The sequence below is a fragment of the Frankia alni ACN14a genome, assembly GCF_000058485.1.
In the GTDB taxonomy this organism is placed as follows: domain Bacteria; phylum Actinomycetota; class Actinomycetes; order Frankiales; family Frankiaceae; genus Frankia; species Frankia alni.
Genome location: NC_008278.1, coordinates 4,474,096 through 4,531,766 on the forward strand (window position 1 = coordinate 4,474,096; position 57,671 = coordinate 4,531,766).

Consider the following 57,671-nt stretch of genomic DNA (forward strand, 5'->3'; position numbering starts at 1 on the left):
CGAGGCGTTCGTGGGCGGCGACCGCCCGGGCGGCCAGCGGCTCGGCCTGCTCCGGGTGGCCCTGTTCGGTGAGGTAGGCGGCGGCGTGCTCGGCGAGCCAGGCGGTGTGGGGTGTGTCGGCGGTGGAGTCGGTGGCCTCGACGGTGCCGAGGACGTGCGGGAGGAGTTCGCGCCAGGCCGGCCAGGCCTGCGGGTTGGCGATGACATCCTCGGGCAGGGTCGCGTGCAGCGCCCGGCCGAGCGTGGCGGCGAGCCGGTCGGCGTGCTCGGCGCTCGTGTCGGCGCGAACGGCCGCGCGGACCAGGGGATGCACGGCCAACGCGAAGCCGTCCCGATGGGCGAGACCGGACCGTTCCAGGGTCGCCACGGTGTCGGCCAGCTCCAGCGGGTCGCCCGCGACCGCGCGCAGCGCCCCGCCGTCGATCGCCTCCGGGTCGGCCGCGAGCAGCCGCAGCGGCAGCGGCGCGGAGCCGTCGCCGTGCGCCGCGAGACGCAGCAGCTCACCGGCGGCCGGCGCGTCCGCTTCCAGGCGGCGCAACGGCTCCGCCCACAGCGTCGCCGCGGTGACCCCGGGCCGGCCGGGCACCTCGCCCTGCCCGAGCACGACCGCCGGCCGCTCGATCAACGCCGCCAGGTACGTCTCCGCCGGCGCCCGGGCCTCGCGGATGCGATGCGCCGCCTGATCGAGAGCAAGGGGATGATCACCGAGCCGGTCCGCGATCCGTCCGGCGACGGTCCGCTCGACCGCCGGGAGCCGGTCGGTGAGCAGGGCCACCGACTCCGCCCGTTCCATCGGCCCGAGTGGGACGACCACCCCGGCGTCATCCCAGCCGTCAATGCGCGACGTCACCAGGATCCGACCCGCCCCGCTCGACGCCCGCAGCCAGCCGGGCAGCTCGCCGGGGCCGGCCGCGTCGTCGAGGACGAGCAGCCAGCGGCCGTCCGCGGCATCGAGCCGGGCCAGGACCGCCGCCGGTTCCGCCTGCGCCGGCAGGCCGAGGGCGGGGGCGAGCGCCCGCACCCGTTCACCGACCAGCTCCGGGCGCCCCGCCGGCACCCACCACACCGCGTCGAACCCCCTCCGCTGCTGGTGGACGTACTCGACGGCCAGACGCGTCTTGCCGATCCCCGCCAGTCCCGTCACGGCGACCAGCCCGCCGTCACGCGCCATCGCCTCGTCGAGGCGGCCCAGCGCCGGCGCCCGACCGACGAAGCGCGCCGCCACCCGCGGCACGTTCCACACCGCCGGCAACTCCCCGGGAAACACCACCCCGCCAGAGGCGCCCTGGCGGTCCGGGAGCCTCCGACCGTCCCCCGCCTCACCGAGAGTCGCCCCACCGCGCGCCGTCTCGCCCCACCCCACCGCGCCCCGCCCCGCCTCGCCGGGCGGTGCCTCACCGCGCGTCGCCGCGAGCAGCATGGTCTGCGCGGCGAGCGGGCTGCGGCCGATCAGGTCGATCGGGACGAGCTGGCCGAGCAGGCCGGGAATCGGCCGGTCCGTCACCCGCGCGACCAGCAGTCGGCGCTCGCCGCCCATGATCCGCGGGGACCAGGCCGCGCCCCACTCCGCCGGCGCCGTCGGCGAGTCCAGGTAGCCGTCCGAGACCACCGCGATGGTGTGGCTTGCCCGCCGCGTCACCCCGTCCAGCCAGGAAACCCGATGGGTGCCGGGCACCGCATCCCAGGCGCCGAGCTGGACGCGATGCCCGGCGTCCTCCAGCGTCGCCGCGATCCACTCAGCCCAGCCGAGCCCGTCCGCGGCGCAGGACACGAAGACATCGAGAGCGCGACCATCGCCCCCGCCCGTCACCCGAACAGGATGACACAGTCACCCAAACCACTCGATCCCGACGTGACGTCCGATCGGCGGGGTCGCCACCGGAGGACGTGCTGTCGCGGGACCGCACCTCAGCGGGGGTCCCCGAACCCGCCCCGCTGATCGGCAGCTGTCAGGAGTGGCGGTAGGGGAGAAACGTGCCGCTCATCGCGATGTTCACCCGGTCGCCGGCCGTGTCGGGCTCCGACCGAGCGCAGGTGCTGGACGGTGTAGCTGTTGCGACCGCGGTTGCGCAACTCGCCGCCAGGTCGAGCATGTCCGCCAGGGCGATCTCCGCGCCCGCGTCTGCGAGCGAGCCGGCGATCAGAACCGTCTTCGCGACTCGGACATGACGATTTTCCCTCGAGCAGTCCGGCGGAAGACGACGCAGGCCCTCCTCGCGATGGACGCCCGAACTGTCGGAGGCCGCGTCTACCCTGGTCCCCATGGTCGACGCGGTCACGCGGGCGGAGGTCCTGGCCTTCCGGGCGCGCGCCCAGCAGCTCGACAGCGCGTCCACCGCGCTGGCCGACGCGGCCGTCCTGGACTTCGGCGTCCAGGACACCGGTCCCGACGGCGGCCGGTGGGCACTGGCGGTGCGCGGGGTCGACGTTCCGGCCGAGGGCGGCGACGAGCTCGCGACGGTCTGGACGCTGCGCGGGGCACCGCACCTTTACCGCCGAGGCGATCTGCCCGCCGTCGCCGCGGCCGTCGAGCCCTTCTCCGAGGTCGACGCCGCACGACGCATCTTCGATGCGGCCAAGCCGCTGCGAGCCGCCGGCATCAGCCCGCTGACCGCGCTGGACGTCGTCGCCGCGGCGATGCGCGAGCTGGTCACCGGCCCGATGGGCAAAGGCGAGGTGTCGGGCCGGCTGGCGGAGGTGATGGACGAGCCGTACCTGCGGGCCTGCCGGTCCTGTCAGGCCACTCACCTCTACGAGCAGCCGTTCCGGCTGGCCGCGCTGCGCGCCGGCCTGGAGCTGGCGGCCGGCACCTCTCCCCCGGTCCTGCAGCCCCTTCCCGGGTTCACCCGCGCCGCCTCGGTGCCCGAGCGGTTCGACGTCGTCCGCGCCTGCCTACGGCTGCTCGGCCCGGCGACCCCGAAGCAGGTGGCGGAGCTCCTCGACTCCCCGGTGAAGGAGGTGAAGGCCCGCTGGCCGGCGGACGCCGTCGAGGTGGCCGTCGGCGGTGAGTCCCGGTGGGTGCTGGCCGCCGACGAAAAGCGGCTGGCCGCGGGACCGGTGCGCACCGTCCGCCTGCTGGGGCCGTTCGACCTGTTCCTGCAGGCCCGGGACAGGTCGCTGCTGGTCGGCGATCAGGCACGGGCGAAGGCCCTGTGGCCGGTGCTGGGCCGCCCCGGCGCCGTGCTCGTGGACGGCGAGATCGCCGGCCTGTGGCGCCCCCGCGCGTCGGGCGCGAAGCTGCGGCTGCTGGTGACCCCGTGGCGGCCGGTCCCACCGGCCCTACGCGCGTCGATCACCGACCAGGCCGAGCGGCTCGCCGCATTCCGCCAGGCCCGGCTCGTCAGCGTCGACTTCGACGACTGACTCCGGACGACTGACTCCGGACGACTGACACCGGCAGCTGGGCCCGGCGGCTGGGCCCGGCGGCTGGCACTGACGGGCGACACCTGAACCGCCCCGGGTTCGTGGGAAGCCGGGGCGGTTCGGTGGCGTGCGGGTGCGGGTGCGGGTGCGTGGTTCCTATTCCTTGCGCCGTGGGAGCTGGGTGTGCGCGCCGCCGAGCTCCGGTGTCGCGTGGTAGTCGACGAGGCCGACGACCTCCGGGTAGTGCAGGTCGAACGCGGGCCGCTCGGAGCGGATCCGCGGCAACGTCTTGAAGTTGTGCCGCGGCGGCGGGCAGGACGTCGCCCACTCCAATGAGTTTCCGTAGCCCCACGGGTCGTCCACCGTGACGATCGGACCCTTCCGGTAGGACGACCAGAGGTTGTACAGGAACGGCAGGGTGGACAGCGCCAGCACGAAGCTGCCGGCGGTGGCGATGGTGTTCAGGGTGGTGAAGCCGTCGGCCGGGCTGTAGTCGGCGTACCGGCGCGGCATGCCCCGGACGCCGAGCCAGTGATCGACCAGGAAGGTCGTGTGGAAGCCGACGAGCATCGTCCAGAAGTGAATCTTCGCGAGCCGCTCGTTCATCATCCGACCGGTGACCTTCGGGAACCAGAAGTACACCCCGCCGAAACCGGCGAACAGCAGGCCGGCGACGACGTAGTGGAAGTGGCCGACGACGAAGTAGCTGTCCGAGACGTGGAAGTCGATCGGCGGGCTGGCCAGCAGAACACCGGTCAGACCGCCGAACAGGAACGTCACCAGGAAGCCGACGGCGAACAGCATCGGCGCCTCGAAGGTGATCTGCCCGCGCCACATCGTGCCGATCCAGTTGAAGAACTTGACCCCGGTCGGCACCGCGATGAGGAACGTGAGGAAGGCGAAGAACGGCAGCAGCGCCGCGCCGGTGACGTACATGTGGTGCGCCCACACGGCGATCGCCAGCGCCCCGATGCCGATGGTCGCGTAGACCAGCCCCTTGTAGCCGAACAGCGGCTTGCGGGAGAACACCGGGAGAATCTCGGTGATCATCCCGAAGAAGGGCAGCGCGATGATGTAGACCTCGGGATGGCCGAAGAACCAGAACAGGTGCTGCCAGAGGATGGCACCACCGTTGCTGGCGTCGAAGATGTGCGTACCGAACCGGCGGTCGGCCTCCAGGGCGAGCAGCGCGGCCGCGAGCACCGGGAAGGCGATCAGCACCAGGATCGACGTCACCAGCAGGTTCCAGCAGAAGATCGGCAGCCGGAACATCGTCATGCCGGGCGCCCGCAGGCACAGGATCGTCGTGATGAAGTTGACGGCGCCCAGGATGGTGCCCAGACCGGAGACCGTCAGGCCCACCACCCACAGGTCGCTGCCGACACCCGGCGAGTAGGCGGTGTTCGACAGCGGCGCATAGGCGAACCAGCCGAAGGAGGCGGCACCGTTCGGCGTGAGAAAGCCCGCGGTGACCGTCAGGCTGCCGAAGAACCAGAACCAGAACGACAACGCGTTCAGCCGTGGGAACGCCACGTCCGGCGAGCCGATCTGTAGCGGGACCAGGTAGTTCGCGAACGCAAAAGCGATCGGCGTCGCGAACATCAGCAGCATCAGCGTGCCGTGCATCGTGAACAGCTGGTTGTACTGCTCGTTCGAGATGTACTGCAGGCCCGGCCGGGTGAGCTCGGCCCGCATGAACATCGCCAGAACTCCGGCGAACGCGAAGAACAGCAGCGAGACGATGAAGTACATCAGGGCGATGTCCTTGTGGGACGTCGTCCGCACGTACTGCAACAGGTTCCTCACGACCCTGGGCGGGGCCTCGTCCACCGGCGGGTCCGAATGCCCGGCCGGCGTATCGTGCACGAGTGTCACATTCCACTCCCGATCGTGTTGCCGCTGCCGGCGGTGGCGCGCGCGGTCCCGGCGACGGGTGTCACGACCGCCGCCGGGCAGCCCACAATGAATGTGTCGTCACCGTCGGCGGGAACGGGCCCGACGGATAGACGGCCCCGGGCCGCGCGGCTCGGCGCACCGGCTGAAAACCTGCCGGCGCTGGTCACGTTATCCACGCACCGGTTGCCCCGACCCTGCCTGACGACCCACAATCGGGGGAACTCCGGCACCCGGGCCAGGCGCACAACGTCCTATTGCCGGCCGGTCCGCCCGTGACCGGCCCGACCGCCGCCGGTGTTTCGGCTCGGCTCACGGCCCGCCACCAGCATGTTCCATGACGCGGAACGAGCAACGCGGGTCGTCACCCCGCCCGGGACGACGTCCGCGGACGATCAGATCAGCCGTGACGGCCGGCCGGCGGGCCGAACCTCCGAACTTCCGGTTCTCCACCCGAACGGGCGGCCCGCCCGACCGGCTGCGCGAGGCCGCGACGACGATCGCGCGCCTCGCGCGCCTCACGCGCCGCTATTTCGCCGGACCGGCGGTCTGCGGGGCCCGCCGTCGTTTCCTGCCCTTCTTCGGGTCCAGGCGACGCAGCAGTAGGTAGGTGATGCCGATGTAGACCGCGGCGGCACCGCTTCCCGCACCGATGTCGATCACGTACTGCCGGCGGGAGTGTTCGAACAGCCTGTCCGGCTCCGGGGCGCGCGGGTTGACCGGCACGGTCTGCCCGTCCGCGCCGGCCTGCTGTCCGCGACGTCACCTTCACCGAGGACCTCAGCCAAGCCAGGACCGGCAACGGCCCCCGCGTACTGGCCAGCCTGCGCAACATCGCCATCACCGCGCTGCGTCTCACCGGCGTCGGGCGGGTTGACGAGGGCCCGCAGGCGGCTGGGACCGGAGCCGATGGCCGCACTGTTCTCCCGGGCCGCACTCAGAACAGCGCCCAGATGGGTCGCGAGTTGGGCCTTCCCGGACGGAACCGGGGGTACGGATCGGTGTCGGCGGTCTCGTGATAGCGTTCGTCTCCGATCGGACACGTTGCATATTCGCGCTGTCCACTGCTTGCCTCAGGTTGATACCTGACGGGATTTCGCGGGCCTGCCCGACACCTGACGTGCTCATGAAAATGGGGAACTGGGCATGGCGAGTCGACGTTGGACGAGCGCTGATCTGGCGGGTGAGGGAAGCCGGATCCTCGTGGTTGGCGCCGCGAGTCACCGGCCGGGCTCGCTGCTGCCCGATCTGCCGCCAGTGTCGACCACCATCGGCGATCTCGTGACAACCCTGGTGACCGACTGCGGAGTTCCGCCCACATCGATCACGACCATCCTCGATCCGGCGTGGCCTCATGACGTGGGTTCGGCACTCACCATCGCCGCGCGGGAAGCGACTGACGTCCTGGTCGTCTGGTACGTCGGACACGGTCTCGTCGATGCCCGGGGCGAGCTGTACCTGGCGACGCATGCGACCATCGACCTCAACAACGACGACCTACCGCCCGAGTACCAGGCATTGCCGTACCGCATTGTTCAGGATGCACTCTCCCGGTCTTCGGCGAGGGCTGTCGTGGTCATCCTGGATTGCTGCTTCTCCGCCCGAGCCACACCGGCGCAGGTCACCGGTGCGGACGACGTCTACGGTTTCGCTGGGGCACAGGCTGGGTTTCTGCTGACGGCGGCGGCCCGGAACTCACGAGCGCTCGCCCCAGCCGGCGAGCGGCGGACCGCGTTCACCGGCTCGCTGATCGACTTCATGCAATCCGGTGAGCCCGGTGGACCTCCGTGGATCACGTTGGAACGGGCCTTCCGGCATCTCGCCAGGACGCTACCCGCGGCCGGCCACCCACGGCCGCATCGGCACAGCGCGGATCTCGGCGGTGACCTCGTCCTCGGCCCGAACCACGCCTATCGGCCTCCCCCGTACGACGAGGAGCAGCCGTCCCGCGAGCAGCCCGCGGACCCGCAGGGCACCCCCCATGACGAGGAGATCTGCCCATACCCAGGCTTGGAGCCGTTCGACACTGCCTCGGCGAGATACTTCTTCGGCCGCGACGATCTGGTCGCCGACGTCCTTCGCCGGATTGGCGAACGGCTGACCGAACCAAAACCATTGATCGTCATCGGCCCGTCGGGGGCCGGGAAGTCTTCGCTGCTGCGTGCCGGTGTCGTGCCCGCGCTGCGTGCCGGTGTTCCCGCCCTCGCCGGATCATCGGGTTGGCCACAGCTCACCATCCGGCTCCGGGTCGACCCTCTGGACGCGCTGGCCGAGCCCCTCGCCGAGGTGCTGGGCGCTGACGCGGCCGAGCTGCGCGCGCGGCTCGCCGCAGACCCCGCGACAGCCCGCGAGCTGGCCCGCGCGACGCTGGGCAGGCGCGCCTCGGCGGACGGCGGCAAGGAGCCGCACTCGACGGCGGACCCCTCATACCCGCACGCGCCGTCGGATTCTCTGAACCCGTCGGACCGGCCTGACGTCGGTCACCGGGATCCCCGGCTCCTGCTGATCGTCGACCAGTTTGACGAGCTGTTCGACGAGTCGATTCATGAGGCGGACCGCACGGCGTTCGTGCGCGCGCTGATCGCCGTCGCGACGCCAGGTGAAGCAGCTCACGCGCCAGCCGGCAGGGAGGCGGTGGCCGCGGGGCGACCGGCCCCCGCCGTCGTCCTGATCGGGGTCCGGGCGGACTTCTATGGCCGCTGCGCCGAGTTCCCCGAACTGCGGGACGCCCTGGAGGACGGGCTCGTCGTCGTCGGGCCGATGAGCCAGGACCAGGTCCGCCACGCTATCGAGGGGCCGGCCCGCGAGGTCGGCCTCGGGTTGCAGGCGGGGCTCGTCGAACTGCTGCTGCGCGACATCGGCATGCATGCCCGCAGCACCAAACACGACCCGGGGGCGCTCCCGCCGCTCGCGCACGCGCTTCGCGCCACCTGGCAGAACAGGTCCGGCGACCTCCTGACCGTGCGGGGCTACCAGGCCACCGGCGGTATTGACGGCGCCATCGCGGCCACCGCCGACCGCGTGTACCAGGCGTTGCGCGAAGCCGACCGCGTGGTCGCCCGCGGCCTGATGCTCGGGATGGTCCGGGTCACCGCCGGGGGCTCGGACGACATCCGTCGCAGTCGGGACCGGGCGGACCTGCTGTCCGAACATGCCGACCCCGACCGGGCCGGAGTGATCCTCGCCGCCTTCGCCGAGCCCAGCGCGCGGCTGGTCACCGTCGATCGGGACACCGTCGAAATCGCGCATGAGGCACTCATCCGTTCCTGGCCGACGCTGCGGAGCTGGATCGACGAGGACCGGGCGGGAACGCTGGTCGAACTGCGCCTCACCGAGGACGCCCACTCCTGGGAGATGGACGGCCGCGACCCCGCCGCGTTGTACCGCGGCAACCGGCTCGCTCTCGCCGTCGAGCGGTTCTCCCCCGCTGGCAGCGCCTCACGCGAACGCCATCGGCCGACCGGGAGAGCAGTTTCAGCGGACGACACCGCGGCCGGTAGACGGACTCTAGGCGCGATCGCCAGCGACTTTCTCGCCGCGAGCGAGAATGCCGAGCGCCGCCGGACGCTCGTGCGTCGCGGCGTCTTCACCGGACTGGCAGTCCTGCTCGTCCTGTCGCTGCTCGCGTCCGGCCTCGCGCTGGCGCAGTGGCGCAGTGCCCTGCACCAACGCCGGGTCGCGACGGCCCGCGGCCTGACCGCGCAGGCCGACACCCTGCGTAGCAGCGACCTGCGAACGTCGCTGCGGCTCGGCGCGGCGGCGATGGCCCTCGACCCCACCGACGCGACCCGGGCCAGCCTGCTCACGACGCTCGCCCAGCCGTACAGGACTGGCGCCACCAGCAAGCACCCGAAGATGGTCACCGCGCTGGCGGTCACCTCCAACGGCCGGCTCATGGCGAGCGCCTCCTGGGACCAGGGCGCCCACGGCACCGCCGGGCTGGTCTACCTGTGGGACGTCAGCGACCCCGCCCGTCCGGTACTCAGGGCGACCATGCGTGAGCACCAGGGTTTGCTCTCGGCGCTCACGTTCACGCCGGACGGCATCTACCTGATCGGCGCCGGACGCGACGACGGCCGCACCGTCGTGTGGGACGTCGCCAACTCCCGCCGGCCCACGGTGACAGCGGCGATCACTGTGGACAGCCACGTCAACGACATCGCGCTGGCCGCCGACGGGCACACCCTCGCACTCGCCGCCGACGATGGCAGAGCCAGTGTTTGGGACTTCACGGATCGCGCCCATCCGCACCTACGCGCCGTAACGCCGCCTCTCCCGGAGGAGGTCCGCGCAGTGGCCTTCCTCGACGACGGAGATCTCCTTGCTACCGGCTCACGCGAGGCCGGCATTGCAGTGTGGTCTCTTTTCGGCACGAAGCCGCGCCTACTGACCCGGACCAGCGATCCAGCCTCAGGATCCGTAGCCCAGATCGCGATCTCACCAGATCGGCGCACACTCGCCACCGCATCAGAGGATCGGACCGCTGCCACGTCCTCGGTACTGTTCAACATCTCGCCTGGAGGCGATCTTCGCAAACTCGGCACCGTGGCCAGTAACGCGGCGATCGCCGCCGTCGCGTTCACGCCGGACAGCCGCACGCTGGTGACGACATCACCATCGGATCAACGCATCACGACGTGGGACATCACCGATCGCGGCCGGCCGGTCCGCGGCCCCGAACTCAGCGGCCACACCGGCGAGATCGGGGAACTGGCCTTCAGCGCTGACGGGCGGATGCTCGCGAGCGGCGGGGATGACGGCTCGGTGCTGCTCTGGAGTGTCGACCGGGCGCGTCCGACACCACTGGTTGATCTGGTCGGCGGCGGTGGCGCGCCCGCACTCGGGGGGGAGGACCCGATCGCAGCGATCGCGGACGGCCCCACTGCCACCCTGTGGGACCTCGTCGACCCGCGGCGTCCGTCTCGCCGCGGCACCGTCGCCGATCCGGCCGACAACATCGCCGCAATGGCGATCAGTCAAAGCGGCCGACTCCTGGTCACGTCGAGCATCGGAAGAGCGAGCGGGCTCGTGCTGCTCTGGGACATCACCAACCCGGCGCGACCAGTCCGACGGGCCACGCTGACGGGACTAGATCACATCGAATCGGTGTCCATCGCACCGAGCGGGAACGTGATGATGCTCGGCGCAGCGGGGGCCAACGCCACGGAACTGTGGGAGGTCACCGATCCCGCACGGCCCAGGCGGCTGTCTCGGCTACCAGGCGTCAGCCAGAAGGGCGGCGGCGGGCTGGCCCTCTCACCGGACGGTCGGACCCTCGCGGCTCCGAAGGACGACGGGATCGCGCTCTGGGACATCGGGGATCCGCGCCGGCCGGTGTTGCGCTCGATCGCTGGCGGATACACCGAATGGGTCACGGCGCTGGCGTTCTCGCCGGACGGACACAGTCTCGTCAGCGGAGACAGTGGGGGCGTCGCGATCATCTGGGAGGTCGCCGATCCGGCGCATCCGGTTCGCCGGGCGACGCTGGCTGTGAATCAGAGCGGACTCACATCGGTCGCATTCATGCCCGATTCGAAGACCCTCGTTACGTCGGGCTACGATGGAGATACCGTACTCTGGGATGTCTCCGACCTCTCCGATCCGGCCCGACGCAGCACGCTGGTCACCGGCAACAGCGCCTGGACCACCAGTCTGATCGCGGCCAACGGTCGGTTTGTCCTCACCACGGGCGTGGGGCGTCCCGCCCGTTTGTGGGATCTGACGACCTATACGGAGTCCCATCGAGATCCGGTCCGACTGGCGTGCGTTGCCGCGGGCGGCGGCCCCGACCGGCAGGAATGGGCTCGCTACGCGCCGGGAATGCCCTACCAGCGCATCTGCCCGAAGTAGCGCTGTCAACTCCGCGGCGCGCGGGCGAACGCCGGATTACCCGGGTACTCGCTCTTCGCCGTGTCGAGCAGGCGACGCGCGCCGCCCGGGGCCCGGCCGTGAGCGAGTTCGACGGCGACGGCGGCCCAGAAACCCTCCGCGTGGGGGGCGGCGTCGAAGGTCGGGAAACGCTCCGGCGCAAGTCCCGCGTGGCGCAGCAGCCGCACCGCCGCCATCGGGGTGCTGAACAGTTCCGCGAGCAGGCGCACCTGCTCCGGGGTGAGCACGTCTGCAGCCGCGCCGTCCTGCACCGTGGCTGACGTCGGACGAACCGGCTCAGCGGCGAGCTGCGCCTGCGCGAACCGAGCAAGGTCCTCGAAATGCTGGCGTACCGCGGGGTCCGTCATCCCGATGGTGTCGGTCGACAGCTCGAAGCTGTGGTCCGAGGTACGCACGGTCATTCGCACGGATCCGGTCCCGTCCGGGCCCCGCCGCTGCGCGGCGAGCCACTCGGTCAGTGCTTCCTCCAGGGCTCGCACTGAGCGGCCGGCGGAGGAACGCAGCGTGACGACGACCGCGTCGAGCTTCGGCCCCATCTCCCCGGCGGCCGGCGGCGACTCACGGAGACGGACGAGACCTCGCAGGTCCGGTTCCCGGCCCAGCCAGTTCCACAGGCTGCGCATTGCGTCCTCATGGAACGCACCGGCCATTACCAGCTCGATGTCCACCTCGCCACCCTACGGATGGCCCAGGTGGATCGCTTCGAGCTCGGCTACTGGATGGCCGGTCACTGGGTGGCCGGTCACTGGGTGGCCGGTCACTGGGTGGCCGGCTTTCGTCTCCTGCTCCGCTTCGGGTCCAGGCGGCGCAGCAGCAGGTAGGTGATGGCGATGTAGACCGCGGCGGCGGCGAACCCGGCGCCAAGGTCGGTCAGATACTGCTTTTTTGTGTGACTGAACAGCCTGTCCGGCTCCGGCGCGCGCGGGTTGACCGGCACGGTCTGCCCGGCGACGGGCACACCGTTGACGGTCTTCGGCCGCTGGACGCCGGCCCGGGTGATCGTGTTGAAGTCCGCGTCCGCGGCCATCGCGGCGAAGCCCCACCGGGCCGGCGAGACCACGGCGACCTGCTCCAGGCCCGCCTTCCCCCCGATCGGCACGATGCCGGCGGAGAACACCAGCTGCACCATCGTGACGATGACCAGCAGCGGCATCGTCTTGTCGGCGTTGTCCACCAACGCCGAGATCATCAGCCCGATCATGCCGGAGGCGAAACCCACCACGAACACCGCGAGCATGCATTCCAGCAGCGTGTTACCGAACACCAGGTGGCCCGGGGGTTGCCGGCCGACGAGGCCGATGAGCGTGAACGGGATCACCTGCAGGACGGTGATGATGAACAACACTCCGACCTTCGAGCCGACATAGGCCCCTCTCGACAGGCCGATCGCACGTTCTCGCTGATAGATCGCCCGTTCCTTGACGATCTCGCGCACCGAGTTCGACATTCCCATGAAGCAGGCACACAGCACCATGATCAGGAAGATGGTGGGCCCGTCCGAGTTCGGCGTGAACCTGTCGTGGGTGTCGGCGAAATTCCCGTTGATCGCCCGCGGGATCAGGCCCAACACGAACGGGAACGCGACCGCGAGGCGCAGGTATCCCTTGTCGGACGCGATGACCGCCAACGTCCGTCTGCTCAGCGTGACGAGCTGCGAGAGCACCGACTGCTGCCGAATGCTCGGCAGCTCCTCCGGCGCGGGCCGGGCCGAGGGGGCGGTCACCGACGCCGGCACGTAATGCCGGGACTGGCGGAAACGCGCCGCCGACTCGGCCCCCGGGGTCTCCTGCAGGCGCAGGAAGACCCACGGGTAGCCCTGCTCGCCGAAGAACGGCAGTGCGTCGCGTGGCGGACCGAAGTAGGCGACGTAGCCGCCCGGCGCGAGCACCAGGACGTAGTCGCACAGGTCGAGCTGCGCCACCGAGTGCGTGACGACGATGACCGTGCGGCCGTCGTCGGCGAGCGTGCGCAGCGACTGCATGACCTGCAGGTCCATGCCCGGGTCGAGGCCCGAGGTCGGCTCGTCCAGGTACAGCAGCGTGGGCCGGGTGAGCAGTTCCAGCGCCACGGAGACCCGCTTGCGCTGGCCGCCGGACAGCTTGGCGACGACGGTGTCCGCGTGCGGGGTGAGGTTCAGCTCGGCGAGGACCTCGTCGATCCGCCTGGCGCGCTCCGACTCCGTCACGTCCGGGGGGAACCGCAGCGTGGCGCCGAACTCCAGCGCCTTACGCACGGTCAGCGAGGCGTGCAGGATGTCGTCCTGCGGCACGTAGCCGATCCGGCGGCGAAGTTCGTCGTACTCGGTGTAGAGGTCCCGCCCGGCGTACCGGACGGCGCCGGAGTCCGCCGGCCGGAAGCCGGTCAGCGCGTTGAGCAGCGTCGATTTTCCGGCGCCCGACGGGCCGACGACGCCGAGCAGCGCGCGGCCGGGCAGTCGGAAGGTCATGTCGTGCATGAGCTGCTTCTCGCCGGCCCACACGTTGAGGTGCTCGGCCTCGAAGCTGACGTCGCCGGAGTCGAGGTACTCGACGAGCAGGTTGCCCTCGAGCTGGAAGACGTGATGGCCGATGGCGATGATGTCGCCCTGTTCGACCTGTGCGCGCTGGATGCGCCGGCCGTCGTGGAACGTGCCGTTGGCGGAGTCCAGGTCGACGAGCTCGACGCTCGGACCCTGGACGGTCAGCGAGGCGTGGTGGCGGGAGGCAAGCAGGTCGGAGATGACGATGTCGTTGTCGCGAGCGCGACCGATCGTCATCGTCCCCGGGCGCAGCGGGTAGGTGGTGCCACGCTCGTGCTCACGGTCCAGGCGGGCGTGGCCGCCACGCTCGGCCTGGCCACCGTCACCCTGCCCGCCGTCACCCTGGCCGCCGTCGGCCTGGCCGCGCTCGGCCTGGTCGTGGGCGGCGCCGGCGGGGACGGCGCCGGCAGAGGACGCACCGACGGGGGTGGCACCAGCGGAGGAGGCGCCGCCGGGAACGGCCCTGGCGGAGGAGGCCCCGACGGGGGTGGCACCGGCGGAGGAGGCGCCGATGGGGGTGGCATCGGCGGAGGAGGCGCCGGCGGGGGTGGCACCGGCGGGGGTGGCACCGGCGGGGGTGGCACCGGCGGGGGTGGCGCGGCGGCCGGCGTCGAGGTCTTCGCGCCGCGGCGGGCGGGTGGCCTGGTTCGCCGTGCGCGGCGGGAGGTATCCGGTCTGGTGGGGCAGCATGGTCTGCATGTCCGCGCCCCCGCCGGGGAGCTCGTCGGGGGCGGACCGCGGCGAGGGGGGCTCGGTGCGGATGACGACCTCGGGGCCTGTCGACGTGCCGAGCCGGAACCGGGCCTCGCCGCGACTCACCACCGGGCTCGCCCCGACCGGGCCCACCTCGACCGCCTGCGGCTCGACCGCGTGCAGGCCGGCCGCGTGCAGCTCGACCGTGTGCAGCATCCGGCTGCCGTCGACCCAGGTGCCGTTGGAGCTGACGTCCCGCACGGCCCAGCCGCGGTCCGTCTCCTCGATCATCAGGTGCTGCCGGGAGACCCGGCCGTCCGCGATCACATGGTCCGCGTTGCGCGCTCGGCCGATGATGAACCGCGGTCGCCCCGCGGGCACGATCACCTCGCCGGCCTCGCTCGTCACCGTCAGAACTGCCGTGGACACGGGTCTCCCCCTTCAGGACGAAACACCGGGCGGTCAGCCCCGCCGAGTTCCACGAATCCTTTCGGTCCCGCGGTCGTCGAACAAGCCCCGTGTGGGGCCCACGCAGGAAAACACCCACCCTGTCGGCCCGCGACGGGCCCGCCCGCACCAGTCCCGCGGGACCGGTGCACGACCGCTCAGCCCGCGAGCGACGCCGACCACGCGGTCCGCCGAGCGGCCCGCCGGGCGTCGCGGGGCAGCAGCGTCCAGGCGGCGAGCAGGCCGGCCGCGACCACGGCGACCGTGACCCAGAAGCCGGCGGCCATGCGTGCGCCGTGTCCTGCACGACGTGTCCGGGTGCGGAGTGCGGCTCTGCCGGGCGAGGATCACCGATCCGATCACAGCCACCCCGAGCGTGCCACCCAGTTGCCGAACCGTCACGTCTGGACGAGGCCGGATGCCTGCGGACGGTCGTCGGCGCTGACGCGACTCGGCGCGTCGGTGGTGAGCGGTGAGAGGACCAGGCCGAGCCCGAGGCCCGTCAGCGCCATGCCGGGGATCTTCGAGGGGTAGGCGATGGCGGGTAGTGCCAACGTCCACAGGGCCGCGCCGACGGCGGCGAGCTGGGCAAGGACCGTCAGCGCACCGGTGGGAGTGGCGGAAGCGGCGGAAGCGGCGGAAGCGGCGGAAGCGGCGGGTCCGATAGAATCGGGGTGCGACGTGCGCGGATAACTGACGTGCGCAGATGACAGACATTCGCGGATAACAGCGGCGGGGCGTGCGGACCGCCGGCGGAATTCTCGGGATTTCGCTCGACCCTAGGATAGTGGCCCCTGATGGGATGTGTCCTCACTGTCAACGTCGCCGTGGTCCGGACCGACGCGTGGACCGGGAGGCAGGGGCGCAGCGGGATCGACAAGCGTCCCGTCGAGGGGCCGGTGCACGTCGGCCGGGTCGGCCTGCGCGGAGACACCATCTGCGACCTGACGTTTCACGGCGGTGTCGACCGGGCCGTGTACGTGTTCGCGCACGAGGACTTCTCCTGGTGGTCGAGTCTCCTCGACCGCGATATTCCTCCCGGTGGCTTCGGTGAGAACCTGACCTCGGTGGGAATGGACGTCACCGGCGCGCGGATCGGCGAGATCTGGGCCGTCGGGTCCGCCGTGGTCCAGGTGACCGCGCCGCGCACCCCGTGCCGCGTCTTCGCCGGGTTCTGGGATGTCCCCGATCTCGTTGCGCGCTTTTCGCGGCGCGGTACGCCCGGCGCATACCTGCGGGTGCTGACCGTAGGCGAGGTCGCCGCCGGGGACCCGGTCACCGTCCTGCACCGTCCCGATCACGGGATCACCGTCGGGCAGGTCTTCCGGGCGGTCATGACCGACCCCGACGAGCTGCCCGCGCTCGGCGGCATCACGGACCTGCTCCCGGAGGACATCCGCCACCGGGTCCAGCGCCGGCTGGCCCGATCCGCCGCCAGCACCGGCGGGTAGCCGCGCCGGCGGGTAGCCGCGCCGGTCGCGCGAGGCCGGGAGCGCGGGCGGCATCGCCCGACCGGCGCGCGCTCAGAACTTCAGGTACATGTCGTCCGGGATGATCGGCTGGTGGTAGGTGCACGATCCGGACAGCACGGTGGATCCGTGCAGCCGGGACCTGGGAATGAGAATCTTGTCGCCGTCACGCAACGCGATCTTGTGGGTGACGTTGTTCCAGAAGTGCATGTCGCCTGACTCGATCATGACCAGTCGGTGCTCGTCGTGGACGTGCGTCGTCGACGTCTCGTCGCACGACTCGACGAACGTGTCCAGGTCGACCTCGATCCCCTCGGTCGTGAGGTAGGCGTCGATGGCCCGCGCCTTCGCCTTGTACTCCTCGATCGAGTCCGCCCAGGCGATCTGCGCGGCGAGGTCGCGGTCCCACCGGCGGGCGAGTTCGGCGGCGTCGACGAAGCCGGCGTGGAAGGCGGCCAGGGCCGCGTCGCCCGACAGCGCGACCAGCGGGGTGAGCAGCCGGCCGACCAGGTCGTCCAGGGCGTCCGGGGTCACCGCCGGCGGTCGCGTGGTGAACAGGGCCGGCCGCTCGCCGAGGCCGTCCTCGACCGCGTCCGCCCAGGCGGTGGCGACGACCGCGTCGTCGATGCGCTGGTGCACGAACGCGCCGAGCAGTTCGGCGTGCCGGTGCGGCGCGCGGGACAGCAGGTGCAGATGGTTGCCGCGGGCCAGCGAGGTGTTCAGGTGGAGCTGCCAGTACGCCCCGACCGTCGGGGTGAGCCCGGCCGCGGCGAGCAGGGCCGTCCACGCCGACGAGTCCGCCACCCAGCGCCGGTAGTCGTCGAGCAGCAGTTCCCGGGCGGCCGCGTGGGCGGGCCCGTACTCGCCGAGCGACGCGCGGGCGGTCGCCGTGCGTGCCGCGGGCAGGAACGCCGAGAGCTGCAGCAGCGCGAACGTCGTCGCCTCGCGGCGCTCACGGGTGCCGCGCAGCACCGCGAACGCCTCTCCCGGACGGTCCCGGCGTTCCTCCCAGTAGCCGCGCAGCTCGCCCAGCACCCCGTCGACCGACGGGCCGGCCGGGCCGGCCGGGCGGGACGGGCGCTGGGACGCCAGGAACGAGAACAGGTGGCGTTCGAGGACCGGCTGGGCGAGCGCGCCGCGCAGCCGGTTGCCCGCGCCGTAGAAGTCCGCGCCGTCGCGATCGGCCGCCGCATTGCGGTTCGGCGGCAGGTACAGCAGGTCCGCGTCGTAGATGTTGCGCAGCATCCGGTGCCCGAGCAGGCCCGAGAGCTTCAGCGTGTCGTCCGGTCGCAGCGCGGTGCCGTAGTCCAGCCAGGCCAGGTCGGCGGGCCGGACCGGGCGGCGGTACGGGTCGTCCTCGGTCGTCAGCTCCTCCCATGCGGCCGGGCGGAAGGCGGGGTTCGAGGCGAACGAGCGCACCAGCGCGTGCGCGCCCGGGCCGTCCTGGGCGGCCTCGACCCGGCGGGCCAGCTCGTCGAACCCGGCCGGCTCGACGGGTTCCAACGGGCCGGTCTGCTCGGCCGGCGCCGTGATCCGCTCGGCCGGCGCCGGCGCCGTGATCTGGTCGGCCGGCGCCGGCGCCGTGAACTGGTCGGAAAGCATGGAGTTCCCTCCCGTACGGGGTTGGTCGTGGGCGGCGGGTGGGCCGGCTGCGGCGAGCGCGCGCCGGTCGATCTTGCCGGCCGCGGTCAGCGGCAGCTCGGCGACGTCGACGAAGGTGTCCGGGACCATGTGCGCAGGCAGCTGGCCGGCCAGCACGGCGCGCAGGTTCGCCGGCCCGCCCGCCCCCGCGCGCACGCAGTACGCCCGCAGCTCGTCGTCGACCGACTCGCCGTCGCCCGCACTGCCGTCGCCCGCACTGCCATCGCCCGCACTGCCATCGCCCGCCGCGCCGTTGCCCGCCGCGCGGGGGACGACGACGACGGCGGCGTGGCGGATGCCGGGCTGACCGCACAGCACGTTCTCGATCTCCTCCAGCTCCACCCGGAAGCCGCGGATCTTCACCTGGTTGTCGGCCCGGCCGAGGAACTCGATCTCCCCGTCGGCGCGGAAGCGGCCCAGGTCCCCGGTGGCGTACATCCGGCTGCCGGGAACCGGGCTGAACGGGTCGGGCACGAACTGGTCCGCGGTGCGACGCGGATCGTTGAGGTAGCCCCGGGCCAGCGGCAACCCGCTGATGAACAGCTCGCCGGTGGCGCCGAGGGGCACTGGGTTGTAGTCGGCGTCCAGGACCCGGATCTGGGTGTTCGGGTTCGGCCGGCCGATCGACACGCGGGCGGTGGCCTGGTCCGGGTCGAACACCCGGCAGGAGACGCCGATCGTCGCCTCGGCCGGGCCGTAGCCGTGGTAGAGCCGGGCCCGCCACCGCTGCCGAAATCGCCGGTAGGCCTCGTCGCGCAGAACCTCGCCGCCGCACCAGACGTGCCGCAGCGACCGTCCCGCCTCCTCGGCGTCCGGACGTTCGAGCATCGCGCCGAGCATGGCCGGCCCGACATAGCAGAACGTCACCGCCTGCGCGTGCACGATCGCGAGCAACGCGCCCGGCTCCGTCTCGGCTCCGGGCGGCGCGATCACGATGCGCGCCCCGGCGACCAGCGGCAGGAAGATCTCGTTGATCGAGATGTCGATGCTCAGCGGCGCCTTGTGTAGGACCGTGTCGTCGCCGGTGAGGCCCAGCAGGTCGACCTGCCAGCGCAGCCGGTTGCAGATCGCCTGATGACGGATCATCACGCCCTTGGGCGTCCCGGTCGATCCGGAGGTGTAGATGACGTAGGCGAGGTTCTCCAGATCCACAGCGGAGTAGGGGCCCCCAGCCGAGTAGGGGCCCCCAGCCGAGTGCGGGTCCGCGCCGGAGCTCGGGTCCACGGCCGGTACCGCCCGGGCGGACGTGCCGGCGGTGGCGAGCCGGCCGGCGGGGTCCAGCCGCAGCAGCGGCACGAAGCCGGCGCCGGCCGACAGCTGCGGCGGGGCGCCGGCCGTCCCGGCCACCACCGCCGAGATCCGGGCCTCGTCGGCCACCGCGCTGATGCGCCGGGCCGGCCAGGAGGCGTCCAACGGGACGAACGCGCCGCCGGCACGCAGCACGCCGAGCAGGGCCACCACCTGAGCGGCCGAACGTGGCAGGCACACGCCGACGGTCACCTCCGGGCCGACGCCGACTGCGCGCAACGACGCGGCGAGGGCCTCGGCCCGTCGTTCGAGGTCGGCGTAGGTGAGGGTGACGGCTCCGTCCGCCTCCCGGTCGACCAGGTCGACGATGGCGGTTGCGTCCGGTGTCCGGCGGGTCGCCTCGGCCACCAGGGCGGTGAGCGAGCGCCCGACAAGCGGGTCCACCCGCCCGGTGGAGAAGTCCTCCGCGTCCGCTTCCCGCCGGCCGAGGTCGATGCCGCCCTGGGCGGCGTCGCCGGGGGAACCCGGCGTGGGGCTGGAAGGCCGGCTCGTGACCATGGTTCTCCCCGCCGATCAGACGGAACTCGTGGCGACCGGCCCGCGGCCCGCCGCCGGATCCGGGCCGCCGACCACGCCGTACCGGCCGAAGCGCACCCGCGGCGCACCGCCGGACGAGCCGGCGCCGCCGGACGAGCCGGCGCCGGCGTGTCCCGACATCCGCCGGCGCAGGCTGCGTGGCCGCATGTCGGCCCAGGTCAGCTCGATGTTGTCCAGGCAGTGCTGCCGGCTGCCCGTGACGGAGGTGTCGAACCAGCCGAGCGCGTTGGGTCGCCCGTGCGGCCACACCGAGTACTGCTGCTCCTGGTTGACGACCACCTTGAACGGACCCGTCGCGCCCGGCTCGGTCGGCGCCGGCCGCGCCGACTCGGCCACCGATTCCCCGGCCACCGATTCCCCGGCCACAGATGCCCCGGCCACAGATGCCCCGGCCATCGCCCGGGGCGTTTCGACGGTCGCCTTCCCGGCGGCGGTGTCGGCCGACCGGCGGCCGGCTCCGGCGTGGAACGGGCAGCTGTCGGCGACCGAGGCGTCGTCGCGCAGGTAGTACTGCTTCCATTCCCGGTTGGCCGGGTCGCCGTAGGAGCCGAGCAGCGGCGTCGAATCCACCTCGTCCGTCCGGGCGAGGCGTTCGCGAATGACTTTCCGTGCGGCCGCGCCCCGCGGGCTGGTCGGTTCCAGCCCGGTGAAGACCCAGCGCGGCTGGAACGTGATGGTGAAGACCGGACCGCTGCGGCTGCGCAGCCGCCGGTGCGCCGGCGTGTTGCAGACGACGAAGATGGGGGTGCCGCGGAAGCTGAACTCCCAGCCGGGATCGTCGGTGTCGGTCGGGATGTCCGACGGCCAGGGCTCGCCGTCACGGTCGTGCAGGTAGCTCAGGATCGACCAGAACCGCTGCTCGTAGGACAGGACGTCGTCGTTGTCCTGCCCCGCCGCCCCCTCGCCGGATCCGAAGAACACGACCAGCGAGGTGTCCCGCGATATCGACTGGTAGACCGACAGGTAGGTGGCCAGGATGTCCGGCAGGACGGACCAGGTCCGCTCGTCGCGCAGATCCTCGACGAAACCGAACCGCAGCCCGCCCCTGTGGGCCGCGGCCACCGCGAAGACGCAGGGAAAGGGCTCGCTGTCGGACTTCAGCGTCGCCATGATGTCCCGCGCGCATCCGGTGCCCCAGCCCGGCATCGGGCCGATGGCCAGATCCAGGATCTCCTCGCGCAACGCGTCGGTCGCGCCCGTCTGGCCGGTCTGGCCGGTCGCGCCGGCCGTGCTGCGCCCGCTGGCTTTCGGCGTGTCTCGCACTGTTTGTTCTCTCTTTGCTCAGCCGCGGGCCGATCCCGACCCGCGGTCGTGGGGTGCACTCAGTTCGAGCCGGCCGACGCGACTGCCGGTGAGGGAGGTGGTGCGGCTTCGTGTGGCCGTCCCTGGGAGGCGGGCACGGCCACGGGATGGCGGCGCGCGGCGCGGTTGCGCAGACCGGTGCAGACCCGGGCAAAACCGCTCAGATCCGCGCAGGCCTGCGCGGATCTGTCCAGGTCCGCGTCCGCGGCGGCGCCGGGCGGCGCTAGCCGAGACGGCGGCGCAGCTCCCGTTTGTCGATCTTTCCGACGGGGGTGAGCGGTAGCGTGTCGACGACCGTGAGCAGGTCGGGAAGCATGAACCGGGCCAGCCCGCGCCCGCGCAGGTACGCCTTGATCACCTTGAGGGTCAGCCCCGCCCCGGGTGTCAGGACGACGACCGCCCGGACGCTCTCGCCGACCTGCTCGTCCGCCGCCGCGACGACGGCCGCCTGGGCGATCGCGGGGTGGGCGAGCAGGTGCTCCTCGAGTTCGGTGGCGGAGACGTTCTCCCCGCCGCGGTTGATCACATCCTTGATCCGCCCCTCGACGACCAGGTTGCCGCTCGCGGTGAGCCGGACCAGGTCGCCGGTGCGGTAGAAGCCGTCGGGGCTGAACGCGGTCGCGTTGTGCTCGGCGGCCCGGTAGTAGCCGCGGACGGTGTAGGGTCCGCGGGTCCACAGCTCGCCGATCTCGCCGGGAGCGACGTCGGCACCGTCGCGGTCGACGATCCGGATCTCGTCGGCCGGCGCGAGCGGCCGGCCCTGGGTGGTGAAGGAGAGCTCGGCGTCCTCGTCCTGGCGGGTGTAGTTGAGCAGCCCCTCCGCCATGCCGAAGACCTGCTGGACGCGCGGGCCGAGGACCGCCGGGATGCGCCGGGCCAGCTCGGCGTCCAGCCGGGCTCCCCCGACCTGGAGCAGTCGCAGGCTGGAGGTGTCCGGTTTCTCCCACTCGGCGGCGTCGACGAGGATCCGGGCCAGCGCCGGCACGAGGGCGGTCACCGTCACCCGTTCCCGGGCGAGGAGCTCGAAGACGATCTCGGGACTGGGGGACGGCGCCAGGACCACCGTCGCGCCGACCCCGAGCGCTCCCAGGATGCCCGGGCACGCCAGCGGGAAGTTGTGCGCGGCGGGCAGCGCGGCCAGACAGACGTCCTCGGCGGTCAGCCCGCACAGCCCGGCACTGGCCGCCGCGTTGTACGCGTAGTCCCAGTGGGTGCGCGGTATGAGCTTGGGCTTGCCGGTCGTGCCGCCCGAGATGAGCAGCACCGCGACGCCGGCCGGATCAGGGGCCGGCAGGACGGGCGTCGACGGGACGGAGGTCGAGGGGACGGAGGTCGATGGGACGGAGGTCGGCGCCGCCGCGGCCCGGGCGTCCGCGCCGGCCGCCGCGACCGCGTCGATGCCGGTGAACCGACCGGCCTCGCCGGCCACCAGCACGTGGCGCACCGACGGGACCGCGGCGACGATCTCCTGGGCCAGCGTCCGGTGGTCGAAGCCCTCGTGCGTGTCCGGGATGGCGTAGGCGACGGCGCCGGCCAGCCGGGCCAGGTGCTCGATCTCGACCCGGCGGTGCGCGGGCAGCGCGAGCACCGGAATCGCGCCCAGCCGGAGGAGCGCGAACAGCAGCGTGACGAACTCGACGCGGTTGGGCAGCTGGACCAGGACGCGTTCGCCCGGGGCGAGACCGAGCCGGTCGAGGCCGACGGCCAGGTCGTCGACGGCCCGGTCGAGATCGGCGTAGGAGAGCCGGACCGGCCGGGACGGCGGACCTGCCACGACGGCGGTGGCGGAGCCGGACCGCTCGGCCCAGGCCCGCAGCCGGTCGCCGAGCGGCCCGCCCTCCCAGTAGCCCTCGGCCACGTAGCGACGGGCGACATCGTCCGGCCAACGGACCCAGCCGTCCACCGTGCCCGCCTCGGCGGGCGCGGCCGGCGCGGCCGTGACCAGCGGGGCGCCGCTCACCGTTCGCTCCCGGCCGTGCGGGCAGCGTCGGGCAGTCCAGCGTCGTCGGACAGGCCGGCCCTGTCGAGGATGGCGACGGGGTCGAGGATGGCGACGGGGTCGAGGATCGCGGCGGGGTCGGGCGTGTCGGCGGGGCCGGGCGGCCCGACCGGGTCGAGCAGCCGCGCCTCGATCTCGTCGTCGGAAAGGCAGGCGATCTCCCAGATGATCGCCGCGACACGATCGAGCCGGCCGGGGGTGGACTCGGCCGCGCGCATGGCCTGCGCAAGCGCGGCGACCGTCGGCGCGCCGAAGAGCATGCGGACCGTCACTTCTCCGGTGTCGAGCTCGTCGCGCAGCCGGGCCACCATCGCGGTGGCGAGCACGGAGTCGCCGCCGAGGGCGAAGAACTCGTCGGTGACTCCGAACGCTCCGGAGACCCCGAACTCCCCGGCGGCACCGACCGTGTCGGCGGCTCGGACTGTGTCGGCGGCTCGGACTGTGTCGGCGGCTCGGACTGTGTCGGCGGCTCGGACTGTGTCGGCGGCTCGGACTGTGTCCGTCACCCCGACCGTGTCGCGAGGCAGGATCTCCCGCCAGACTGAGAGGATCACCCGTTCCAGGTCGGAGGTCGGCGCGGTGGCGGCCGGCCGGGTCCCGTCCAGATCGCGCTCGAGCAGGGCGCCGACCGCCTTGCGGTCGATCTTCCCATTGGCGCTCAGCGGGAGTTCGGCCACCGCGACGACCCGGTCGGGCACCATGTGCGGGGGCAGGACGGCCCGCAGGCCGGCGCGGACCGTCGCCAGGTCCGTCTGGTCGGCCAGGTCCGTCTGGTCGGCCGGATCCGTCTGGTCGGCCGGATCCGTCTGGTCGGCCGGGCGCGTCTGGTCGGCCGGGCGCGGTGGCCCCTCCGCCGCGGTCAGGACGACGACGGCCCCGAGCGCGCTCGGATGTCCGTCCGCGCCACCGGTCAGCGCGGCCACCCCGGCGCGGACGCCGGGCACCGACGCGAGCGCCGCCTCGATCTCGCCCAGCTCCACCCGGAAGCCTCTGATCTTGACCTGATGGTCGCGGCGCCCCAGGAACTCGACGGTGCCGTCCAGAAGGTAGCGGGCGAGGTCGCCGGTGCGGTACCACCGCTCGCCCGCGTGGCGGACGAACCGGTCGGCCGTGCGCTCCGGGTCGCCCCGGTAGCCGCGGGCGACGCCGGCCCCGCCGATCCACAACTCGCCGACGACGTGGTCGGGGCAGTCGCGGCCCAGACCATCGACCACGCGCAGCCGCACGCCCCGCAGTGGGGTGCCGTAGGGCACCGAGCGCCACGCGGGCGGCACCGGCCCGCCCCCGACGACCTCGCAGACGGTGGAGTGGATGGCCGTCTCGGTCGTGCCGCCGAGCCCGAGGAACCGGCAGCCGGCGACGGCGGCCTCAAGCCGGCCGGGCAGGTCGACCCCGACCCGGTCCCCGCCGAGGAGCACCGCGCGCAGGCTGGCCCCCAGCGGCACCCCGGTGGCCAGGACCAGGTCCAGCACCGCCGGCACGCAGTTGAGGATCGTGACCCGGTGGGCCGCGATGAGCTCGGCCCAGCGGGTGGCCTCGCGCCGGGACTCCTCGTCCACGACGACCACCGCGCCGCCGGACGACAGCGGGGCGAAGACGTCGAAGACCGACAGGTCGAAGTCGAGAGCCGACACGCCCAGCGTGCGGTCGCCCGGGCCGAGGCCGAGCCGGTCGGCCAGGTCGTCAATGGTGTTCATCGCGGCCCGGTGGCTGACCTCGACGCCCTTGGGCTGCCCGGTCGAGCCCGAGGTGAACAGCACGTAGGCCGGTTCGTCCAGGCGGGCGGGATCGTCGGCCGCGCTCAGCGTGAGCGCCCCGGACGCAGTGGCCGCGCCGGCGGCGAGCGCGTCGTCGAGGCTGAGCGGCCGGACGCCGACCGGCCAGTCCGGCCCGGACGGTGCCGCCGACCCATCGGCGGACGAGGCGCGATCGGCAGACGAGGCCCGATCGGCAGACGAGGCGGTGGACGGCACGGTGATGACCGTGCGCAGGCCGGCGGTGTCGACGATCCGCGCGACCCGGGCCGCCGGCTGCTCCACCCCGATCGGCACGTAGGTCGCCCCGGCCGCCAGCACGCCGAGGATGGCGACGACCTGCTCCGGCCCCTTCGGCAGGCTGACGCCGACCAGGTCGCCCGGCCGCACGCTCCGGGCGACGAGCGCGCCGGCCACCGCCGTCGCCTGCCCGGCGAGCTCGCCGTAGGACAGCGACCGGCGCACCGGCGACTGTGCGCCGCCGGCCGGTGCGTCCCACACCAGGGCGGGTGCGTTCGGGTCGTCGCGGGCCGCCGCGAAGAACCCCTCGTGGAGCAGGCGGGTGGACAGCGGCCCGGCGATCGTGTTGACCCGGGCGCGCACCGCCCTCGTCGAGGCGTCGAGCAGGCCGTCGACGGGCTGGTCCCAGGCGACGGCGGCCGCGCCGGTCACCGCGCTCCCGTCGGTCGGGCCGAGGTCGGCCAGGCCGCGCACGAGCCGTTCGAACACGCTGAACATCGCGTCGACGACGCCGGGCGCGAAGGTGTCCTCGCGGACGTCCCAGTTGACCAGCATGCCCCCGTCGAGCTCGGTGACCTGGGCGTCGAGCAGGACCTGCGGGCCCTGCGAGATGATCCACTCCGGCTCGCCGAACTCCCGGCGCACCGAGGCGTCGAACAGCTCGCCGAGGCCGAGCGCGCTGGTGAACACGACCGGCGCGAGCACCGGTTCGCCGCGCAGGCGGCCCAGGTCACGCAGCACCTCGACGCCGGAGTAGTCGGCGTGGGCGGCGTCGGCGTGCAGCCGCGCCTGGAGGCGGCGGGCCCGCTCGACGAACGGGATGCTGTCGGTCAGGTCGACCTCCAGCAGCACCGAGCTGGTGAAGTCGCCGACGATCCGGTTGACGTCGGGGTGGATCGGCTCGCGGTCGAACAGGGGGACGTTGAGGAGGAATCGCGGCTGCGCGCTCCAGCCGCCGAGCACCTCGGCGAACGCGGTCGCGACGGCCATGGCCGGGGTGAGTCCGTGGCGGTGGGCCGCCCGGCCGAGGGCCGCACGGGCCGACGGCGGCAGCCGGAAGTGCCGCCGGGACACCCGGGGCGCTCCGCTCGGCGCGCCGGCGGCGCCCGGCTGCGGTGCCAGCGGGAGCTGCGGTGCCAGCGGGAGATGCGGTGCCAGCGGGAGCTGCGGTGCCCCCGGCAGGCCGGGCAGGCGGTCGAGCCAGGCCCGCCGGGCCTGCTCGGCCGCCGCGCGTGCGTCGACGTCGCGCTCCGCCCGGTAACGGCGGTAGGTGAAGGCCGGTGCCGGAGCCGGAGCGACCTCGTCCGGGCGCCCGTACTCCTCGGCCAGGTCGGCCAGCAGGACGCGGTAGCTGACCGCGTCGGCGGCGACCATGTCGACGTCGAGGTGGAACCGGGTGGTGCCGTCGGGCCGCAGGCTCAGCGCGGTCGAGAAGACCTCGCCCCGTTCGATGTCGAGCATCTGGTGGGACAGCCGGTCGCGCACCGCGGCCAGGCGCGCGGTGACCTCGTCGGCGTCCAGCTCGCGCAGGTCGTGCACGGTCAGGCCGCGCCAGCCCGAGCGCGCCTCGACGATCTGAGCGCCGTTGTCGGTGATCCGGGTCCGCAGCGCCTCGTGCCGCTCGACGAGACGCTCGATCGCGGCGGTCAGCCGGGCCGGCTCAAGACCGCTGCCGTCGAACTCCGTGTAAAGGTGGGCGGCGACGCCGCCGTAGGTCTGCCCGTCGCCGCGCCCGATCCAGTAGGCGTGCTGCATGTGCGCCAGCGGGAACTCGGCGCCGTCCATCTCGCCCTCGCCGGCCTCGACCCCGGCCACCTCGACCCCGTTCGCCTCCGCTCCGGCGTGGGGCGTCGCGACGGTCGTCGGGCCGGCCGGGGCCGGCTCGCCGGCAGGTCCTTCGGCCCCTGGCTGGCGCGCGGCTGCGGGCTGCCGGCTGGCCAGCAGCGTGAACCAGCCGTCCACAGTCGGGTTCTCGGCCAGCTCCGCGAAGTTGACCTCGATGCCGGCCCGCCGCCACTGCCCGACCGCGCGGATGAGCGCGATCGACTCCAGGCCGCGCTCGAAGAGGTTGTCGTCGTCGGCGAGATCGGCCGGGTCCTCCTCGACGAGCTCGGCGGCGATGCACCGGAGCCTCTCGAGATCGTCGACCGCGGTCGCCGACGCCGACGCCGGGACCGGGACCGGGTCCGCCTGGACGGGTTGGGCTGACGGGACCGGCTGGGCCGGCACGAGGAAGCGGCTGACGCTGCGCAGCTTCTCCTTCGTCTCCGTCAGCTCCCGCTCCGGGCGCGACGCCCCGACGACCCCGGCCCCGGCGCGCAGCCAGGTCCGGCCGCCGCGCTGGAACACCGTCCGCAGGACGAGGGCGGCGTCGAGGGCGCCGTCCGAGGTCGCGCTGATCACGGCACCGCTGTAGAGGCCGCGCGGCGACGGCTCGTAGCGCCGGATCGCCGCGCAGGCGGCGTCCTTGGGCACCCCGCTGGCGGTGACGGACGGGAAGACGGCCCCCAGGGCGTCCCACCCGTCGAAGCCGGCGGCGAGCCGGCCGCTGACCCGCGAGGCCAGGTGCTGCACGCTGCCCCGCTCGAGGACGGTCAGGAACTCGTCGACGACCAGCGTGCCCGGCGCGCACAGCGGCCGGAGCTCGTCCTGAGCCACCTGCACCGACACCGCGTGCTCGTAGATCTCCTTCGGGTCGCGCAGCAGCGCCTCCCGCCGGGCCCGGTCGCCGCCCGGGCCGTCCGGCCCGACACCGCCGTCGAACGCCGTCGTGCCGGCCAGCGGCTGGGTGGAAACCCGGCCGTCGGCGCCGACCTCGACCACGGTCTCCGGGCTGAACCCGATCGCGCGCACGCCGTCCAGATCGAGCAGGAAGGACCGGGCCGGGGTGTTGCCGCGCCGCCCCCGCTCGTAGGTCGCGACCAAGTCGATCTCGCCCTCGACGGGGACGACCCGGGAGAGGATCACCTTGCGGAACCGGCCGGCCTGGATGTCCTCGACGGCACCCGCCACGATCCGCCGGTAGTCCTCGGCGCCGTGGTCGAGATCGGCCAGCGGCTGCGCCGGCCCCGGCTGCGCGTCGGCCGGACCGCCGATGGTCTCGGCCAGCGTGTCGAGGTCGGCCGCCTCGGCCGCGCGCAGCAGCGCGCCGTCCGCCGCCAGCCGCGCCTCGCGGGCCGGGATGACCAGGTGGACGAGCGGGTCGGGGCCGACCGGCCCGGGCAGCCCGAGCGCCCGGGGTCCGAGTTCGAAGCCGGCCCAGCCGGCCGCCCGCCAGTCGGCGACCGGCAGGTTCGCCAGGACGCGGGCCAGGACGCGCAGCGGCGCGCCGTCGACCGCCTCGACTCGCCAGTCCTCCCCGCCCGCGCGGTACCGGATCTCGTCCCAGGACAGGACGATCTCGGCCAGGACGCCCGAACCGCACAGCCAGGCGCCGTCGTGCTCGTAGACGCTCACCGGTGCCGCGGCGTGGCGGGCGAACCGCGCCGCCGCCGCCAGCGGATCGCCGGCGAGCGGCACCGTCCGTTCGTGGTAGACCACCGACGCCGTCATCGCGCAGCGCCGGAGTCGACATCGCCGCGATTACCCTGCGCGTCCAGATCGCCCGCCGCCCCGCAGGCGGCCGCGCGGTCGGCCTCCATCCGGGTGATCAGGCTCGCCGGGCGTAGATCCGTCCAGTGGGCCTCGACGTACTCGAGGCAGGACGACCGGCTCGCGGCGCCGTGCACGCTCGTCCACCCGGCCGGTACGGGCGCGAATGTCGGCCACAGCGAGTGCTGACCCTCGGTGTTGGTCAGGACGAAGAAGCTGCCCTTGTCGTCATCGAACGGGTTGGTCGACATGAGGTGCCGTCTCCTTGAATCTCAGCCCGCGACATCCGTCGCCGTTTCCCTTAAGTAAGGTTTACCTAAAATTGACACCTTCGTCTACCCCCCGCCCGCCGCCGACAATCTCCCGTTCTCGGCGCGCGCCGGCCGGCTCAGCCTCGGCGTAGCTCTCCGCTGAGCAGCCAGATCAGGTAGAGACCGCCGATCGCGCCGGTGCTGAGCCCGACGGGCAGCTGGATCGCGTGCGGCAGCCGCTGCCCGGCGAAGTCCGCGGCCACCATGATCAGCGATCCCGTCAGCGCGGCGGGCACCAGGGACGTCGTCCCGGCCCGCACCAACCGGCGGGCTGTCTGCGGCGCGGCCAGCGCCACGAAGGCGATCGGACCCGCCGCCGCCGTGGCCACCGCGGTCAGGGCCACCCCGCAGACCACCAGCGACAGGCGCACCCGCTCGACCGGGATCCCCAGCGCGAGCGCGAGATCGTCCCCCAGCTCCACGATCTCGATGCGGCGGGCGAGGAGCAGGGTGATCGGCAGCAGGACGGCGAGTGCCGCCCACAGCGGGCCCGCGTACTCCCAGCTCCGGCCGTTGAGGCTGCCGACCAGCCAGCGCTGGGCCTCCTGCGCGGCGTCGAGCGAGGAGCGGCTGAGCAGGTAGGAGTTCACCGCCTCGGCGACCGCGGACACCCCGATCCCGACGAGGATCAGCCGCGTCCCCTGCATGCCGCGGCGGTAGGCCAGGGCGTACACGAGCAGGGCCGTGACGAGCCCGCCGAGGATCGCGCCGGCCGGGGTGCCGATCGGACTGTCGGGGAAGACCAGGATGACCAGAAGCGCACCCGTCGCCGACCCCGTGGTGAAACCGATGATGTCGGGGCTGCCGAGCGGGTTGCGGGACAGGCTCTGGAACAGCGCTCCGGCCACGCCGAGCGCGGCACCCACCCCGATGCCGATCACCAGCCGGGGCAACCGGAACCGCGTCACGATGATCTCCGCGCCCGGTGGGCCCGCGCCGAACAGGGTGCGCAGCACCTCGCCCACCGTCGCCGGGTACTCGCCGGTCATCAACGTCCAGACACCGAAGATCAGTACCAGCGCCGCCAGCACGACGCCGACCACGACGGCGCGCGGCCGGACCCGGATCGACACGCGGCCCGACAGCAACCGCACGGCCCGCCACGGAACCGGTTGAACCGGCTGAACCGGCTGAACCGGCGGCACCGGCGGCACCGGCGGCACCGGCGATCCAGTGTCGGCGGCGACCGCCCGGGTGCCTCCCACAGCGCCCCTGGCAGCGCCCCTCACAGCGCCACGGTCCGGCGGCGGCACAGGGCGATCAGGACGGGGGCTCCGATGAGGGCCGTGACGATCCCCGCCTCCAGCTCGCTCGGGGCCACGACGACCCGGCCGATCACGTCGGCCAACAGCACCAGGCCGGGCGCCAGCACCGCGGAGTAGGCCAGCACCCAGCGGTTGTCCGGCCCGGTGACCAGGCGGGCGGCATGCGGCACGGCCAGCCCCACGAACCCGATCGGCCCCGCGATCGCGGTGGCCGCCCCGGACGTCAACGTCACCGCGAGCGCGGCGACGGCCCGGACCGTCCCGACCCGAACACCCAGCGCCCGCCCGGTCTCCTCCCCCAGCGCCAGCGCGTTGAGGCTCGAGCCGAGACCCAGGGCAAGCAGCGCGCCGACCACGGCGAAGGGGCCGACCTCCCAGACGATGGTCATCGGCCGACCCGCGAGCGACCCGACGGCCCAGAACCGGTAGCGGTCGAACGCCTGCCCGTCGATCAGGAGGACGGCCCCGATGAATGCGGTCAGTGCGGCGCTGACCGCGGCGCCGGCCAGCACCATGCGCTCGGGCGACGCGGCCCGGCCGAGCGAACCGAGCGTGTGGACCACGACGGCGCTCGCCGCGGTGCCCGCCAGCGCGAACCAGACGTAGCCGGCCGGGGTGGACACTCCCAGGATCGCGATGGCGACGACGACCGCCGCCGAGGCGCCGGTCTCGAGCCCCAGCAGGCCGGGATCGCCCAGCGGGTTGCGGGTCAGCCCCTGGATGACCGCCCCGGCCAGGCCCAGCGCGAGGCCGACCAGCACGCCGAGCACCGTGCGCGGCAGCCGCAGCTCGCGCACGATGAACGCGTCGTCGCTGCCGTCGTCGTGGCCGAGCGCGTGCCAGACGGTACCCAGGTCGATCTGCTTGGCGCCCACGGCGAGGCTGAGCGCGACGGCGCAGGCGAGGACGCCCAGCGCGACGACGAACCCGAGGCCGCGCACGAGCGGACGGTGCCGGTCGGCCCCGCCGCCGGCCGTGGCGCTGCGCACCTCGGTCGAGGTCAGCATCGGTGTGCCGACCAGGTGCGCCAGAGCTGGGCGTACCGGCCGGACGCGGCCAGCAGGTCCTCGTGCGAGCCCCGCTCGACGACGTGGCCGTCGTCGAGGACGAGGATCAGGTCGGCGTCGGCGGCCTGGCTGAGCCGGTGCGCCACGACGACCGAGGTGCGTCCCGCCAGCACCCGCTGGGCGGCGGCCTCCAACTGCCGGGCGCCGCTGCTGCCCGCCTCCGCCGTGGCCTCGTCCAGGATCGCCACCGCCGGGTCCGCCAGCTGCAGGCGGGCCAGGGCCAGGTGCTGCGCCCGCGCCGGGTCGAGGGCCAGGCCGCCGTCACCGACGACGGTGTCGAGCCCGTCCGGCAGGGCGCCCACCCAGTCGGCCGCGCCGGCGGCGGCCAGCGCGTTCCACAGCTCCGTCTCGCTTGCCCGGGTCGCCGCGAGCCGGAGGTCCTCCGCGAGGGTGCCGGCGAAGACGTGGACCTCCTGGGTGACCAGGGCGACGGTCGCTCGCAGGGTGACCGGATCCGTCCCGGTGCCGCCGCTGCCGCCGACCCGGATCGTCCCCGCGCTCGGCGCGTGCACCCCGGCGAGCAGCTTGGCCAGCGTGGTCTTCCCGCCGCCGCTGCCGCCGACCAGCGCCACCGACCCGCCCGCCGGGACGTCGAAGCTCACGCCGTGCAGCACCTCCTGACCGGGCAGGTAGGTGTAGCGCAGGTCCCGCACCGCCAACGAGCCGTCGGCGGGCGCCGCGTCCAGGTCCGCCGGCGAGTCCGCCCCCGCGGAGGTGACCGGGTCCGGCGGGCGCGGTGGCGCGGGCAGGTCGGTCACCCCGACTATCCGGGCCAGGCTCGCGGTGGCGGACTGCAGGGTGTCGAGGAGGAACAGCGCCGAGTTCACCGGCCCGAACAGGTTCGCGAAGTACAGCGCCGCGGCGCTGGCCGCGCCGATGGTCACCGCGCCGTCGTCGACGAGCAGGAACCCGGTCACCAGGACGGCGCTGAGCCCCACCGCCTCGGCGATGTTGAGCCGGCCGAAGAAGCGGGTGTGCAGGCGGGTGAGCGCGACGGTCGCGGAGATGCTGCGGTCGATCCGGCGTTCCACCTGGTCGACGTGCGCGCCGGCCAGGCCGAACGCGCGGACGGTGGCCGCCCCGCCGACGGTCTCCAGCAACTGTTGCTGCTCCCCGCCCGCGGCCCGGCGGCGCGCACCGTAGATCGGGCCCGACCGCTGCACGTACCACCGTGCGGTCAGGGCCTGGATGGGCAGTGCGACCAGCGCGGCGACGGCGAAACGCCAGTCGAGGGCGGTGAGGCCGGCCAGGGTGAGGGCGATGATCAGCGCCGACTGGACGAACTCCGGGACGGCGCCGCGGACGGCCTCGCTGACCATCGCGATGTCCTCGGTGACGCGCGAGGTCAGGTCACCCGAGCCGCCCCGCTCGATGCGCTCCAGCGGCAGGTCGAGCGCACGGTCGACGAACGTCTCCCGGGTCGTCGCGAGGACCTCCTCGCCGAGGCGGGCGACGGCCGCCATCCCGGCGTAGGCCAACGCCCCCTGCCCGATCGCCGCCCCGGCCAGCAGCAGCACCGGCCTGGTCAGACCGGACGCGTCGCCGTCGGCGGCGAGGTCCACGATCCGCCCGAGCAGCGGAGCCGCCGCCAGGCTGCACGCCGCCGCGGCGAGCAGGCAGACCGCGGCGAACGCCGCCCGGGCCCGGTGCGCGGCCAGCAGCACGCGCACCGCGGCCCGGGTGGTGCGCGCGTCGGCGACCGGCAGAAGCCCAGCGTCCGGCAGGGGCTCGCCGGCCGGCACGCGCCCGGCGTCCGCGGGTGTGCTCATGCCAGCACCAGCTCGCGGTAGGAGGTGTTGGCGTGCACCAGGGTGTCGTGGCGGCCGTCGGCGCCGACCCGGCCGCCCTCGACGAACACCACCCGGTCGGCCACGGCCAGCAGCCCCGGGCTGCTGGTGACGATCAGGGTGGTGCGCCCGGCCCGCAGCGCGCGCAGGCCGGCGCCGATCTCCGTCTCGGTGACCGTGTCCACCGCCGTCGTCGGATCGTGCAGGACGAGCACCGGCGGGTCGGCGTGCAGCGCCCGCGCGAGCGCGACGCGCTGACGCTGGCCACCCGACAGCGACCGGCCCCGCTCGGCGACGGGGGTGTCCAGCCCGGCCGGGAAGACGGCGGTCATCTGGTCGACCCGGGCGGCCCGCACCGCGCGGGCCGGGTCGCCGGGACGACCCGCGACGATGTTCTCCCGCATCGTTGCCTCGAACAGGCTCGCGTCGTGCGGGGACACCAGGACGGCCTGGCGCAGCGCGCTGGGCGCCAGCGCGGTGAACGGCGTCCCGTCGAGCAGGATCCGCCCGTCGGACGGGTCCGCCTCGCGGGCGAGATAGCGCACGAGGGCGCCGGCGGTGGCCGGGTCGGCGCAGACCACGCAGACCAGCTCGCCGGCCTCGACGGTGAGGGTGACGCCGTCGAGGCCGCCGCCGCGCACCTCCGCCAGGGTGATCTCGCCGGTGATCGACGGGCCGAGCCCGGCCTGCCCGAGCGGGGTCGCCGGCGCCGCCTCCAGAACACCGCCGATTCGCGTGGCGGACGCCCGGCCGGCGGCGAGCACCGCGATGATCTCCCCGAACGTGCTCAGCGGCGTCAGCAGGAACTGGGCGAGCCCCACCGCGGACACCAGCTGACCGACGGAGATCTCGCCCGACGCCGCCAGCCGGCCGCCGACCAGCGCGACCAGCGCGAGGAACAGCCCCGTCACCGTGGACAGCGCGCCGGCGTGCCCGGCCTCGGCGCGGGTGGTCGGCAGCGTCGCCGCCAGCGAGTCGCGGCTGACGGCCCGGTAGCGGGCCCGCCCGGCCTCCTCGGCGCGGATGCCCTTGAGGACTCGCACGCCGCGGACCAGGTCGACGGCGACGCCCGCCGCCCGCGCGGCGCTGTCCTGCTGCACCTCCGCCCGGCGTTCCAGCGGGATGCTCAGCCACCGCGCCACCAGCAGCAGCACGGGCGTGCCGAGCAGGACGAGCAGGCCGAGCGGCACCGAGACGACCAGCAGCGCGATGCTGGCGACCCCGATGCCGACCACCGCGGCGACGCCGTGCGGCAGCAGGAAGTTCACCCTCGTCGTGCGCCGGACGTCCGCGGTGGCGATGCTCACCAGGGCGCCCGCCGGCAGGTCCGTCCGGGTGGTGCCGCGGTCGTCGAGGGCCCGCGCGGTGACGGCCAGGCGCAGGTCCCGATCGGCCCGGACGCCGCCGAGCAGCGCGACGCGCATCCCGAACCGCCAGCACAGCGACAGCACGGCGAAGTCCACGACCAGCACGGCCAGCCAGAGCAGCAGCCGGGCCCGGTCCCCGGTGGCCGTGGCCTGGTCGACGGCCACGCCGATGAGGACGGGGACGAGCGCCTCGCCGCTCTGGTAGCCGATGAGCAGCGTCGCGGCGGCCACGATCCGCCGCCGGTGCGCGAGCATCGACCGGCGCAGCACGGCGGGGGTCATCGGGCCCCCGCGGACGGCTCGGCCATCGCCACCGCGATCCGGCGTGGGCCGGTGTAGGGCTCCCGGCCGTGGGCGACGGACATGTTGTCGACGACGAGCAGGTCGTCGCGCGCGTAGTCGAAGCGCACGGACGCGGCCCGGTAGCACTGCCGCAGGTGCGCGACGACGTCGTCCGGGATCACCCCGCCGTCGCCGTAGCGGGAGTTGTTCGGGAAGCCGTCCGGTCCGTAGGCGTCGAGCAGCACCTCGCGGACGTCCGCGGGCAGGCTGCTCTCGTGAAAGATCACGACGTGGTTGAACCACACCGGCAGGCCCGTGACCGGATGGCGGTGCACGGCGTCGCGCACGGCGGTGGTCCGCAGCCCGTCGGCGCCGAGCCACGTCGGCGTCAGCCCGCCGCGGGCGCACAGCCGCTCGACCTGCGCGCGGCTGTCGGTGTCGAAGGCGGTCCGCCACCTCAGGCCGACGTCCTCGCCGTAGGTGCGCACGGCCATCCAGCGGCGGCGCTCGAACTCCGCGCGGACGTCCGGGTCGATCATCTCGTGCACCGCGTGGACGTGGGCCAGCGGCGTCGCGCCCTGGGTCAGCGCCGGCTCGACGCAGTGGAAGAACAGGGTCAGCGGCCAGGTCGCCTGGTAGGACATCTCGTTGTGCAGCGGGATCTCCGCGGCCGGCGGGTAGTCCGTCGAGGTGTAGACGTTGCCCTTGATCACGCTGCGGGGTGAGGACTGCTCGGTGTACGGCAGCGGCGTGCCGGACAGCGCCCGCACCGCCTCCTCCAGCCCCTCGGCCCCGCCGACGTCGAACCCGCGCAGCAGGACCGCCCCGCGGGCGGCGAGGTGGTCGCGCAGCCGGTCCCGGTCGCGGCGCAGCAGGTCGACGACGGGCCCGTCGCCCTCGACGACCAGGGGAAGCCCGGTGGCGCCGGGACCGCCCGCCGGCCACCCGATCGCGTCCGTCATGGCGGGTTCGGCCCTTCTCGCTCGGCTGTGCGGATCGGTCGTTGCGGTGGAGGGGAGGTTCGTCACGGGCGCAACGCCTGCGCGACGAGGGGGCCGACGGCCGGCAACGCCGCCGGGGACAGCAGGTCCTCGTGGGCGAGGTCCACGGCATGGACGCGCAGCCCGCCGGCGACGTAAGGCGCCCAGTCCGTCGGGTCGGCCGGTGTCTCACCGGGCTCGGGCAGGGCCCGGACGAACTCCACCCGCCCGCCGTACCGCCGGGGCTTCACGCCGGTGTCGACCGACGCGACGGCCAGCAGGCTGCGGGCCGCCGCGCCGATGCGCCGCTCACCGGCGCCGGCCAGCAGGCTGCCGGTCCGCTCGGCGAGGGCGTGGGCGACGGCGGGGGTGACCTCGTCCGGGTGCAGGTCGTCGACCGGATGCCCGGAGCGTTGCAGCAGGGTGTGCAGAAAGCGGGAGACCGTGTTCACCGGCTCGGCGGACGCGGCGCCGCCTGATGCGGCACCCTGGCCGCCTCCCCCGCCTCCCCCGCCTCCCCCGGCGTCCCCGGCGCCACCGGCGTCCCCGGCGCCACCGTCCAGCTCGGGATAGCCGTCCAACATGACGATCGACGGAACCTCGCGGCCCCGCGCCTCAAGCTCGCAGGCGACCGCGTGGGCCAGCACGGCGCCCAGGGACCAGCCGAGCAGGTGGATCGGTCCGCTGGGTTCGGCCGCAGCCGCGACGTCGGCGTAGCGCTCGGCGATCGCGCGGACCGTGGGCGGCACGTCCGGGTCGATCTCGGTCGCCTGCAGGCCGTAGACCGCCCGCTGCGGGCCGAGATAGCGCAGCAGTCCGGCATAGGTCCAGCTCAGGCCCAGGCCTGGATGCACGCAGAACAGCGGGGCCGCCGTCGTGCCCCGGTCCCGCGACGGCGGGCGTTGCAGCGGCAGGAGGGTGTCCAGGGCGGTGTCCGCCACCAGGTCCGCGGTCCCGTCCAGGCGACCGGCGATGCCGGCGGGCGTGGGCGCGCGCAGGATAGCGCTCAGCGGCAGGTCGGCGCTCAGGTCCCGGCGGATGCGCACGACGAGGCGGGCGGCGAGCAGGGAGTGCCCGCCGAGGGCGAAGAACGAGTCGTCCGGGCCGACCTCCGGCAGACCGAGCAGATCGGCGAAGATCTCGCACAGCGCCCGCTCCGTGTCGTTCGCCGGGGCTCGGCCGGTGGTGGCCCCGCCGGTGAACGTCGGCGCGGGCAACGCCCGGCGGTCCAGCTTGCCGTTCGGCGAAACCGGAAACGCCGCCAACACGACCACGGCCGCAGGCACCAGATAGTCCGGCAACACCACCGCCGCAGCGGCACGAAGCCCATCAGGGTCGACCGTGCTGGCGTGATCGGCGGTGACGTAGCCGACCAGACGGGTGACACCACTGTCGGTACGAGCAACCACCACCGCCTGGCCCACCCCAGGCAGCCCACCCAACACCGCCTCGACCTCACCGGGTTCCACCCGATAGCCACGGATCTTCACCTGCTCGTCCGCTCGGCCCAGGAACTCCAACGTGCCCTCGGGCTGCCACCGCACCAGATCCCCCGTCCGGTACAGCCGCACCCCATCCCCGAACGGATCCGCCACGAACCGCGACGCCGTCTCCCCCGACCGACCCGCATAACCACGCGCCACACCCGCACCACCCACATACAACTCTCCCGGCACCCCGACCGGCACCGGCAACAACCCGCCGTCCAACACAAACGTCCGCAGCCCCGCGACCGCCCGGCCAATATGCGGCCCTGAACCGCTTTCCACGGATGTCCACGTCGCATCCACCGTGCACTCCGTCGGACCATAAAAATTCAACCCCAGCACACCCGCCGAACCCAGCGCATCCCACAACCGGGTACCCACCGCCTCCGCCCCCGTCGCCACCACCGAAGGCACCCACTCACCGGACAGCAGACCGTCGTCGACCAGCAGTTCCAACAACGACGGAGGCACATCCACGAAATCGATCCGCTCGTCGCGGACCAACCGCACGATCCCCGCCGCATCCCCCATCAGACCATCCGGCAGAACATGCATCGCATGCCCCGCCAACATCCACACCAGCGGATCCAACGACCCGTCAAACGCGAACGACAAAACATTGAGAACCCGCAACCGCCGGCCACCCAGCCGCCCCACCACCGGATCGATCACCGTTGCCCGATGCGCCAACGCCAGATTCACCAGACCACCATGCGTACCCACCACACCCTTCGGCCGCCCCGTCGACCCCGACGTGAACACCACATACGCCGCCGAACCCGCACCCACCCCCGCGCCACAACCCGAACCCGAACCCGCATTCGTATTCGTATTCGTATTCACCTCCGGCCAGGAACCCGGGTCGTCCACCAAAATCGTCCGACCCGAGAATCCCGCCTGCGCCACCCGATCCGCCACCACCGACGACGTCACCACCACCAACGGAGCCGCCTCCCCCACCACCACACCCACCCGCGACACCGGATGCGCCGGATCCACCGGCACCACCACACCCCCCGCCTTCCACACCGCCACCATCACCACCACCACCTCCACACCCCGCGGCACCACCACCCCCACCCGCACCTCAGGCCCCACCCCCACCGACACCAGACACGCCGCCAACCGCGACGCAACCTGATCCACCTCACCAAACGACAACGACACACCCCCACACACCACCGCCACCTCACCACCACCAGCAGCCACCACCCCATCCCACACACCCACCACCGACGAGAACGAAACCGGATGCTCCGGCCCCACGTTCTCGGCGGCGTTCTCCGCCGCGAACCGCGGCGGTGCGGGGACGGCGAGCCGGGCGACCGGCAGCGCGTCGGGGGCCTCCACCATCGCCGCGAACACCTCGCCTAGCAGCTCGCCCACCTCGCGTGCGCGGTGCGGGGCGAGGAGCCCGCGATGGTGCTCCAGCTGCAGTCGCAGCTCGGCGCCGGGGTCGGCGACCAGCGTGAGGGGGTAGTGGGTCGCGTCCTCGGTGCGCGCGGCGGTGATCTCGACGCCGAGGGCCGCCCGGACCCGGTCGATCGCGGCGTTGTCGACCGGATAGGACTCGACCACCACCAGGGTGTCGAACAGCGCTCCGAGCCCGGTCAGCGCCTGGACCTCGGCGAGCCCGAGGTGGTGATGGTCCAGTGTCTCGCTCTGGGTCCGGTGCAGCCGTCCCAGCAGGGCGGCGACCGTCTCCGCCGGGTCCACCGTGACCCGGACGGGGACGGTGTTGATGAACAGGCCGACCATCGACTCCACCCCGGCGATCTCCGGCGGGCGGCCCGAGACCGTCGCGCCGAACACCACGTCACCGCGCCCGACGAACCGGCTCAGTGTGATCGCCCAGGCCGCCTGGACGACGGTGCTCAGCGTGACGCCGCTGTCGCGCGCCAGGCCCCGCAGGCGTTGCTGGATGTCCGCGGCGAGCGGGACCGGGATATGGTCCGGCGCCGCCGCCGTGACGTCCCCGCCCGGAGCCCCGGCTCCGGCCTCGCCCGCGTTCCCGACCATGGGAGTGGGCGGGGCGGCGGGAGTGCGTGGCACGGTGGCAGGAGTCGGTGGCACGGTGGCAGGAGTCGGTGGGGCGGTGGCGGCCAGCAGCGTCGGCTCGGTCAGCCCGTCGAGGACCCGACGCCAGACCGCCAGGGACTCGTCGCGGTTCCTGGCCGCCAGCCACGTCAGGTAGTCCCGGTAGGGCCGGGGCCGTGGGGCCGGCACCCCGGCGTAGAGGGAGAAAAGGTCTCTGAGCAGCAGGGGCGCCGACCAGCCGTCCAGCAGGATGTGATGACTGGTGATCACCAGCCGGTGTGCCCGCGGCCCCGTCCGGATGAGCAGGAAACGGATCAGCGGCGGCGCGTCCATGACGAACGGCCGGGCCCGCTCCGCCGCCGCCAGTCCCCGAACCCCCGGACCGGAGCCACCCGAGCCGGCACCGGCACCGGCACCGGCACCGGCACCGGCACCGGCCACAGTTTCGGCCTCAGCCTCGGTCCAGGGCACGTCGACCTGGCGCAGCACCACCTGCACCGCTCCGGTGGGGACGACGACGAACGCCGTCCGCAGGTTGGCATGCCTGTCCACGAGGGCCTGCGCGGCGGCCCGCAGCCGCGCGGGGTCCAGTGCCCCCTCGAGTTCGAGGATCGTCTGGACGGTGTACGCGGCGTCGCTGTCCGCCATCGCGTGGAAGAACAGGCCTTCCTGTAGGGGGGCGAGGGGAAGGACCTCCTCGATGTTGGAGCGGTTCACGGGTACGCCATCTCTCCTCGAACGCGTGGAGCGGGCTCCAGTCGAGCGCCGTCATACGGGCCTTCGGCCATTCGGTTGCACGGCCATTCGGTTGCACGGCCATTCGGCCGACGGGGCGGCCGGTCACCGGGCTGGCCAGGTAGCCGGGCCTACCGCAGCGCGTCCCCGATCTGGGGCACCAGAGCCTTGATGGCGTAAGGGATGCTCAGCACCGAGGCGAACGAGAGCGCGAGCCCGGTGTTGTTGTCCGGGAAGACCGCCCGGTTCTCCGTGACGGCCGCCATCCGCGCGATCTGCGGGTACTCGGCGAGCGTCTTCTCCTTCGGCAGACCCTGCTGGCTCAGGACGATGACCACGTCGGCGTCCGCGTCGGCCATCCGTTCCGCGGACAGGCTCACGAAGGCCTCCTCCGTGCCCAGGCTCGTCACATATTTCGACGGGGTGAGCCCGAGTGCCGTCACGACCTGCGTGCGGGTGTCCGCCGACGAGTAGACGGCGACCTCTCCCTCCCAGGCCAGCAGAATGGTGACGGTGCGACCGGCGAACGTGGGGTTGTCCGCCGCCGCCTTCTTGAGGAGTGCCTCGGTCCTGCTGACCAGCGCCGCACCGTCGGTCTTGCGGCCGACCGCGGTGGAGATGACGTCCGTGGACTGCTGCCACGGCACGGAGTTCGGGTCGCGGTCCGGCGGCAGGCCGACGGTCGGTGCGAACGCGGTCAGCGACTTGTACTCGTCCTTGTCGCCTCGGGACTGCACGTCCAGAATCAGATCCGGATGCAGCCGGCCGACCTGCTCGTAGTCGAACGGCGGGCTGAAGAACTCCGGTGTGACGGTGCCCAGCTTCGATTCCGCCCAGACGCCGACGCCGCGCTTCATCTCCTCGGTGAACTGGAACACGCCGATCGGCACGATACCCAGGGCGAGCAGGACGTCGTGATCGGTGCGGCCGAGCGAGAGGATCCGGCTCGGCGCCTTCGGGATGGTCACCGTCCCGAACGTGTCCCTGATGGTGACCGGAAACGCTCCCGCGGCCGTTCCGGCTGTTCCGGCCGTGCTGGTCGCCGTCGGACCCGTGGTGTCCCCGCCGCAGGCGCTCAGCAAAGCGGTGGAACCCAGGGCAGCGCCGAAGAACAGGATGTCGCGACGACTCCGTGGGCGTCCACCAGTCACGGGGATGTGCATGCGTTTGTCCTCGTCTCGTGGCAGTCGTCAGGATCTGCCAGCAACTAGGAGTAGCTAAGGAGAGCCGGTCTCATTGCTCTTGACGGGGAGCCGACCGCCGGGTTCACGGCGCATCGTCGAACACTCCGGCCCGGTTGACCACCCGTCACTAAGGTGAGCCTAACCCCACCATCTGCGGTTTCGCAACGTTGGTGACGGATAGCCGAGTCGAGCCATTGTTGGAGGGCCACGAAAAAAGGGCGCACGAAATCGCCGAATCGGCCTGGCCGTGTTCGGAGGAAGATGCTGGCTGAGAATCGCCGCCGGCGGCGGCGCACGGGGACGGAAAAGCCGTCCGGGAACGGCCGGCACACCGTCGGGACAGCGGTGACGGGCGTCCGGAGCCGGCCCGCTCACAGGATCCGCCACCGTTCTTCGAAGGCGTCCAGGGTGCTCTGGTCGAGGTCGACCAGGGGCATGTCCGACGGGGTGTGCCCGCTGCCGGCGCCGCCGACGCGGCCGGTGCCCCTGGTGACGTGTTCGGCGAGGGAGGCGAGCGCGGTGCCCCACGCCGCGGCGAGGGCGTCGACCTCACCGTCGCCGAACAGCTCGGCGGGGTAGGACCAGGAGGAGCGCAGGACGGGGCCGGCGTCGGTGTCCTGCGTGAGCGCGGTGACCGTCAGGCAGGCGGCGGCCGGGGCCGACTCGTCGGAGAAGCCGGCGAGATCGGCGAAGCCGGCCGCCGTCGACCACGGGCCCCGATCGGCCTCGCCGCTGGACCGACCCAGGTAGTTGAAGACGATCTGCGGCGCCGGGGACCGGCCCAGCTCGGCGCCGGCCGCCGGGTTGAGGTACCGCAGCAGCCCGTAGCCCAGGCCGTGGTCGGCCATCGCCCGCCGGTTCTCCTTGACCGCCTTGACCAGCCGTCCCGCGGAGGCACCACCCGCGAGGGCGTCGTCGAGATCGACGTCGGTCAGGTCCAGCCGCACGGGGTACACGGTGGTGAACCAGCCGACCGTCCGGGACAGGTCGGCGCCGGGCACGGCCTCCTCCTCCCGCCCGTGGCCCTCGAGCGCGATGCGCAGGTGGGGGGCGTGGCGGCCGCGGTCGCGGCCCCAGCTCGCGACGGCGAGGCCCAGGGCCGCGAGCAGGACGTCGTCCACTCCGGTGAAGAACGCCTCGGGGACGTCGGTGAGCAGGGGGCGGGTCGTCCCGGCCGCCAGCTCCGCCCGGGCGGTGCGCAGCGTGGAGTTCAGGTCGCGGCTCGGGTCCAGGTGCCGCGCGCCCAGTGGGGCCTCGTCGCCGCCGGTCATCTCCCGCCACATCGGCAGCTCGGCGACCCGGGCCGGCAGGACCGCCGCGTCGGCCAGGCCGAGCGCCCAGTGCCGGAACGACGTCCCGATCGGCGTGTCGTCGGGTGCGAGCCCGGTCCGCACACGCCGCAGGGCGTCGGCGAGATCGGGCACGAGGATCCGCCAGGACACCTCGTCGACGGCGAGGTGATGCGCGACCACCGAGATCAGACCGCCCGCCGGCCCGCCGTCGAACCAGACCACCTGGAGCAGCAGTCCCGCCGTCGGGTCCAGCCGGTCCGCCGCCGCGGCCGTTTCGGCGCGGACGACCGCGGCACTCGACGGCGCATCCGGGCCGTCGCCGAGCACGATGCGGCGCACGACCGGCCGCTGCGGCTCGGCGAAGGGCGGGACGACCATGGCCCAGCCGTCCACGTCCGGGGTGACGACGGCGCGCAGGACGTCGTGGCGGCGCAGCAGAGCGCCCGCCGCCGCCTCGATCGCGGCGAGGTCGAACCCGTCCGGCGCCACCAGCACCGCCGTCTGGGCGAACCGGGACCGCAGGCCGTCGCGTTCGAGGACCGCACGCATGACCGGGGTGAGGGGCACCGGTCCCGTCGCCGGGTGGGTGGCGGCGGGCGGTCCCGCGGGCTCGGCGGCCGCCCTGGCGTCGGCGGCTGCGGCGATCTCGGCGATGGTGCGATGCGTGAACACGTCGCCGGGGGTGATCCGCAGCCCGGCCGCGCGGGCTCGGGCGACGAGCTGGATCGAGACGATGCTGTCCCCGCCGAGGGCGAAGAAGGAGTCGTCGGGGCCCACCTCCGCCACCGCCAGCAGGTCCGCAACCAGACCGGCGAGCGTCTTCTCCGTCGCCGAGCCCGCCTCCCGGCCGGTGCCCCGCAGCTGCGGGGCCGGCAGGGCCCGCCGGTCGACCTTGCCCGCGGGCGTCAGCGGGATGGCGTCCAGCGACTGGATGATCGTCGGCACCATGTGGTCGGGCAGCCGGCCCGCCAGCCACCGGCGCAGGCCCTCGACGTCCGGCTCCGCACCGGGCACGCCGGGCACGCCGGGCAGGCCAGGGACGCCGGGCAGGCCGGTGACGTAGCCGACGAGATGCGCGGCGCCGCCAGGGTTGCGGTGCACCGTGACGACCGCCTGCCGCACGTGGTCGTGCTCGCCGAGCGCGGCCTCGATCTCCTGGAGCTCGACCCGCATCCCCCTGATCTTGACCTGGTGGTCGGCCCGCCCGACGAACTCCAGCGTGCCGACGGCCGTCCACCGGGCGAGGTCGCCGGTGCGGTAGAGCCGGGCCCCGGGCGTCCACGGGTCGGCCACGAACCGGGCCGCGGTCTGACACGGGTCGCCGACGTAGCCGCGGCCGAGCGGGAGGCCGCCCGCGTACAGCTCGCCCTGCACCCCCACGGGCGCCGGGTTCAGCACCTCGTCGAGCACGTACAGGCGGGTGTTCGGGTTGGGCCGGCCGATGCTGATGCCGAACCGTTCGGCGTCGTCGCGGTAGATGTCGTGGCTGACGCCGATGGTGGCCTCCGCCGGGCCGTACCCGTGGTACATCACCGCGTTGAGCGTCGCGCGGAAGCGCCCGAACAGTTCGGGGGTGAGGGCCTCGCCGCCGCACCAGACGTGGCGCAGCGTGCCGGCGGCCCCGTCGATGCCGGGCAGCTGCAGGAGCATGTCCAGCATCGAGGCGACCAGGTAGGTGAAGGTGACCCGGTGCCGGGTGATCAGCTCGAGCAGGTAGTCGACGTCCCGCTCGCCGCCCGGTCTGGCGATCACCAGGGTGGCGCCGGTCACCAGCGGCAGGAAGACTTCGTTGACCGAGATGTCGAAGCCGAGCGGGGCCTTGAACAGGACGGCATCGCCGGGGCCGAAGTCCAGCAGCCCGCGCTGCCACAGCAGCCGGGCGGCGATCGCCTGGTGGCCGATCATCGCCCCCTTCGGGGTGCCGGTCGAACCCGAGGTGTAGATGACGTAGGCGAGGCCGTCCGGGTGCAGGGGCGCGACCGGGACGGGTGCCGACGCGGCCGGGAGGTCGCCGACGAGGAGGACGGGCACGTCGAGCTCGTCGGGCAGCCCGGTTCCGGTGGCGCTGACCACGGCGCGCAGCCGGGCCGTGCGGTGGATGTCGGCGATCCGGCGGGCGGGCCAGCCGGGTTCCAGCGGTACGAAGGCCGCGCCGACCCGTTGGATGCCGAGCAGCGTCGCGACCAGGTCGGCGCAGCGGTCGAGGTGGGCGCCGACGACGTCCTCGGTGCCGACGCCGAGGGCGAGCAGCCCGGCGGCGACGGCGTCGGCCCGGCGGTCGAGGTCGGCGTAGCTCAGCCGGGCGTCGCCGTCGACGAGGGCGAGCGCGCCCGGGGTGCGGGCCGCCTGCGCGGCGAACAGCACGGGCACCGTCGTGTCGGCCACCGGGGTGGCGGTGTCGGTCCACTCGACGAGCAGACGCTGCCGCTCGTCGGGGCTGAGCACGTCCAGCGCGGACAACCGCGTCTCGGCGGCGGTGCCGAGGATCCGCATCGTGTGGACGAGCCGTGCGGCGAAACCCTCGATCGTGGCCCGGTCGAACAGGTCGGCGTCGTACTCCACGCAGCCGTCGTAGGTGCCGTCCGCACGCGGCGTGAAGTCGAACGCGAGATCGAACTTCGCCCCACCGGTCGTGCCGCCGTCGCCTGTCGTGTCGTCGCCGCCTGTCGTGTCGCCGTCGCCGTCGGTGGTGGCGTCGCCGGCGGTCATGGCGGAGACGTCGATCCCGGCGAGCCCGGCCGCCGCGGTCCCGGCCTCACGGAAGTCGACCATGGTCTGGAACAGGGGGTGCCGCCGCGCGGCCCGCTCCGGGTTGACCGCGTCGACGACCCGGTCGAAGGGCGCGTCGGCGTGGGCGTAGGCGTCCAGCGCCGTCTCCCGCACGTCGAGCAGCAGGTCGCGCAGCGTCGGGTCGCCGTCCAGGCGGGTGCGCAGCACCACGGTGTTGACGAAGAAGCCGACGAGGTGGTGCAGCGCCTCGTCGCCGCGGCCCGCGGACAGCGCACCGAGCGGGATGTCGCGGCCGGCGCCGAGCTTGTGGAGCAGGACCGTCACGGCGGCGCACGCGGTCATGAACTCCGTCGTGCCCGTGTCGCGGCCGAGGTCGCGCAGGCCCTGGACGACACCGGCGGGAACCGGGAAACGCACCTCCCCGCCGCGCGGTGGCGACCCGGCGCGGCGCGGGCGGTCGACGGGCAGCGGGATCTCCTCGGGAAGCTCCGCGAGGGTCCGCGTCCAGTACCGCAGCTGGCCGGCGAGGACGCTGTCGGGGTCGTCGGGATCACCGAGCAGCTCCTGCTGCCACAGCGTGTAGTCGGCGTACTGGACGGGCAGCGGCCGCCACGCCGGCGCGGCGCCCGCCGAGCGGGCCGCGTACGCGGTCGCCAGGTCGGTGAGCAGCGGGTCGGTCGACCACTCGTCCCCGGCGATGTGGTGCACCACCAGCCCGAGCACGTGGTCGTCGGCCGCGAGGCGGAACAGGTGCACGCGCAGCGGCGGCTGCGTCTCCAGGTCGAACGGCCGACCGACGGCCTCGGCGACCAGGGCGGGCAGCTCTCCCTCGCCGGTCTCGACGAGGCTGACCGCCGCCCGGCACTCGGTCAGGATCCGTTGGTAGGGCGTGCCACCGTCGTCGGGGAAGACGGTGCGCAGGGACTCGTGCCGGGCGACGACGTCGTCGAACGCGGCGGTGAGGGCGGCGACGTCGAGGTCGCCGCGCAGCCGGGCCACGAAGGGGACGTTGTAGGTGCTCGACGGGCCTTCGAGCCGGTCGAGGAACCACAGCCGACGCTGGGCGGCGGACAGCGCCAGCCGCTGCGGCCGGGGCCGGGGGCCGAGCGGAATCCGCGCCGAGGGGGGTCGCTCGGCGTCCAGCACCGCCGCGAGGCCGGCCACGGTGGGGGTGTCGAAGACGGCGCGGACAGGCGTCTCCGCGCCGGTCTCGGTCCGGATCCGGGCGATGAGGCGGGCGGCGAGCAGGGAGTGCCCGCCCAGGGCGAAGAACGCGTCGTCGAGGCCGACGTCGTCGACGCCGAGCAGCTCCCCGAACAGCCCCGCGAGCAGACGCTCGGTCGGCGTCACCGGCACCCGGCCGGTGGTGGCCCCGCCGGTGAACGTCGGCGCGGGCAGGGCCCGGCGGTCCAGCTTGCCGTTCGGCGAAACCGGAAACGCCGCCAGGACAAGTACGGCCGCGGGCACCAGATGGTCCGGAAGAACCACCGCGGCGGCAGCCCGAAGCTGATCGGGATCAAGCGATCCACCCCGATCCCCTGCGGAGGCGTCCCCACGATCCGCCGCGCGAGCGCCACCCCGGTCGGAGTCGACCGTGGTGGGCTGGTCGGCGGTGACGTAGCCGACCAGGCGGGTGACCCCGTTGTCGGTGCGGGCGACCACCACCGCCTGGCCCACCCCCGGCAGCCCACCCAGCACCGCCTCGACCTCACCCGGCTCCACCCGATAGCCACGGATCTTCACCTGCTCGTCCGCGCGGCCCAGGAACTCCAGCGTGCCGTCGGCCTGCCACCGCACGAGATCCCCCGTCCGGTACAGCCGCTCCCCATCCCCGAACGGATCCGCGACGAACCGCGACGCCGTCTCCCCCGGCCGACCCGCATACCCGCGGGCCACCCCGACACCGCCGACATACAGTTCCCCAGCCACACCGACCGGCACCGGCAACAACGCACCATCCAGCACAAAGGTCCGCAGCCCCGCGACCGGCCGGCCGATATGCGGCCCCACCCCGAATTCCACCGGCGTCCAGGTGGCATCCACCGTGCATTCCGTCGGCCCGTAGAAATTCAACCCCAGCACACCCGGCGCCGAACCCAGCGCATCCCACAACCGGGAACCCACCGCCTCCGCCCCCGTCGCCACCACCGACGGCACCCACCCACCGGACAGCAAACCGTCATCCACCAGCAGTTCCAACAACGACGGCGGCACGTCCACAAAATCAATCCGCTCGTCGCGGACCAACCGCACGATCCCCGCCGCATCCCCCATCAGACCATCCGGCAGAACATGCATCGCATGCCCCGCCAACATCCACACCAGCGGATCCAACGACCCGTCAAACGCGAACGACAACACGTTCAACACCCGCAACCGCCGGCCCCCCAGACCCACCACCGCCGGATCGATCACCGCCGCCCGATGCGCCAACGCCAGATTCACCAGACCACCATGCGTACCCACCACACCCTTCGGCCGCCCCGTCGACCCCGACGTGAACACCACATACGCCGCCGCCCCCAACCCCACCGAACCCGACCCCGCCGTCGAAACCGAATCCGAACCCGCCTGCACATACACATCCGAGCCCGAATCCGCCTCCGACCCTGCCCCCGCACTCGTCCTCGGCCAGGAATCCGGGTCATCCACCAAAATCGTCCGACCCGAGAATCCCGCCTGCGCCACCCGATCCGCCACCACCGACGACGTCACCACCACCAACGGAGCCGCCTCCCCCACCACCACACCCACCCGCGACACCGGATGCACCGGATCCACCGGCACCACCACACCCCCCGCCTTCCACACCGCCACCATCACCACCACCACCTCCACACCCCGCGGCACCACCACCCCCACCCGCACCTCAGGCCCCACCCCCACCAACCGCAACACCCCCGCCAACCGCGACGCAACCTGATCCACCTCACCAAACGACAACGACACACCCCCACACACCACCGCCACCTCACCACCACCAGCAGCCACCACCCCATCCCACACACCCACCACCGACGAGAACGAAACCGGATCCGCGCCGACAGCCTCGGCGGAATCGGAGCCGGCGGGCAGCGCGGCCGGATTCGGTGCCGCAACCCCGCTCCACTCGCGCAGCAGCAGCTCGCGCTCCTCGGCGGAAAGAACACCCACTCCGGACAGGGAAAGGTCCGGGTTCCCCGCGAAGGCGGCGAGCACGCGACCGAGACGCGCCAGAATGCGTTCGACACTCACCCGGTCGAACAGGTCGGCGTCGTACTCGACGGAGGCGAGCAGGCCACCACCGCGAGCGGCCGGGGTGAAGGTGAACCCAAGGTCGAACTTCGCGGCCGCCGGTTCGGCCGATTCCAGCGGTGCCAGGTCGAGACCGTCGAGCCCCGGGTTCCCGGTCGCCGGGTTCCAGTAGTCCACGAGGGTCTGGACGAGCGGATGGCGGCCCGCGGCGCGCTCGGGGTTGACCCGTTCCACCACGCTGTCGAACGGGACGTCGGCGTGGGCGTAGGCGTCCAGCGAACTACGCCGGACCCGGGAGAGCAGCTCGCGCAGGGTCGGGTCACCGGAGAGGTCGAGTCGGACCACCACCGTGTTCACAAAAAAGCCCACCAGGGGCTCCAGGGCGGGGTCGACGCGGCCGGCAACCAGTGCGCCCAGGGGAATGTCGGCGCCGGCGCCGAGCTTGTGCAGGGTGACCGCGACGGCCAGGTGCGCCAACGTGAGCTCGCTGGTTCCGGTCTGGGTGAGCAGCGGACGCAGCGCTGCCATGGTCGTCGCGGGGATCTCTCCCCGCACCCGCCCACCGCCCGCGACGGGGACCGCGGGCCTGGGTCGGTCGGCGGGCAGCTCCACCTGGGTGGGAAGGCCGGCCAGGATCGTCGTCCAGTAGGCGAGCTGACGCTCGGCCAGCTCCGAGGGCGCGTCCGGCGCGCCAAGCAGCTCCTGGTGCCACCGGGTGTAGTCGCCGTACTGGATCGGAAGGGGTGACCAGGCCGGGGCGCCGCCGCGCAGGCGGGCCGCGTAGGCGGTCGCCAGGTCGCGCAGGAACGGCGTGGTCGAGCCCTCGTCGCCGGCGATGTGGTGGATGACCATGGCCAGGACGTGGTCGTCGGCGGCGACCCGCAGCACCTGGACCAGGATCGGGATCTCGGTCTCCAGCCGGATCGGCGTCTCGTGCACGTCACGGATCGCGGCCGCAAGTCGATCTTCGGTGATATCGAGGTACGAGAACGGCACGGTGACGTCGTCGAGGATGCGCTGCACCGGCGTCCCGTCGACCTCCGGGAAGACGGTGCGCAGGGTCTCGTGCCGGGCGACGACATCCTGGACGGCGGCACGCAGGGCCGGGACGTCGAGCGGACCGGTCAGCCGGGTGGCGAACGGCAGATTGTAGGTGCTCGACGGGCCTTCGAGCCGGTGGAGGAACCACAGGCGCCGCTGGGCTGCCGACAGCGGCAGGGGGTCCGGTCGGTCGGCCGCGGTGAGCGCGGGATAGCTGGGCTGCGCGTCGAGCGCGTCCAGGTGGGCGGCGAGGGTGGCTATCGTCGGGGCGTCGAACACCGAGCGGATCGAGACGGGCAGGTTCGTCGCCGCGCGGACGCGGGCGATGAGGCGGGCGGCGAGCAGGGAGTGCCCACCCAGGGCGAAGAACGCATCGTCGAGACCCACGTCGTCGACGCCGAGCAGCTCCCCGAACAGCCCCGCGAGCAGCCGCTCGGTCTGCGTCGCCGGCACCCGGCCCGTGCTCGCCCCGCCGGTGAACGTCGGCGCGGGCAACGCCCGGCGGTCCAGCTTGCCGTTCGGCGAAACCGGAAACGCCGCCAGCACGACCACGGCCGCGGGCACCAGATAGTCCGGCAACACCGCCGCCACCGCGACCCGAAGCTGATCGGGATCAAGCGATCCACCCCGATCCGCCGCGCAGGCGTCCCCGGGACCCGTTGCGGAGGCGTCCCCGCGGTCGGGGTCGAGCGGGGTGGGGCGATGTGCGGTGACGTAGCCGACCAGGCGGGTGACGCCGTTGTCGGTGCGGGCGACCACCACCGCCTGGTTCACCCCCGGCAGGCCGGCGAGTACCGCCTCGACCTCACCGGGTTCGACCCGATAGCCACGGATCTTCACCTGCTCGTCCGCGCGCCCCAAAAACTCCAACGTGCCCTCGGGCTGCCACCGCACCAGATCCCCCGTCCGGTACAGCCGCTCCCCATCCCCGAACGGATCCGCGACGAACCGCGACGCCGTCTCCCCCGGCCGACCCGCATACCCACGGGCCACCCCGACACCGCCGACATACAGTTCCCCAGCCACACCGACCGGCACCGGCAACAACGCACCATCCAGCACAAAGGTCCGCAGCCCCGCGACCGGCCGGCCGATATGCGGCCCCACCCCGGACTCCACCGCCGTCCACGTCGCATCCACCGTGCATTCCGTCGGCCCGTAGAAATTCAACCCCAGCACACCCGGCGCCGAACCCAGCGCATCCCACAACCGGGAACCCACCGCCTCCGCCCCCGTCGCCACCACCGACGGCACCCACCCACCGGACAGCAAACCGTCATCCACCAGCAGTTCCAACAACGACGGCGGCACATCCACAAAATCAATCCGCTCGTCGCGGACCAACCGCACGATCCCCGCCGCATCCCCCATCAGACCATCCGGCAGAACATGCATCGCATGCCCCGCCAACATCCACACCAGCGGATCCAACGACCCGTCAAACGCAAACGACAACACGTTCAACACCCGCAACCGCCGGCCCCCCAGCCGCACCACCACCGGATCAATCACCGCCGCCCGATGCGCCAACGCCAGATTCACCAGACCACCATGCGTACCCACCACACCCTTCGGCCGCCCCGTCGACCCCGACGTGAACACCACATACGCCGCCGAACCCGCACCCACCCCCGCACCACAACCCGAACCCCCACCCACATTCGTGTCCGCGAACGAACCCGAATCCGTATCTGTATCGGGATTCACCTCCGGCCAGGAATCCGGGTCGTCCACCAGAATCATCCGACCCACAAACCCCGCCTGCGCCACCCTGTCCGCCACCACCGACGACGTCACCACCACCAACGGAGCCGCCTCCCCCACCACCACACCCACCCGCGACACCGGATGCGCCGGATCCACCGGCACCACCACACCCCCCGCCTTCCACACCGCCACCATCACCACCACCACCTCCACACCCCGCGGCACCACCACCCCCACCCGCACCTCAGGCCCCACCCCCACCAACCGCAACACCCCCGCCAACCGCGACGCAACCTGATCCACCTCACCAAACGACAACGACACACCCCCACACACCACCGCCACCTCACCACCACCAGCAGCCACCACCCCATCCCACACACCCACCACCGACGAGAATCCGCCGGAACTCGACGGAGTGCCCGCGACGCTCACCTGCGCGCCGCTCCATTCCTCCACGAGGTCGCGGCGCTCCTCCGCCGACAGGACGTCGAGCTGGGAGAGGGAGATTTCCGGCTGGCTCGCGAGGCGGCCGAGCACGTGGAGGAAACGCCGCAGAATGGTCCGGGCGGTCTGCTCGGAGAACAGGTCCGGGCGGTATTCCAGTTTGATGCGCAGCTTGTCCTGGTCGGGCATGAGCAGCAGGGTCAGCGGGTAGTGCGTGTATCCGCGGGGCAGGCCGACTTCGGCGGTCACTCCGCCGGAACGGGCCGGGTCGAGCAGGTCGGTCGTCTCCAGCGGGAACGTCTCGAACACCATGAGCGTGTCGAAAAGCCGGCCGCCGCCGATGCCAGCGGCGCCCTGGATCTCGGTCAGGCCGAGGTACTGGTGGTCGAGTACCGCGATCTGAGCCTCGTGCAGCCGGCCCAGCAGGACCCCCGCGGTCTCCCCCGGCGACCAACGGACCCGGACGGGAATGGTGTTGATGAACAGGCCGACCATCGACTCAACCCCGGTGATCTCCGGCGGCCGGCCGGAGACCGTCACCCCGAAGACGACGTCGTCGGAGCCGGTCAGCCGTCCGAGCACCAGGCCCCAGGCGGCGCTGAGCAGCGTGTTGACCGTGACGCCACGCCGGCGGGCGGTGCCGGTGAGCTGCGCGGTCACCGCGGCCGGCACGACGTCGAGGACGGCGTCGGGGATGACGCCGGTCTCGCGCACGTCGGGCCCGGCCAGCAGGGTGGGCTCGTCGACCCCCTGGAGGATCTCCGCCCAGGCGGCTCGGGACTCTGCGCGGTCCTGGCCGGCCAGCCAGGCGAGGAAGTCCCGGTAGGGCCGCGGCCGGGTGAGGGTGACGTCCGCCTGGCCTGACGACTGGTAGAGGGCGAGGAGGTCGCGGATGACCAGCGGGGTGGACCAGCCGTCGAGGACGAGGTGATGGGTGGTCACCACGAGCCGGTGTTCGCGGGCTCCGAGTCGGACGAGGGTGAACCGTAGCGGCGGCTGGACGTCCAGGTCGAACCGGGTGGTGCGATCGGTCGCCAGGAACTCCTCGAGCGCGGTCGCGGCTGCCGCCTCGCTCTCCGCGGTGGAGTCCTGGGTGGTGGTGGTGTCCTGGACGGTGGTGGGGTCCTGGACGGTGGTGGGGTCCTGGACGGTGGTGGGGTCCTGGACGGTGAGGTCGAGGACGCCGAACGCGGGTTCGACGTCGCCCAGCACGACCTGGACGGGTGCGGTTTCGTCGTCGACGAAGACGGTGCGCAGGGCCGGGTGCAGGTCGAGCAGTGCGCGGGCCGCCGTCCGCAGCCGGCGGACGTCCAGTGCTCCTCGCAGGTCGATGACCAGTTGGACGGCGTAGAAGTCCACGCCGTCCGCGTCGAAGCGGGCGTGGAAGAACAGCCCCTCCTGTAGCGGGGACAGCGGCAGCACGTCGACGAGCCCGGGGTGGCGGGCCTGCCAGCGTTCGATGTCCGCCGGGGTCGCGGCGACCAGGGGAAGGTCGGCGGGCGTCCACCCGCCGGCGCCCCGGCTCCGCGTCCCCGGGGCCGACGGTTCCTCTCCGGTGGCCTCGGGCAGGGCGGTGGCCGCCGCGAGCGCGGCGACGGTGCGGAGCTCGAAGACCTGACGGGGGCGCAGGGGCAGGCCGGCCGCGCGGGCCCGCGCGACGAGCTGGATGGACATGATGCTGTCGCCGCCGAGCTCGAAGAACGAGGCGTCGGCGCCGACGTTCTCCCGACCGAGGACCTGAGCGAACAGGTCGGCGAGGATTCGCTCCGCGCCGTCGGCGGGCGGTCGCCCGCCGGGCGGCGCCGCGGCGAGGTCAGGGGCGGGCAGTGCCGCGCGGTCCAGCTTGCCGTTCGCGGTGAGGGGCAGCGCGTCGAGCACCGTCAGCACCGCGGGCACCATGTGCTCGGGCAGGCGTCCGGCCAGGTACTCCCGAATCGCTGCGACGTCCGGCCGCCGATCGTCGCCCCGCCCGTCGCCCTGCCCGTCGCCCTGCCCGTCGCCCTGCCCGTCGCCGTGCCCGTCGCCGTGCCCGTCAAGGTGCCCGGGGGCGTGTCCGGCGGTGTGCCCGCCGCCGTGCCCGGCGACGTAGCCGGCGAGGTAGGCGCCGCCGGGCCGGTCGGTCCGGACGGTGACCGCGGCGGCGGCGACCGCCGGGGCGGTCGCGAGGACGGACTCGATCTCGGCGGGCTCGATCCGGAACCCGCGGATCTTCACCTGGTCGTCGGAGCGACCCAGGTACTCCAGCTCACCGGCGGCGGTCCAGCGCGCGAGGTCACCGCTGCGGTAGAGCCGACCGCCCGGCGCGCCGAACGGGTCGGCCACGAACCGGGTCGCGGTCAGCCCGGCGCGGCCCAGGTACCCCCGGCCGACCTGCGGACCGGACAGGTACAGCTCGCCGACGGTGCCGTCGGGCACCGGGCGCAGCCCGCCGTCCAGGACGTACACGCCGAACCCGGGCAGGCCGGCGCCGATGACACTCGACGACGAGGTGAACGCGTCCGCGGTCAGCTCGCGGTGCGTCACGTGCACCGTGGTCTCGGTGATCCCGTACATGTTGACCAGCCGCGGCGCGTCGGGACGGCGCGCGTGCCAGCCGGCGAGCCGGGCCGGGTCGAGGGCCTCCCCGCCGAAGATCACGGTCCGCAGCGCGAGGCGGCTGCCCGGCTGGTCGGCGTCCGCGGCGGCAATCTGGTAGAAGGCCGACGGCGTCTGGTTGAGCACGGTCACGCCGTGGCGGGCGAGCAGGTCGAGGAAGTCCGCGGGCGAGCGGGAGACGTCGTGCGGGACGACGACCAGCCGGCCGCCGTGCAGCAGCGGCCCCCAGGTCTCCCAGACCGAGAAGTCGAACGAGAAGGAGTGGAACAGCGTCCACACGTCGTCGGGGCCGAACGTGAACAGCGGCCGGGCCGCGGTGAACAGCGCGACGACGGACCGGTGGGGGACGATCACCCCCTTGGGCACGCCCGTCGACCCCGAGGTGTAGATGACGTACGCGGCCTGCTCGGGCCGGCCGGGCAGGCCGGGCCGGGCCGTCGACGCCGCACCGTCGGGCGCGAGTCGGGGCGGGGCGGTGGCGGGCAGGTCGCGCCCGGCCTCCGTGATCACGGCGACGGGCCGTGCGTCGCGCAGGGTGAACGCGATGCGGTCGGCCGGGTAGGCGGGGTCGACCGGCAGGTAGCCCGCGCCGGCCTTGAGCGCGGCGAGCGCGGCGACGACGAGGTCCGCCCCGCGGGGCAGCAGGACGGCGACCAGCCGTTCGGGGCCCGCCCCGAGGGCGATCAGGCGGTGGGCCAGCGCGTTCGCGCGGGCGTCGAGCTCGGCGTAGGTGAGGGTGTGCGTGTCCCACTCGACGGCGACGGCGCCAGGCGTGCGGTCGACGACCGCCTCGAACAGCTCGTGCAGCGTGGCATCGGCGAGGTCGAGCGGGCCGTCGCCGAGGGCGCGGCGCAGGATCGCCGCCGACTCGTCGTCCGCCAGGACCCGCACCGACGCGACGGCGGCCCCGGGGTCCGCGACGATCGACGCGAGCACGCGGCGCAGCCGGGCGAGCAGCAGCCGGGCGCCGTCCGCGCCGACCTCGCGCGGGCGGTACTTGAGCGTGACCTCGAGGCCCCCGCCGGACGGCATCACCATGAGCGTCAGTGGGTAGTGCGTGGAGATCGGCCGGTGCACCCCGGCGGCGCGCAGGCCACCGGCGGCGAGGGCACCGTCGATCGCCGCGCCGTCGAACGGGAACGACTCGAACACCACCAGGCTGTCGAACAGCTCGCCGGTGCCGAAGCCCACGGCCTGCTGGACGTCGGCCAGCCCGCAGTGCTGGTGGTCGAGCAGGTCGACCTGCTCGCGCTGCAGGCGGACGGCGAGTTCGGCCACCGACTCGGCCGCGCGCAGCCGGACCCGCACCGGCACCGTGTTGATGAACAGGCCGACCATGGCCTCGACCCCGGGCAGGTCTGCGGGCCGGCCGGAGACCGTCGCCCCGAAGACGACGTCGTCGGTGCCGGTGAGCCGGCCGGCGAGGATCCCCCAGGCGAGCTGGACCAGCGTGTTCAGGGTGACGCCCAGGGAGCGGGCGAGCCCGGTCAGCCCCGCCACCAGCTCGGCGGGCAGCATCTCCACCAGCTCGTCGGGCAGGACCGTGGGTTCCCCCTGGGCGGCGGGCACCAGGTGCGTCGCCGCCGTGACGCCGTCCAGCGCGGCCCGCCAGGCGTCGAGGGACGCCGCCGTGTCGCGCGCGGCGAGCCAGGCGAGGTGGTCGCGGTACGGACGGACGGCGGGCAGCGCGGGCACGGCCCCGCCGCTGGCCCCGTCGGTGGCCCCGGGGGTGGCCCCGGGGGTGGCCCCGTCGTTGGCATAGAGGGCGAACAGGTCGCGCATCAGCAGCGGCGTCGACCAGCCGTCCATGATCACGTGATGGTTGGTGAGCACGAACCGGTGCCGGTCCGGGCCGAACACCAACAGCATGGCGCGCAGCAGCGGCGGCCGGCGCAGGTCGAAGCTGCGCCGGCGGTCGGCCGCGACGAGCCCGTCGGCACGGCGCTCGGCCTCCGCCAGGTCAACCCCGGCCCGGTCAGCGCCGGCCCGGTCAGCGCCGGCCCGGTCGGAACCGATCGCGTCGGAACCGGTCAGGTCGGAACCGGTCAGGTCGATCTGGGTCCAGGGAACCTCGACCGTGCGCAGCACGATCTGGACCGGCTTGCCGACGTCCAGGACGAACCCGCTGCGCAGAGCGGAGTGCCGGGCCGCCAGCGCGTTCGCGGCGCGGCGCAGCCGGGCGGGGTCGAGGGGGCCGTCGAGGTCCACGACGAGCTGCGCCACATAGGCGTCCGTGCCGGCGCCCGCACCGGCTCCGGTGCCAGTGCCGGCGGTGGCGGTGGCGCCGATGTCGGCGGGGCCGGGGGCGGGGACGTCATCGGCCAGGGCGGCGTGGAACACCAGGCCCTTCTGCAACGGGGACAGCGGGAGAATGTCCTCGATCGCGGAACCGCCGGCGCTCACGTCGTCCTCCACATCGCCTCGAGGGCGTCGAGCTGGTTCTGGTCCAGCGAGACCAGGGACAGGTCCGAGGGGGTCCGCCCGCCGGCCCCCGCGCCGGCGGCATGCCGGACGAGGGCCTCCAGGGCGGCGCACCACCGGGCCGCGAGGTCGGCGACCGGCGCGGCGTCGAAGAGCCCCTCGGCGTACATCCAGTGCGCCACCAGGCGCGGACCCTCGGGGGTGTCCTCGGTGACCGCGTTCACGACCAGGCCGGCGGGCAGCGGCATGCCCGGGCCGTAGGCGGCGCCGACGCCGTCGGCGGCGACCCGCCAGCCGGCGCCGCCCGATGGCTCGAAGCGGCCCAGGTAGTTGAAGCCGATCTGCGGCACGGGCCGGGCGGCGAGCTGCGCCGCCGAATCCGGATCGAGGTGGCGCAGCATGCCGTAGCCGATCCCGTGGTCGGGCAGGGAACGCAGGTGCTCCTTGACCCGCTTGATGACCGTCCCGGCGGCGGGGCCGCCGGCGAGCGCGTCGTCGAGGTCGACACCTCGGGTGTCGAGCCGGACGGGATGCTGGCTGGTGAACCAGCCGACGGTGCGGGCCAGGTCGCTGCCGGCGACCGCGGCCTCCTGGCGCCCGTGGCCCTCGAGTAGCACGAGCGCGCAGCGGCCCGCGTCCTCGGGGGCGGCCGGCCACGATCCGAGGGCGAGCGCGAGCCCGGCGAGCAGCACGTCGTCGACCCCGGCGAAGAACGCGGCGGGCACCGAGGTCAGCAGCGGCTCGGCGACGTCCGGGGCCAGCCGGACGGTGTGGGTCCGCACGGTCGACCAGGTGTCGCGGGCCGGATCGGCGCGGCGGCGGCCCAGCAGTCCGTCGGGACCGTCGAGCAGCTCCCGCCACCGGGCCGTCTCCGCCGAGCGCGCGGCGGCGGCGCGGGCGAGGCCGCGGGCCCACGTCCGGAAGGACGTCGGCACGGGCGCGAGGGCGGGTTCGCGGTCGGCCGCCGCGTCCTGGCAGGCCCCGGCCAGGTCCTCGACGATGATCCGCCACGACACCCCGTCGACGACGAGGTGGTGGGCGACGAGCAGCAGCCGCGC

The 57,671-nt window shown here is 73.4% G+C and carries 25 protein-coding genes (2 of these 25 only partly in view); 3 read left to right on the forward strand and 22 right to left on the reverse strand.

From position 1 onward, the window contains the following. Positions 1-1,810, reverse strand: partial view of a tetratricopeptide repeat protein gene (locus tag FRAAL_RS18125; RefSeq protein ID WP_011605272.1) — the 5' portion only. Its footprint begins 1,397 nt before the window's first position; 1,810 of the gene's 3,207 nt are visible here — the first part of the coding sequence; it begins with the start codon at positions 1,808-1,810; its stop codon lies off the left edge, out of view. 139 nt (positions 1,811-1,949) lie between these two features. Next, entirely contained in the window at positions 1,950-2,264 is a 315-nt protein-coding gene (locus FRAAL_RS33570; protein WP_011605273.1) for a hypothetical protein, read from the reverse strand. On the opposite strand from FRAAL_RS33570, the gene FRAAL_RS18135 reads away from it, so the two are divergent. After that, the gene (locus FRAAL_RS18135; RefSeq protein ID WP_011605274.1) at positions 2,263-3,363 is read left to right on the forward strand and encodes a winged helix DNA-binding domain-containing protein; all 1,101 of its coding nucleotides are present in this window, start codon (positions 2,263-2,265) and stop codon (positions 3,361-3,363) included. The two genes, FRAAL_RS33570 and FRAAL_RS18135, sit on opposite strands and share 2 nt — an antisense overlap. Before the next feature lie 156 nt (positions 3,364-3,519). Here the strand turns inward: FRAAL_RS18135 and ctaD are convergent, their stop codons facing one another. Together ctaD and FRAAL_RS18145 are read right to left on the reverse strand one after the other, a co-directional pair. Continuing rightward, on the reverse strand, positions 3,520-5,238 hold the full coding sequence (ctaD, locus tag FRAAL_RS18140; RefSeq protein WP_011605275.1) for an aa3-type cytochrome oxidase subunit I: 1,719 nt from the start codon (positions 5,236-5,238) through the stop codon (positions 3,520-3,522). A gap of 546 nt (positions 5,239-5,784) precedes the next feature. Further along, positions 5,785-5,982 (reverse strand): hypothetical protein, encoded by a 198-nt coding sequence (locus tag FRAAL_RS18145; RefSeq protein WP_011605277.1) that lies wholly within the window; start codon positions 5,980-5,982, stop codon positions 5,785-5,787. A 420-nt stretch (positions 5,983-6,402) separates the two neighbouring features. Here FRAAL_RS18145 and FRAAL_RS18150 point away from each other — a divergent pair, with 420 nt between their 5' ends. Further along, the gene (locus FRAAL_RS18150; RefSeq protein WP_011605278.1) at positions 6,403-11,106 is read left to right on the forward strand and encodes a caspase, EACC1-associated type; all 4,704 of its coding nucleotides are present in this window, start codon (positions 6,403-6,405) and stop codon (positions 11,104-11,106) included. Positions 11,107-11,111: 5 nt separating this feature from the next. On the opposite strand, the gene FRAAL_RS30555 is transcribed toward FRAAL_RS18150, so the two are convergent. The 4 genes from FRAAL_RS30555 to FRAAL_RS33575 form a co-directional block, all read right to left on the reverse strand. Next, positions 11,112-11,813 carry an effector-associated constant component EACC1 gene (locus FRAAL_RS30555; protein WP_011605279.1) on the reverse strand — a complete coding sequence of 234 codons (702 nt, stop codon included), beginning with the start codon at positions 11,811-11,813 and terminating at the stop codon, positions 11,112-11,114. Positions 11,814-11,902: 89 nt separating this feature from the next. Further along, on the reverse strand, positions 11,903-14,785 hold the full coding sequence (locus tag FRAAL_RS18160; protein WP_011605281.1) for an FHA domain-containing protein: 2,883 nt from the start codon (positions 14,783-14,785) through the stop codon (positions 11,903-11,905). A 176-nt stretch (positions 14,786-14,961) separates the two neighbouring features. After that, positions 14,962-15,090 (reverse strand): hypothetical protein, encoded by a 129-nt coding sequence (locus tag FRAAL_RS35605; RefSeq protein WP_011605282.1) that lies wholly within the window; start codon positions 15,088-15,090, stop codon positions 14,962-14,964. A 111-nt stretch (positions 15,091-15,201) separates the two neighbouring features. Continuing rightward, entirely contained in the window at positions 15,202-15,357 is a 156-nt protein-coding gene (locus FRAAL_RS33575; RefSeq protein ID WP_011605283.1) for a hypothetical protein, read from the reverse strand. A 243-nt stretch (positions 15,358-15,600) separates the two neighbouring features. On the opposite strand from FRAAL_RS33575, the gene FRAAL_RS18165 reads away from it, so the two are divergent. After that, the gene (locus tag FRAAL_RS18165) at positions 15,601-16,254 is read left to right on the forward strand and encodes an MOSC domain-containing protein (RefSeq protein ID WP_011605284.1); all 654 of its coding nucleotides are present in this window, start codon (positions 15,601-15,603) and stop codon (positions 16,252-16,254) included. 72 nt (positions 16,255-16,326) lie between these two features. Here the strand turns inward: FRAAL_RS18165 and FRAAL_RS32480 are convergent, their stop codons facing one another. The 14 genes from FRAAL_RS32480 to FRAAL_RS18240 form a co-directional block, all read right to left on the reverse strand. Further along, positions 16,327-19,719 (reverse strand): amino acid adenylation domain-containing protein, encoded by a 3,393-nt coding sequence (locus FRAAL_RS32480; protein ID WP_011605285.1) that lies wholly within the window; start codon positions 19,717-19,719, stop codon positions 16,327-16,329. A 15-nt stretch (positions 19,720-19,734) separates the two neighbouring features. Next, a complete protein-coding gene (locus tag FRAAL_RS35080) occupies positions 19,735-21,021 on the reverse strand; it encodes a YqcI/YcgG family protein (RefSeq protein ID WP_011605286.1) in 1,287 nt (428 codons plus the stop codon). Between the two features lie 262 nt (positions 21,022-21,283). Then, the gene (locus FRAAL_RS18185; RefSeq protein ID WP_011605287.1) at positions 21,284-23,020 is read right to left on the reverse strand and encodes a (2,3-dihydroxybenzoyl)adenylate synthase; all 1,737 of its coding nucleotides are present in this window, start codon (positions 23,018-23,020) and stop codon (positions 21,284-21,286) included. Next, on the reverse strand, positions 23,017-28,605 hold the full coding sequence (locus FRAAL_RS18190; RefSeq protein ID WP_011605288.1) for a salicylate synthase: 5,589 nt from the start codon (positions 28,603-28,605) through the stop codon (positions 23,017-23,019). Before FRAAL_RS18190 ends, FRAAL_RS18185 begins: the two co-directional genes overlap by 4 nt. Then, positions 28,602-28,895: an MbtH family protein gene (locus FRAAL_RS18195; RefSeq protein WP_011605289.1), complete on the reverse strand. Its 294-nt coding sequence runs from the start codon at positions 28,893-28,895 to the stop codon at positions 28,602-28,604. The genes FRAAL_RS18190 and FRAAL_RS18195 overlap by 4 nt, the downstream gene beginning before the upstream one ends. A 137-nt stretch (positions 28,896-29,032) precedes the next feature. After that, positions 29,033-30,028, reverse strand: a complete 996-nt coding sequence (locus FRAAL_RS18200) for a FecCD family ABC transporter permease (RefSeq protein WP_011605290.1) — start codon at positions 30,026-30,028, stop codon at positions 29,033-29,035. A gap of 152 nt (positions 30,029-30,180) precedes the next feature. After that, positions 30,181-31,227 carry a FecCD family ABC transporter permease gene (locus tag FRAAL_RS18205; RefSeq protein WP_011605291.1) on the reverse strand — a complete coding sequence of 349 codons (1,047 nt, stop codon included), beginning with the start codon at positions 31,225-31,227 and terminating at the stop codon, positions 30,181-30,183. Next, positions 31,221-33,056, reverse strand: a complete 1,836-nt coding sequence (locus FRAAL_RS18210; protein WP_050997168.1) for an ABC transporter ATP-binding protein — start codon at positions 33,054-33,056, stop codon at positions 31,221-31,223. The genes FRAAL_RS18205 and FRAAL_RS18210 overlap by 7 nt, the downstream gene beginning before the upstream one ends. Next, positions 33,053-34,723: an ABC transporter ATP-binding protein gene (locus FRAAL_RS18215; protein ID WP_041939459.1), complete on the reverse strand. Its 1,671-nt coding sequence runs from the start codon at positions 34,721-34,723 to the stop codon at positions 33,053-33,055. Before FRAAL_RS18215 ends, FRAAL_RS18210 begins: the two co-directional genes overlap by 4 nt. Next, positions 34,720-35,685 (reverse strand): TauD/TfdA family dioxygenase, encoded by a 966-nt coding sequence (locus FRAAL_RS18220; RefSeq protein ID WP_011605294.1) that lies wholly within the window; start codon positions 35,683-35,685, stop codon positions 34,720-34,722. The genes FRAAL_RS18215 and FRAAL_RS18220 overlap by 4 nt, the downstream gene beginning before the upstream one ends. Positions 35,686-35,747: 62 nt before the next feature. After that, the gene (locus FRAAL_RS18225; protein ID WP_011605295.1) at positions 35,748-39,944 is read right to left on the reverse strand and encodes a non-ribosomal peptide synthetase; all 4,197 of its coding nucleotides are present in this window, start codon (positions 39,942-39,944) and stop codon (positions 35,748-35,750) included. Between the two features lie 149 nt (positions 39,945-40,093). Then, the gene (locus FRAAL_RS18230; RefSeq protein ID WP_011605296.1) at positions 40,094-40,930 is read right to left on the reverse strand and encodes an ABC transporter substrate-binding protein; all 837 of its coding nucleotides are present in this window, start codon (positions 40,928-40,930) and stop codon (positions 40,094-40,096) included. 587 nt (positions 40,931-41,517) lie between these two features. Then, the gene (locus FRAAL_RS18235) at positions 41,518-56,595 is read right to left on the reverse strand and encodes a non-ribosomal peptide synthetase (protein ID WP_011605297.1); all 15,078 of its coding nucleotides are present in this window, start codon (positions 56,593-56,595) and stop codon (positions 41,518-41,520) included. Continuing rightward, positions 56,592-57,671: the end of a non-ribosomal peptide synthetase gene (locus FRAAL_RS18240; protein WP_041939460.1), read on the reverse strand. 3,765 nt of this gene lie beyond the right edge of the window; 1,080 of the gene's 4,845 nt are visible here — the last part of the coding sequence; its start codon lies off the right edge, out of view; its stop codon occupies positions 56,592-56,594. The genes FRAAL_RS18235 and FRAAL_RS18240 overlap by 4 nt, the downstream gene beginning before the upstream one ends.

Bases quoted from the DNA above. Each gene is read 5' to 3' on its own strand.
- FRAAL_RS18135 (WP_011605274.1), top strand. From the start codon at position 2,263: ATGGTCGACGCGGTCACGCGGGCGGAGGTCCTGGCCTTCCGGGCGCGC.
- FRAAL_RS33570 (WP_011605273.1), bottom strand. From the start codon at position 2,264: ATGGGGACCAGGGTAGACGCGGCCTCCGACAGTTCGGGCGTCCATCGC.
- FRAAL_RS18150 (WP_011605278.1), top strand. From the start codon at position 6,403: ATGGCGAGTCGACGTTGGACGAGCGCTGATCTGGCGGGTGAGGGAAGC.
- FRAAL_RS35605 (WP_011605282.1), bottom strand. From the start codon at position 15,090: ATGGCCGCCGGCTTCTGGGTCACGGTCGCCGTGGTCGCGGCCGGCCTG.
- FRAAL_RS18165 (WP_011605284.1), top strand. From the start codon at position 15,601: ATGGGATGTGTCCTCACTGTCAACGTCGCCGTGGTCCGGACCGACGCG.
- FRAAL_RS32480 (WP_011605285.1), bottom strand. From the start codon at position 19,719: ATGGTCACGAGCCGGCCTTCCAGCCCCACGCCGGGTTCCCCCGGCGAC.
- FRAAL_RS18190 (WP_011605288.1), bottom strand. From the start codon at position 28,605: ATGACGGCGTCGGTGGTCTACCACGAACGGACGGTGCCGCTCGCCGGC.
- FRAAL_RS18195 (WP_011605289.1), bottom strand. From the start codon at position 28,895: ATGTCGACCAACCCGTTCGATGACGACAAGGGCAGCTTCTTCGTCCTG.
- FRAAL_RS18205 (WP_011605291.1), bottom strand. From the start codon at position 31,227: ATGCTGACCTCGACCGAGGTGCGCAGCGCCACGGCCGGCGGCGGGGCC.
- FRAAL_RS18210 (WP_050997168.1), bottom strand. From the start codon at position 33,056: ATGAGCACACCCGCGGACGCCGGGCGCGTGCCGGCCGGCGAGCCCCTG.
- FRAAL_RS18215 (WP_041939459.1), bottom strand. From the start codon at position 34,723: ATGACCCCCGCCGTGCTGCGCCGGTCGATGCTCGCGCACCGGCGGCGG.
- FRAAL_RS18220 (WP_011605294.1), bottom strand. From the start codon at position 35,685: ATGACGGACGCGATCGGGTGGCCGGCGGGCGGTCCCGGCGCCACCGGG.